Genomic DNA, 57,671 nt, shown 5'->3' with positions numbered 1-57,671 from the left:
GGACGCGCAGCACGGTCCCGTCGGAGCGGGTGTAGACGGTGCCGGCCCAGCCCGGCTGCGCCCGGATCCCGTCGATGACCGCGTTGCGTCCGTTGGCCACCACGTCGCCGGTGCGCTTGGTGACGCCGTCGGCGCCGGTCACGGTGACCGCGTGCGGGATCGCGAACATGTCGACCTGAGAGCTGTTGAGCCACAGCCCGGAGTCGTTGTAGGTGAACTCGCTCCAGTCGAAGAGGATGTCGCGGTTCGCGTCACCGGCCGCCCATGGCGCGGGCTGCACCAGCCCGTCCGGGGTGAGGAGGAACTTCAGCTTCTGCCCGAGGGCGAAGTAGGCCCGGCCGGAGAAGCCACGGGGGAACTGGATCGTGGTGCTGCCGCCGTTGCCGGGGCCCGGTATGGAGACGTCCGGCGCGGGCGACGGCGGGATCTGCCCGCCGGTCCACGGGACGAAGGCGCCGCCGGAGGTGACGTAGCCGAGCCGGCCGGAGGACAGCTGGACGCCGATGACATAGAGGAACACCGGCTCGCTGCGGCCGGTGGTGTTGGTGACGGTGACGGGCAGCAACGCCGGTCCGACCGCGTGGGCGGGCGTGGCGACGACGGCGCCCGCGAGCCCGGCGAGCAGGGCGGACGCGGCGGCGAGCAGCTTTCTTCGGACACGCATGGCGACACCTCGCTGAAGACAGGGACGGGAGAGCGCTCTCTCAGCAGGGTCCAATTGTTAACAATGTTTGTCAATAGGTGAGCACCTATGGATGCGGCGACCTGCGCAAGGGCCGTGGAGGGCCGAGGGCCACCGGATGACTATGATCCACTATGGACCTGCTTGCTGTAGATCGGGGATTCATGAAGCGCGTACTTTCGATGCTGACGGCACTGGTGACCGTCGGGGCGGGCCTGACGGTCGGCGCCCCCGCCGCCCAGGCGGCCGGCTCCTGCTCGGGGACCATCACCTACAGCCAGGTGCAGTCGTCCGGGCTCGGTGAACTGGTGATCTACTACAACAGCAGCAACGGGGGCACCAACAGCGCCTGCTTCTACCACCGCGGCGCGGCATACGGGAAGCCGGCACCCACCTTCGTGCAGATCTACCGCTGCGCGGAGCGTTCGAACGAGGGCGCGCACTGCACCCGTTCGGGTAGCGCGGACACCGATTCCGGTGACTTCAGCTATCACGCCGGCCCGGTCGCCGTCACCGGCACGGCGAACTACTGCGTCGAGGCGGTCGGCTACATCGGATGGGCTGGTCAGCGCCACCAGATCTACAGCCGCCGCCAGGGCTGCTGACTCCCCGCCCACCCGCTCCCGGCCCGCGGCCGGGCCAGTCGGCCGGCGCTCGCGCCGGATCGCCCAGCGCAAGGTGAACCTGCGCCCGGTTGCGGCGCAGCCGGGCCAGGTCCTGCGGGCGCTCGCCGGGGCCGAGCGCGGCCGTCAGCCGGGCCAGTCCGTCGTCGACGAGCCGCAGCGCCCGGCCGGGCCGGCCTGCCCGGCTGTTCAGCAGCGCCAGGCAGTGCGCCTAGGTGAGCGCGTGCACCAGTGCGGTCACCGCTCCGATCAGGAGGGTCGCGCCGGTGCCGGCACCGACGACGGCGCTGGGGGTGAGGTCGTACCGCCGGGCGACGGTGACGCTGACGACCGCGACCAGGGTGACGAGCGCGGCCCAGATCGCGAGGGCCGGATACCCCAGAAGTGGCGCCAGGGGGAAGAAGTGCAGACCGACGATCAGGGCGATCCACGCCGGAACCAGGGGCGCGCGGCCGGTCCGCCGGAGCCAGATCGCGCCGGCGGCACAGAGGACCACCTCGATCAGGACGATCACACCGAAGATCGGCCCCGTCCTGTCGTCCACGGAGCTGCCCTCGTCCCAGGTGCGTACGGTGACGATGCCGCCGACGACCGCTGCGGTCAGGGACAGCACCGAGCCGGCGCCGAGCCACGGACGCCACGCCTTGGGCGGCGCCTCCTGCGCCCAGCCGAACCAGGCCATCCCGAAGACTCCGAAGATCGCTGCGGTGGCTGCGGCGTTGGCAGCGAATTCAGCATCCATCGGCGCAGTCTAGGGGCGGACGACAAGTCGCTCCGGACGGTGCCCGCGCAGGCGCCACGACGCCTGGTCCGGAGCGCCGGCCCAGGTCCAGGCGCTCCGCTGCGCGCATGCGGTGAGTGCGTCAGCCGGCTGCCGTCCCGGCGGGACGGATCACCGCGTCCAGCCAGCGCAGCTGCCGCCGGACGTGGACGGCCTCGCCGCCCTCGTGGCCGTTGAACGGGTACGTGTGCATCTCCCGTAGCGGCGTGGCCGATGCGGCGGCGGCGTAGTGGTTGTAGGCGGCGAAGCCGGTGCTCGGTGGGCAGACCTCGTCCCGCAGACCGATCCCGAAGTGCGCGGGAGCGGTGGCCCGCCGGGCGAAGCTGACCCCGTCGACATAGGACAGCGTGTGCCGGACCTGCTCCTCCGCCTCGCGGTGCACCGCCAGGTAGCGGGCGATCTCACCGTAGGGGGAAGCCTCGGTCAGTTCGATGGCGCGTTGGATGTCGCACAGGAACGGGGCGGTGACCAGGAGCGCGGCGAGGCCGTCGACGAGGCCCGCCGCCGCGAGCGCCAGCCCGCCACCCTGGCTGTTGCCCACCGCGGCGACGCGGGCCGGGTCCACCCCGGGTAGTTCGCGGACGGCGTCGACCGCGCGGACCGCGTCGGTGATCAGACGGCGGTAGTGGTAGTCGTCCGGGGCCAGGATTCCCCGTGTGGCAGGGCTGGGCCCGCCGGGCGCGTCGTGCGGGTCCGGGGTGTCCCCGCGGCTGAACAGTCCGGCCTGTCCCCGGTTGTCCACCAGCAGGTGGGCGTAACCGGCCACCGGCCAGGTGAGCCGCTCGCCCGGCAGCCCGCGGCCGCGTCCGTAGCCCGGGTACTCCACCACGGCCGGCAGCGGCGTGGACACGCCCGCGGGGCGGGTGTACCAGGCCCGGACCGGTTCGCCGGCGAAGCCGGCGAACGTCACGTCCCACACGTCGACCAGCCGCAGACCGGTGGGTTCGGGACGGACGCCGACGAGCGGCGGGGTGGCCGCGGCGGCGGCGAGGGTGGCGTGCCAGAACCGGTCGAAGTCGGTGGGCTCGACGACGGCCGGCGTGTAGCGACGGAGCTGGTCGAGGGAGTTGTCTATCGACGCTCTTGACACGCGATAACGATACCCATAAATTTCCGAAAGGCTTACGGCGTATTACCGGAAAGTTCCGGTCGACGGTCAGGCGGGAGGATGAGCTTGGCATCCCCGATCCCGCGCGGTCGCCGTACGCCCTGGCGGCGGGCCCTGCGCCGGGACTGGCAGCTCTACTCGCTGGCCGTCCTGCCGCTGCTGTTCTTCCTGACGTTCCGCTACCTGCCGATGCTCGGCAACATGATCGCGTTCCGGCGCTTCCAGCCGGGCGGCAGCCTGTTCGGCGAGTACTGGACCGGGCTGCGGTACTTCCGGTTGTTCTTCACCGACCCCACCTTCTGGAACGTGTTCACCAACACGCTCGCGCTGGGCGCGCTGACCCTGGTGTTCTGCTTCCCGCTGCCGATCGTGCTCGCGCTGCTGCTCAACGAGGTGCGCAACCGCGCCCTCAAGCGGTTCGTGCAGTCGGTGTCCTACCTGCCGCACTTCCTGTCGATCGTGATCGTGGCCGCCATGGTCCTCCAGCTGCTGTCGGTGGACGGCGCGGTGAACCAGATGCTGCGTGCCGTGGGCGGCGAGCCGGTCCCGTTCATGCAGCAGGCCGGATGGTTCCGGACGATCTACGTCTCCTCCGAGGTCTGGCAGACCGTCGGCTGGGGCACCATCCTCTACCTCGCCGCGCTGACAACTGTCGACGGCGACCTGTACGAGGCGGCCCGCATCGACGGCGCCAACCGGTGGCGGCAGACCTGGCACGTGACGCTGCCGGGGATCCGGCCGACGATGGTGACCCTGCTGATCCTCAACATCGGCACCTTCATGGCCGTCGGCTTCGAGAAGATCCTGCTGCTGTACAACCCGCTCACCTACCCGACGGCGGACGTGATCTCGACCTATCTCTACCGGGTGGGCATCGTCTCCGGGAACCTCAGCTACGCCGCCGCGATCGGCCTGTTCGAGTCCGTGATCGGGCTGACGCTGGTGCTGTCGGCGAACGCGATCTCCCGGCGCACGGTGGGGACGAGCCTGTGGTGAGCACGCAGCCGCGTACCCAGGCCCGTACGCGGCAACCGGCGGCCCGGCCGCGTGGCCCCCGGCCCACCCGGGGCTACCGCGTCTTCCAGGTGGTGAACGCCGTCGTGCTGACCGGCGTCGTGGTGGTGACGCTGTATCCGTTCCTCACCATCGTGGCCCGGTCGCTCAGCGACAACGCGTACATCGTCGCGGGTGAGGTGAACCTCGTGCCGCGGGGGTTCAACCTCACCGCGTACCGCGTGGTGACGTCGGACCCGACGTTCTGGGTCAGCTACCGCAACACCGTCTTCTACACGGTGGTCGCCACGCTCATCTCCGTCGTGCTGACCACCTGCTACGCGTACGTGCTGTCGAAGAGGCACCTGCGGGGCCGGACCGCCCTGGTCGGGATCGCCGTGTTCACCATGTTCTTCACCGGCGGCCTGATCCCCAACTACGTCCTGGTCACCAGCCTGGGGTTGAAGAACACCGTGTGGGCGATCGCCCTGCCCAACGCCATCAACGTGTTCAACCTGCTGGTGATGAAGGCGTTCTTCGAGAGCCTGCCGGTCGAACTGGAGGAGGCCGCCGCCGTCGACGGCCTGAACACGTACGGCACGCTGCTGCGGATCGTGCTGCCGCTGTCGAAGGCGATGGTCGCCACGATGGTGCTGTTCTACGCCGTCTCGTTCTGGAACTCCTGGTTCGCCGCGTTCCTCTACATGGACCGTCAGGACCTGCTCCCGGTCACCGTCTACCTGCGCAACCTCATCGCGGGCGCGACCGACGCCACGCAGACCGGCGGCGGCCTCGGCAGCGCCGGCGACGTCGTCCAGTCCGCCGCCACCATCCAGTCCGTGACGATCGTGCTGACGATCCTGCCGATCCTCGCGGTCTATCCCTTCATCCAGCGCTACTTCGTCTCCGGAGTCATGCTCGGCGCCGTGAAGGGATAGCCGCCGCCCACGCACCCCCACCACCGGAAGGAAGAACCCATGGCCCAGCTGTCCCGGCGCCAGGTGCTGCTCGCCACCGGCGCGGCCGCCGTCGTCTCCCTGGCGGGTTGCGGTGACGACACCCCCGACAAGAAGGACCTCGACCGCAACCGTGCCGGCGCGATGGAGAAGTACGGTGTCGGGGACCAGTTCAAGGCGACCGCGCCGGTCACCTTCTCGATCCTCTACAACAACCACCCGAACTACCCGCTCAAGCCCGAGTGGCTGTTCTGGACCGAGCTGGCCGGGCGGACGAACGTCAAGCTGGACCCGGTCGCCGTGCCGCTGAGCGACTACGAGCAGAAACGCAGCGTGCTGGTCGGCTCCGGCGACGCCCCGCTGATCATCCCGAAGACCTACCACCCGCAGGAGAACTCCTACGTCTCCTCCGGCGCGATCCTGCCGGTCAGTGACTACCTCGACCTGATGCCGCACTTCAAGGACAAGATCGAGCGGTGGAACCTCCAGCCGGAGATGGACACGCTCCGGCAGGAGGACGGCAAGTTCTACCTGCTGCCCGGGCTGCACGAGAAGCCCTGGCAGGACTACACCCTCGCGGTTCGCACCGACGTGCTGGAGCAGCTGAAGATCCCGTCCCCGACCACCTGGGACGAGGTGTACGCCATGCTCAAGGCGATGAAGGCGGCCCACCCGGACGTCATCCCGTTCTCCGACCGATTCGGCAAGCCCAACCCGGCCGGCAACCTGCTGAACATGCTCGCCCTGGCACACGGCCTGCCCGGCGCCGGCTGGAACTACCAGCCGACGAGCTGGGACGCCGCGGCCGGGAAGTACGTCTTCACCGGCGCCTCCGACGGCTACCGGCAGGTGGTGGAGTACCTCCACAAGCTGGTCGCCGAAGGGCTGCTCGACCCGGAGACGTTCACCCAGACCGACGACCAGGCCCGGCAGAAGCTCGCCAGCGGCAAGTCCTTCGTGATCAGCACGAACGCGCAGACCCTGGTGAACGACTACCGCCCGGACATCGCGAAGATCAACCCGAACGCCCGGCTCGGCAAGATCCTCTTCCCGGTCGGTCCGTCCGGCCCGGTCAACGCGGCGAGCCGGCTGGAGAACGGCGTGATGATCTCCAGCAAGGCCCGCGAGGGCAAGAACTTCGTGGCCATGATGCAGTTCGTCGACTGGCTCTGGTACTCCGACGCCGGCCAGGAGTTCGCCAAGTGGGGCGTCGAGGGCACCACGTACACCAAGGACGCCTCGGGCAAGCGCACCCTCGCCCCGGACGTCAACGTCATCGGGCTCAACCCCAAGGGCAGCAAGCATCTGCAGAAGGACTTCGGCTTCTACAACGGCGTCTTCGCCTACGGCGGCAAGCTCGACCTGGTGCAGTCGTTCTTCTCGCCGGAGGAACTGGAGTTCCAGAAGGAGATGAACGCCCGCAAGCCCGCGCCCTGGGTGACTCCGCCACCCGCGCCGCTCAGCGATGAGGAGCGGGAGCAGACGACGCTGTGGGCGACCGCGCTGAAGGACCACGTCACCCAGAACACGCTGAAGTTCGCCCTCGGCCAGCGGCCGCTGAGCGAGTGGGACGCCTACGTCTCGGAGCTGAAGGGAAAGAGCGCGCAGGCCTACATCGACCTGGTCAACAAGGCGTACGAGCGGTACCGCAAGAACCACGGCTGACCGGCGATGCGCGGCACCGTTCCCGAGCGGCCCGTCGGCCGGCTGACCGAAGCCTGGCGTACCTGCGTCGGCACCGGCCGGTTCGACCTGGCCCTGCGACGCGACTATCAGGACTCGCTGGCGCTGGTGCAGCGGGACATCGGCTTCCGGCACATCCGCGGGCACGGGCTGCTCAGCGACGGCGTCGGTGTGCACCGCCCCTACGAGTACCGGGGCGAGCGCCGGGTGCGGCACGCCTTCACCTACGTCGACCAGGTCGTCGACGCCTACCTCGCGGTGGGCATCCGGCCCTTCGTGGAGCTGGGGTTCATGCCCTCGGCGCTCGCCTCCGGCGACCAGACGGTGTTCTGGTGGCGGGGCAACGTCACGCCTCCCCGGTCGTACACCGAATGGGGTGACCTGGTGCGCGCCACGGTGGCCCACCTGGTCGACCGGTACGGCCTCGACGAGGTGCGCGGCTGGCCCGTCGAGGTGTGGAACGAGCCCAACCTGCCGGCGTTCTGGGCGGGCGCCGACCAGGACGCCTACCACCGCCTCTACGAGGTGTCGGCGCACGCCGTCAAGGACGTCGACGCGGCGCTCCAGGTCGGGGGTCCGGCCCTCTCCCCCGGCGCCGACGAGTGGCTGAAGCCCTTCGCCGAGTTCGTCACCGACCGCGACGTACCTGTCGACTTCGTCAGCCGGCACGCCTACACCTCCGGACCGGCCCGGCACCTGCCGTTCGGCACCCGGCAGACCCTGGCCCCGGCCACGGAGCTGCTGGAGCAGTTCGCCGCGCCCCGCCGGCACCTGGCCGGCACCGCGCTGGCCGACCGCCCGGTGCACATCACCGAGTTCAACTCCTCCTACCGGCCGGACAACCCGATCCACGACACGGCCTTCCACGCCGCCTACCTCGCTCCGGTGCTGGCCGGCGGCGGGGACCTGGTCGACTCCTTCTCCTACTGGACCTTCAGCGACGTGTTCGAGGAGGAGGGGGTGCCCACCGCGCCGCTGCACGGCGGCTTCGGCCTGCTCACCCACCGGCAGGTCAAGAAACCCACCTACCACCTGTACGCGTTCATGGCCCGGCTCGGCGACGAGGTGCTCGCGCGCGGGCCGGACCACCTCGTCACCCGGCACCCCGACGGCCGGGTCGCGGTGCTGGCCTGGGCCCCTGTCGACGTCACCGGCCGGGAGCCGGCACCCGAGCGGCACACCCTGTCGCTGTCGGTTCCGATCGGCCCGCCGGGCACCGCGTCGGCGTTCCTGCTCCGCTCGTCGGTGAGCGAGGACGCCGGCAACGCCTGGGCGGCCTGGCGGGAGATGGGCAGCCCGCACTCACCCCGGCCCCGGCAGCTCGACGCGTTGCGGGAGGCCGCAGAGCCGGCCCGTACTCATCGGGCCCTGCCGGTCGCGGGCGGGCGGACGGACCTCGACCTCGTCCTCGCCCGGCACGAGGTGACCCTCGCCGAGCTGACTCCGGTGGTGGACGAGACCCCGCCGTGGTGGGACGACGACCGGTTGCTCGACCCACCCGGGGAGCGACCATGAGCAGCAACCCGGCCGGCGGGCTGCGGGAGTTCGGCGACGGGCCGCTGTCGCGGGCCGCCGCCGTGGTCCACACCCTGCTCGTGACCGAACTGCTGCTCCTGGTGAGCATGCTGCCCGGCCTGGCCGTGCTCGTGCTGCTCGAACGCGACAGCAGCAACCTCCCGCTGGTCGCCGCCGCCGCGCTGCCCGTCGGTCCGGCGGTCTCGGCCGCGCTGTACACGCTGCGGCACCAGCGCCCCGACCTGACCGATCTCCGTCCCGCGGCCGCGTTCCGCCGGGCCTACCGGGCCAACCTGCCGGGCGTGCTGCGCGTCTGGGCGCCGACGCTGCTGTGGCTGGCCGTCATCGCGGTCAACCTGGCGAACCTGCCCGCCGCTGCCGTCCCCGGCTGGTGGGCGGTACCGCTGGTGGTGGTCGGTGCGGGGGTGGTCCTGGTCGGCCTCAACGCGCTGGTGGTCGTCTCGCTGTTCACCTTCCGCACCCGCGACGTGCTCCGGCTCGCCCTCTACTACGTGGGACGCAAGCCCGGCGTCACGTTCGGCAACGTCGTGCTGCTGACCGCCGCCGCCGGTGTCACAGCGGTGTTCTCCGAGGCGGTGCTCGCCCTGCTGGCCGCGCTCCTGGTGCTGGCGCTGCTGCGGATCGGCGACCCGATGATCGACGACATCCGGGCGGAGTTCACCACATGAGCGTTCCGGTCACCGGCCGGGCATCCGCCCACGCCGGCAAGTCGATCTGGCACGCCGCCTGGCTGCCGCCCGCGGCGTTCCGCGAACTCGGCTCCCGGCCGGTGCTGGTGCACGGCGAGGGCCTCCTGGTCGACACCGTCCTCGACGAGGTGAGCCGGGCCTGCGCCCGGTACGGCGGACGGGTCTGGCACGGTCCGCCGTGGCAGGTGGACGCCGACCTGGTGCTGGCCCTGCGCGAGGCCGGCCGGGTGCCGAACGTGGCGGCGGAATCGGCCCGGCTCGGTGCGACACCGGCGGTGAACGGCGCGGGCGACGGCGCCCTCGGCGACGAGGGTTATCTGCTGGCGCGGGTGGACGGCGTGACGGTGGTGCTGGCCGACGCACCGGCCGGTCTGCTGTACGGGATGTTCCACGTGGTCCGGCTCGGCGCGGCGGCCTTCGACGACGAGCTTCCGGCGCGTCGGCACCGGCCGGCGCTGGACCGGCGGATCCTCGACCACTGGGACAACGTGGACATACACCCGGTGTCGGGCCAGATCGAGCGGGGCTACGCCGGCGGCTCCCTGTTCTGGCGCGACGGCGCCGCCCGGCACGACCACGCCCGGCTGCGGGACTACGGGCGCCTGCTCGCCGCCTGCGGCGTCAACGCGATCACGGTGAACAACGTCAACGTGCACGACACCGAGGCGCGGCTGCTGACCGACCGGCTCGGCGACGTCGCGGAGACAGCCCAGGTGCTCCGCCCGTACGGCGTCCGGGTGCATCTGTCGGTGAGCTTCGCCGCCCCGGTGGTCCTCGGCGGCCTGCCCACCGCCGACCCGCTGGACGACCGGGTCCGGGCCTGGTGGGCCGCCGCCACCCGGCGGGTCTACCAGCGGATCCCCGACTTCGGCGGCTACGTGGTGAAGGCCGACTCCGAGGGCCGGCCCGGCCCGTTCGCGTACGGGCGGGACCACGCCGACGGCGCGAACCTGCTCGCCGAGGCGCTCGCCCCCCACGGAGGCGTGGTGCGCTGGCGGGCGTTCGTCTACGACCACCGCCAGGACTGGCGGGACCGGTCGACCGACCGGGCCCGGGCCGCCCACGACCACTTCGCGCCGCTGGACGGACGATTCGACGACAACGTGATCCTCCAGGTGAAGTTCGGTCCGATCGACTTCCAGCCGCGCGAACCGGTGTCCCCGGTGCTCGCCGCGATGCCGGCCACCCGGCTGGCGGTGGAATTGCAGGCGACGCAGGAGTACACCGGCCAGCAGCGGCACGTCTGCTACCTCGGGCCCTGGTGGAGCGAGGTGCTGCGGTTCCGGCCCCGGGGCGAGGCCGGCGGCACGATCGCCGACGTGGCGGCCGGTCGGGCGGGCGCCGGTGGCGGCCTGGTCGCCGTGGCCAACGTGGGCGACGACCCGTTCTGGACCGCGCACCCACTGGCCCAGGCCAACCTGTACGCCTTCGGCCGGCTCGCCTGGGACCCGCTGCTGGTTCCCGGCGCGATCCTCGACGAGTGGATCGACCTGACCTGGCTGCCGGTCGCCACCGGCGATCCGGAAACGGTGCGGCGGACGATGCACGCGATCATGGACGACTCCTGGCGAACCTACGAGCGCTACACCGCCCCGCTCGGCGTCGGCTTCATGGTGCGGCCCGGCCACCACTACGGCCCGGACGTGGACGGCTACGAGTACACCCCGTGGGGCACGTACCACTTCGCCGACCGCGACGGCGTCGGGGTGGACCGCACCCGGGCGACCGGGACCGGCTTCACCGGCCAGTACCCGCCGCCGTGGTCGGAGGTGTACGAGTCACGCGAGCGCTGCCCCGACGAACTGCTGTTGTTCTTCCATCACGTCCCCTACCGGCACGTGCTGCACAGTGGCCGCACCGTGATCCAGCACATCTACGACACGCACTTCGCCGGGGTCGAGGAGGTGGCGGCGATGCGCGAGCGGTGGCGACTCGTCGCCGGGGCGGTCGACCCGGCCGTCCACGACCGGGTGGCCGAGCGCCTCGACGAGCAGTTCCGCAGCGCCGTCGAGTGGCGGGACCAGATCAACACCTACTTCTTCCGCAAGTCCGGGGTGCCGGACGCGCACGGTCGCCGCATCCACTGAACCGGCGCGTTCACCAGGGGTGCACGGTGCCGTCCGTCAGCCGGTTCACCGGCAGGTAGGCCGGCGCGTACGGGTAGCGGGCCGCGGCCTGTTCGTCGATGTCCACCCCGAGCCCCGGTGTCTCGGCCGGATGCAGGTAGCCGCCGTCGTAGTGGTAGCCGTGCGGGAACACCTCGTCGGTCGCCTCGGTGTGCCGCATGTACTCCTGCAGGCCGAAGTTGGGGATGGCGAGGTCCAGGTGCAGCGCGGCGGCCATGCAGACCGGGGAGAGGTCGGTGGCGCCGTGCGAGCCGCTGCGCACGTGGTGCAGCGCGGCGAGGTCGAAGATGCGTCGCAGGTGGGTGATCCCGCCGGCGTGGACCACAGTGGTACGGACGTAGTCGATGAGCTGTTCCCGGATGAGCTGGGCGGCGTCCCAGATGCTGCTGAAGACCTCGCCGACGGCGATCGGCGTGGTGGTGTGCGAGCGGATGAGCCGGAAACCCTCCTGCAGGTCCGCCGGGACGGGATCCTCCATCCAGGTCAGCGCGTACGGCTCCAGGCTCTTGCCGAGCCGCGCCGCCTCGATCGGGGTGAGCCGGTGGTGCACGTCGTGCAGCAGCCGGAGGGTGGGCCCGAACTCCTCGCGGACCCGGGCGAACACGCTCGGCACGTGGGCCAGGTACGCCTCCGTCGACCAGGCCGTCTCGGTCGGCAGCGCGGCGTCGGCGGGCTCGTAGAACATCTTGTCGGCGCTGACGCCGTACGTCCGGGGCAGGCCGGGCACGCCGCACTGCACCCGCACCGCGCGGTAGCCGAGGTCGACGAAACGGGCTACCTCGGTCAGCACCTCGTCGACGGTCTCGCCGTTGGCATGTCCGTACACGGTCACGCCCTCGCGGGATCGGCCACCGAGCAGCTGGTAGACCGGCAGCCCGGCGACCTTGCCCTTGATGTCCCACAACGCGGTGTCCACGGCGGCGACGGCGCTCATCGTGACCGGCCCGCGCCGCCAGTACGACCCCTGGTAGAGGTACTGCCAGGTGTCCTCGATCCGGGCCGGGTCGCGCCCGATCAGCAGCGGCACGACGTGGTCGCGCAGGTAGGACGCGACGGCCAGTTCCCGGCCGTTGAGGGTGGCGTCGCCGACGCCGGTGACTCCCTCGTCCGTGACGACCTTCAGGGTCACGAAGTTGCGGCCGGGACAGGTCACGATGACCCGGGCATCGACGATTCTCATCCGGTCTCCCCTGCGGTCGGCGCGCCGGTCACCACAGGATTATCCATCATCATCGATCAGTGAGGGGGTCGGTGCGGGCCGGGCCGATCAGGCCGGTTCGGGTACGCCCCCGGGCTCCCCGTCGTCGGGCATCGGCTCGACCGGCGCCTCGGGCAGTTCGCCGGGCGTGTCCGGGAGGAGTTCGCCGGGGTCGTCCGGCACGTCCTCACGCGGGTCGATCGGCGGGTACACCTCGGGATCGAGGTCGGGGTTGGTCATCGGCCCAGTATCCGACGCCACCGCCCGGACCGCCCGCCGAGCGCGCTCGCCGGCTTTCCCGGGCGGCGCGCCCGCCCGCCGATCTTCCGGCTGTCGCGCCGGCCCTCTGCTGCCCTCGACGCATGCGCCGTCACGGGCTCTCACCGTCGCCGGCCGAGGGCGCGGACGACCGGTCCGCCGGCTTGCGCAACCACAGCCACACCCCCGCCGACAGGCACGCCGCGCCCCCGATCGCGACCGCGACCTCGGCCGGTTCGGAGAGATCGTCGAGGAACGGGAAGGTGTGCGAGGCCGCCATCGCCAGAAACCCGATCAGCAACAGGAGGCCGGCGGCGATCCGCTGGAGAACCATGCGCGTCATTGGATCACGACGCGGGCCGCAGCCCTCCAGGCGCCGTCGCGGCGGCCTGCTGCCTGTGATCGTGCGCGGCTTCGCGGCGTACTGCCTGTGCGCGCTGACCGAGGCGCGCACCGCGCGGTCTGACCGGTCGTCCCGACGGAGCGCGTCGGCGAGGGGCGCCCGGTGAAGGCCGGGCGTCCCTCGCCGGGCGGCCGGCGCCGGTCAGCGGCGCCGGGAGCCGGTCATCGGCGGAACGGCCCGGTGACGCAGTAGGTGATGCCGCCGGAGGACGAGCCGGTCGTGCCGCGTTGCGACGAGAAGTACAGCCGGTCCCCCGCCGGGGTGAACGCCGGCCCGGTGATCTCCGAACCGCTCTGTCCGGTGATCCGCAGGAAGACGGAGATCTTGTCGTCCGGCGTGATCATGCAGATCTCCATGTTGCCGCCATCCTCGGCGACGTACAGGTCACCGGCCGTGGACCCGGTGATGTTGTCGACGCCGGTCAGCGGAGCGGTGCCGGGGCTGACCAGGTTGTCGTCGTAGGCGAGTTCGTACGTGCCGGCGGCCAGGTTGACCTGCCACACGCGGTTGTCGCCCTTCGTGGTGAACCAGACGGTGTCGTCCGCGTAGTGGCAGCCCTCGCCGCCGTTGAACGTCTTCGCGCCGGACACCTGCTGCCGCGTGGGCGTGGGTGAGCCGTCCGGGTCGGGCACCGTGGCCCAGGTGAACGTGCCGGAGGTGGCCGTGCCGGCGCGGAAGACCTGGAGGGTTCCGGCGGACAGGTCGCCCCAGGTGGCCGGCACGAAGCGGTAGAACTTGCCGTCGGTCTCGTCCTCGGTCAGGTAGACGACCCGGCGGACCGGGTCGGCCGCGGCCGCCTCGTGCTTGAACCGGCCCATCGCGGGACGCGCCACGGCGGTCCCGCCGAGCGGGTACGTCTCGAAGACCCGGCCCAGGGACACCTCCTCGCAGGAGAGCCAGGTGTTCCACGGCGTCTTGCCCCCGGCGCAGTTGCTGTCGGTGCCGGAGAGGATCCGCGACGCCCCGACCACGGCACCGGCGGAGTTGAAGACGAGACGCGAGGCGCCGCCGCCCGCACCGGCCGCCACCTCGGAGTTCGACACGTAGATCCAGCCGGAGCCGTTCGGGAACACGGCGCCGCCGTCCGGAGCGTCGTGCCAGGTGTACGACGTCCCCGGCACCGTCCGACGGGAACGCGCGACGATCGAGCTGGTGAACCCGGCCGGCAACTGGATGCCGTTGGCGTCGGCGGCCTGAAGCCCACCGTAGGGCCCCGCCGCGTTCTGCGCCGGGGCTCCGTACGCGGCCGACCACGCCGTGAACGGCAGGGCGAGGGCGCCCGCACCGACAACAGTGGCCCGCAACATCGCTCGACGATCCATGGAACCTCCTCCGTAGGTTCCCCAGATCCGACCGTGCGGAGCTTACGCACTCCGAACTGTTGGATGAACGTCGATGGACGGCTCGGTGTGCGACGTCGTGCCCGCGCCGCTACGGGCGCAGATCCGTCCGTGCCTCCCCCGACGAGGGGTCGTACGGGTAGGAGAGGTGCTGGTGGGTCATCAGCCAGGCCCCGTCGCGTCGCTGGAAGACCCGGGTGCCCCGGGACCAGCTCTCGATCGGCGGACCCCCGTCCGGGCGAACCGAGACGCGGTTGAGGCCCCACGCGACGGCGAGGTCCCCGTCGACCACGATCGTCAGGTCGGGCACGTCCCAGGCGACTGATCCGTCACCTGACGCCGCCAGACCCGCCGCGCAGACCTCACGGACCGCGTTCACGCCGACGTGTCGCAGCGGCTGGTCGTGCTCGTACGAGACCACGTCATCGGCGACCGCATCCATCAGGGCATCGAGGTCCTTGGCCGCGGTGCCCTCGAACCAGCGCTGGTGGAGCCGGCGCACCTCCGCCTCGGCGGTGGTCGCGTCCAGGGTCGGCTCGGCGGCGGGATCGGCCAGCGGGAAGGAGTGGTGTTCGTGGGTGACGACCCACCGGCCCTCCCGCCTGCGCAGGCCGAACGTCAGCCGCAGGCGGTCCGACGGACGTGCGGCGAGGTCGGCCGCCGTACCGCAGCGCAGGAGCGCGTACGCGAAGGCGACGTCCTCGCCGGCGACGACGTCCAGCGACTCGATCTCGAACGACGCGCCCTGCGCCTGCCACCTGAAGAACGGCGGCCAGATCTCCCGGTAGGCGGCCAACCCGCGCACGCCCTCGTACGGCGGTGGCACGTCGAACATCACCATGTCCTCGGCATGGTCGGCCAGGACGCCGGCGAGGTCCCCGTCATGAACCGCAGCGGCCCAGCGCTCGACCAGGGTCCGGATCTGTTCTTCGTTGCTCGGCATGTCGGCTCTGCCCTTCGTGGCTGGTGAACCCGTCAGGACTACAACCCCGGCCGAACCGCGAACTCATCGCCTCCACGCGAATTTTCCGGCAGCCGATCCGGTAGGTCGAAGGCGGGCAGGCGCGCGTCGAGGAACGAGACGACCTCGGCCACCCGGCGCCCCCGCAGCACGAGCAGGTCCAGCCCCGCCGGCAGGTAGGCGGCAGCCGCGTCGTTCCACAGGTACGTACCGAACGCGAGCTGCCCGTTGGCACTCGTCGCCAGGAACCGCCACCTCCGCCCACCCGTCACCTCGGCCAGGAAACCGCGGATCTGCTCATGGCCCTCGTACCAGACGGTCAGCGGCGGCATCGAGTACCGCGCGTCCTCCGTCAGCATCGCCACGATCGTCTCGACGTCACCGGACTCCCACGCCGCGGCGTACCGCCTGGCCACCTCCCGCTGCCCCGCGTCGCCCACGTCGGCGAGGATCCGCTGCTGACTGTTCGACGGCGTCAGCCCGGCGACGATCCGGCGGGCCCGCTGCATCGCGCTGTTGACCGCGGCGACGGTGGTGACCAGCATCCCGGCGGTCTCCTCGGCGGAGTAGCCGAGAACGTCACGCAGCAGCAGAACGGCACGTTGCCGCGGCGGCAGATGCTGCAACGCGGCGACGAACGCGAGTTCCATGGTCTCCCTCGCCATCGCGTGGGTCTCCGGATCCCGTGCGGTGGACGGGGCCGCAAGGCGGTCCGGATACGGTTCGAGCCAGGTCACCTCGGCCCGGGACACGCCCGGGGCGGTGAAATCGGTCGGCAGTTCACGCCGCCCGCGCGAGTGGATGAGAGACAGTGCCCGGTTGGTGGCGATCCGGTAGAGCCACGGCCGGATCGACCCATGCCCCTCGAACCGGCCGACTGCTCGCCATGCCCGGTCCATGGTGTCCTGGACCGCGTCCTCCGCGTCGTGGAAGGAACCGAGCATCCGGTAGCAGTGCGCACGCAGCTCGTCCCGCAGGGGTGCGACCAGACGACTGAAGGCCGCGCCGTCGCCCGCACGCGCCGCTGCCAGCAGCGTCGCCGTCACGTCCTCGCCCGACGGACCGGCCTCCGCCGATGGTTCGCCCTGGCTCACCCGCCTCAATCTAGTGCCGGGCACCGTCCCGGGTGCCTGGTCTCTGCTCCCCACCGGCGGGGACCGGTGGGCCAGGACACAGAGGGAACGACCTTGGTCGATTCCTTGACTCTCCCGGTGAGACCGCTAACACTTGTCTGCAACGCGCACTTAACAACCAGAACACATCTGCTCGCCCCGGCGAGAGGCGCCGGAGCTGCCTGATGGCACGCAACTACGTCCAGACCGCGAAGCCCTCCGGATCGAGCGCGAGTCAGCGATGTTAGCGCTAACGAAGCTGGGCTCCCGACGAGCAGCAGGGGCTTCGTCGACCAGTCTGATCCGAACCCAGAGAGGCCAGACCGGTGACTGACCAATTCTCGACGCGGACCACGTCGCCGCGGGCCCACGCAGCCGGACCGTCGCCGAGCACCCGGTCGATTCGCCGGCTGCTGATCGTGCTGGTGGCCGCCATGACGGCGATGGGTGGCGGCGTCGTCGTCATGTCGGCGCCGGCCGTTGCCGCCACGAACCAGTTCCGAGGCATGAACTGGGCCGTGCTGGGTGACAACTTCAGCACCGGCCCTCTCGTCGTGCAGGGCCTGAGCTCCTCCGACAGCAACGCGACGGTCCGGGCCAAGGCCAACGCCCTCTATGACGACATGGCTTCCACCATGGGCGTCAACACCGTCCGGCTGCCCATCAACACCCACACGGTCGGGACGGCGTGGTGGGAGGCCTACCGAGGCGCCGTCGACGCCGCCACCGCCCGCGGGTTCAAGGTCATCCTCGCCTACTGGGAGGACGGCGCCGCCTCCGGCGGCAGGATCACGAACCTCGCCGCGTGGAACGCGATGTGGTCCACGGTGACCAACACGTACGGCTCGAACCCCAACGTCTACTTCGAGCCGATGAACGAGCCCCACGGTTACAGCTCGACCGAGTGGCGCGACGTCGCGGCCAACTGGCTCAGCTACCACTACTCGGCGGCGCCCAGCCGGGTGCTCGTCGGGGGCACCGGGTTCAGCCAGGACCTGCGGGACGTCTGCAACGACACCCGCTTCGCCTCGACGCTGCTGTCCTTCCACCACTACGCCTTCTTCTACGGCGAGATGACCTACGACGCCTTCCGGAGCCACATCCAGACCCGCCTCGGCAACTGCGCGTCGCGGGCGGTCGCCACCGAGTTCGGCGCACCCATGAACGACGGCCGCAACTACGCCGACGCGAACAGCACCGACAACTTCGTCCGCCACATCCGCGCCATGGCCCAGGTCATGCGCGACAACCGGATGGGCGGCACCTACTGGCCCGCCCTCGGCGGAAAGCCCGGCACCATCGGCTACGACTGGTACTCGATGTACTCGCTCAGCGGTAGCGGCACCGACCTCAACCTGACCGTCCGCAACACCTCCGGCGCCGACCAGATCCGGTACGGGTGGGGCGACACCATCGGGGGTGGCCCCACGACGCCCCCGCCGTCGACGGGAACGTTCTACCGGATCACCGTGCGGCACAGCGGCAAGGCCATGGACGTCCAACAACCGAACACCGACAACGGCGCGCGCGTCGGCCAGTACACGTACAACGGCAATGCGTGGCAGCAGTGGCAGTTCCAGGACGCCGGCAGCGGCTACTGGCGCCTCGTCAGCCGCAACAGCGGGAAGTGCCTCGACGTGGTGAGCGCGTCCACCGCCGACGGCGCCGAGCTGATCCAGTACACCTGTGGCACCGGCAGCAATCAGCAGTTCCAGATCGTCGCCAACGGCAGCTACTTCCAGCTGCGGGCACGACACAGCGGCAAATGCGTGGACGTACCGGCCGCATCCACCGCAGACGGAGTCGTCCTCAAGCAGTACACGTGCAACACCGGCGCCAACCAGCAGTGGTCGCGTACGACCGCCTGACGGACCCCTTCCCGGAAGAGCCCCACCCCTGCGGTGTGCCCGAGATCCCGCACCCGGAAGATCGCCTGCGGCAGCGGGCGTGCCGGACCGCACGGATTCCGCGCGGTCGCGCCCAGCTCACGGACGCGCGGCTGTCGGTGTGGCTCACCCCCGACCGGTCACCGGCGCAGGTGGCCGATGCCGTGCTGGTCGAGCCAGGTGACCGTCCGCGGCACGAACGTCGGCCCCGCCGAGCCGGCGCTGACGTCGGTGGCGATCAGCGGTACCTGGGCGGCGACCGGGAGCAGGGTCGACCGCCAGCAGGCCGGCGTGGCGCAGGCCGAGCGGTCGTCGACGCGCCAGGCGGCGGCCACGCTGCGGCCGTCCGGGTCGGCCGGGCGGTATTCCAGCCACCGGCGCAGGTCGTTGCCGCCGTCGATCCCGGCGGCGAGGACCAGGTTGAACGAGCCCTGGACGCGAAGCAGGCGAATCTGCTCCTGCACGCCGAAGGTCGGCAGGCCGGCGTCGGCGCACGCGGTGCCGCCGTCGCGCCAGCAGGTCCAGACCACCGCGGGATCTGCGCCACCGGCCGCCGGGAAGTCGTAGGACGAGATGTCGAAGACGACTGCGTTGTCGTCGCCGAACACCTCCGCCGCCGCGCTCCAGAAAGAGCGGGTGGCGAGAACGTCGCTCTGGTGCAGCGACACGACGGGTGTGATGCCGGCCCGGACGAGCCGGTCGACGTACAGGGCCGCCTCGTCGAGGTAGCCGACGCGGTTATGCCTGTCGGCAGGGCTGCCGGTGTAGACGTAGCAGGCGTCGCTCAGCACGATCCGCACCGCGTTGACGCCGCGGGCCCGCAGCGCGCCTACGGACGCGTCGTCGACCGGGCCGTCCCAGCGGATCGGTCCCCACGCGCATTCGCCGGGCACGGCCGACCGGACGATTCCGCGTGGCCGGTACGGCCTCGGGTCGGCGGTGACCGTGAGGATGCGGTTGCCGAACGCCTTCAGCGCGGGTGCGGCACCGGGCGCCGGCGGCGGGAGCACCCGGACGCCGCGGACCTCGGCGGTGGCCTGGGCGCCACCGCTGTCGTAGGCGGTGGCGGTGACGCGGGTACCGCTGTTCGGCGGCACACCGCGCCAGTCGAACGCGTACGGCGCGGTGGTGTCCACGGCGAGCAACGTGCCGCGCTCCCGGAACTCGACCCGCTCGATCCGCCGGCCGGCCGCCGCCGTGACCTCCGCACGGATCGGGATGACGCCCGGCGCGGCGAAGAAGTCGTTGGGCAGGGGCGAGGTGAGCGCCACCGACGGCCCTCCCGGCAGCGGGCTGGGCTGCGGGCTCCCCGAGGCCGCCGGCGGCGACGAGCCGGTCGGGCTGGCGACGTCCGCGTTGCACGGCTGGCCGCTCAACACCCAGTCGGTCGGCTCGGGGTCGGCGCCCCGGAAGTTGCCGCCGAACCGCACCGTCACCGAGGCGCCGGTCGGCAGCGTGGACCCCGCCGGCGGGCGGAGCATGGTCACCGGGTACAACTCGCCGCTGCCGAGCGTGTATCCGTCCGGCAGCCGGTCGAGGCCCATGGTGATCGTTTGGCCGTTGGCCTGCCGGAACCGGAGCCACCAGTCGGTGACGGGCGAGCCCAGGTTGGTGACGGTGAGCTCGGCCCAGAAGCCGCTGGACCACTCCCGGGTGATCTTGTAGTCCACCGTGCACGCCGTCGCGGCGTAGGCCGGCCCCAGCACCATCGTCATGGCCCCGCCGACGACGACCGCGGCGGCCGTGGCCAGCGCGAGGATCCTGCGTCGCATCATGCCCCCGCATCCATCGATACGTATCGCTTCACACAGCCTCAGCGGCCGGGGCACGGTCTGTCAATACCGCGGTGCCGCGGGCTGCGGGCTGCGGGCTGCGGGCTGCGGGCTGCGGGCTGCGGGCTGCGGGCTGCGGGCTGCGGGCTGCGGGCTGCGGGCTGCGGGCTGCGGGCTGCGGAGGAACGGCATGAGCTCCGCCCAGGCCTGCAAGCCCGCTCATTCTTGAGCAGGGCTCCCGAAAGGCCCAGCCGACACCGACCTTCCAACTGCTGCACAGCCACGCGGAGCGCGGCAAAGGAGTAGCCATCCATGGCACGACGCCCGTCTGGCGGAGGGCAGGTGGCGCGTGGGACGCTCCCGTCATGCGTATCGCCGAGCACATTGCCGCGCTGGATGAGGAAGGCGTCCGACTGGCAGAGGCGGCGGACCGGGCGGGAATGGACGCACTCGCGCCCACCTGCCCTGGATGGCAGGTCCGTGATCTACTGCGCCATGTCGGCGGTATCCATCGCTGGGCCATGGCCCACGTGATCACGGGACGCCGTCAGCCTTTCTCCACTCGGGAAGAGGCGGAGTTCTTCGTCGCAGTCGATGACGACGAACTGCTGGACCGGTATCGGGAGAGCCACCGCGCACTCGTGGACACGCTGGCAGCGGCTGACGAGAGCGTCGAGTGTTGGACGTTTCTGCCCGCACCCTCGCCGTTGGCGTTCTGGGCACGGCGGCAGGCTCACGAGACCGCAGTACACCGCGCCGATGCCGAGTCGGCCGTCTCCACGGTTCCGTACTGGGACCCGTCCTTCGCCGCCGACGGCATCGAGGAACTACTCAGCGGCTTCTTCGGCCGGCCCGGTGGGCGTCTGGTGGCCGATCCACCCCTCAGCATGGCCCTGGTGCCCACTGATATCGACGCGGGATGGACCTTCCACATCGAGCCGGCCGGACGCCGCCTGGTCGCCGGTGAGATGCCGGCCCAGCTGACCATCGTGGGAACTGCATCGGAGCTCTACCTGTTGTTGTGGAACCGGAGCGGGACCGAACGCCTTGACCTACGCGGGGACGCGGCCGTCTTGGATCTCTGGCGGACACGGGCCACGATCACCTGGAACTGACGCGGTCGTCCCGGGAGGGTCATCCCGGCGCCGCCCACCGTGGCTCCCACCCGCTCGTCGACACGACCGAACGCTTCGCCCCACCCCGACGCCCGTGTCGCAACGTGCCGCCCGATGCGCGACGTCGCAGCAGGTACGCCGCACCGCGCAGCGCGGGCGGCCTCGCCGGCGGTCATGGCTCTGCTGGCCGGCGTCATCTTCGTCCGCTACCCGTCGGTCCGCCGACGACACGGGCGGACGCCTCTGCCGGACACCGGTTCCGGCCGTGTTCCCGCAACGCCGCGCACCGGGTACCGAACACGGCGACTTCGACCGCCCGCTGGTTCCCGGGGTAATGGTTGCGTGCGACGAGGACGCATTGTGGAGAAGTCGTCCGTCGATTCCTCAAGCCTTGTGGACCATGGCAGGACCGGCGATACTCGGATGGGGCCAGTTTGCTGACCGGCTCAGGATTCCTGCGATTTGTCCGCCGGAGTCCCATGGCGCGGCGCCGGTCCATCCAACGGCGGCCGGCCCGTCTCCGCAAGGATCCCGCCGACGCCTCTCTCACCGCAGCTGATTCCAGCGGAAGGGTCACCATGCAGCGCACCATGCTGAGATCGAAGATTCACCGTGCCACGGTCACCCAGGCCGATTTGCACTACGTCGGGTCGTTGACGCTCTGTCGGGACCTCATGACGGCCGCCGACCTCCTGCCCGGTGAGCGGGTCGACATCGTCGACATCAACAACGGCAACCGGCTCTCCACGTACGTCATCGAAGGCCCGCCCGGCAGCGGCGTGGTCGGCATCAACGGCGCGGCCGCGCGGCTCATCGCCCCTGGCGACATCGTGATCATCATCGCCTACGGCGTGTTCTCGGAAGCCGAGATCGCGCACCACCAGGCGCGGGTGGTCTTCGTGGACCAGGACAACCGGGCGCTCGGGACCGGTGCGGACCTCGCCGCACCCGTGCCCGGCACCAGGACCGTACGCGGTGATGTCGTCGCTCGGTGACCCGTCTCGTCGACGGTCCCGCTCACCGCCGGGCGCGCCGGCGGCCGGCCGCAGCCGCGATACCTCGCCAGTACGGCCACGCCGGTCATCAGAATAATTACCGCCGATCGAAGAAGGTAATCACCGCACGTAGAATCTGGATTTTCCACGACCAGCGAATGCGAATCCGCACCCCCGATGGCAGGCTGTTGCATCTAGAGCCGCTCCGCCGCGAGCTGCCACCCGCTGGAAACATTTATGCGAGTTACCGCAGTGCCGCACGTCTGCTCACATTGAATTCGGGGGAACCGTGACCCAGGTCCAGTTTCTCGTCAACTCAGCGGCCTATCGCGCCGACCTCGTCGAGGGCCTCGCGATCGCCGGAATCGCGGCGACCGTGGCGAGGACCCTGTCCGACCCTGAGATCCTGTGGTCCGCCGACGCCGTCCTGATCGACACCGACGTGCTGCGGTCGGACCGGGACCTGTCGCACGTCGCCGAAATCGCCCGGCTCACCGTGGTCCTCCTGCTCCACGACACGGCGACGGTGACGTCGGCCAAGCACCGGATGTACCGCGAGGCCGGAGCCGTCGGTGTAATCAGCAAGCGCGAGCCCGTTGACCGCCTCGTCGCCGTGGTGCGGGCGGTCACGTACGGATGCGAGACCACCGCCCGGCGGGACAACGACGGCGCCGCCGGGACCGGGGAGCACGCCGAACCGGTCGGGGGCGAGCTCTCGGCGCGGGAGCAGGAGGTGCTGTCGAAGATCTCGCGCGGCCTGACGCACGGGCAGATCGCGACGCGCCTGGGGATCAGTCCGCACACGGTGGACACCTACGTGAAGCGCATCCGGGCGAAACTCGGGGTGGGCAACAAGGCGGAACTCACCCGGGTTGCCCTGCTGCGTCGCACGGCGGCTGCGTCCGGCTCGCCGCGGGGAGGCCGGGTGGGCCCGGGACGTGCTCCCCTCGACGGCCGGCGCGGACGTCCAGCCGCGTGAGACCGACCGACGGCCGAGCCGCCGTCCGTCAGCCCAGATCGCGTGAGATCACGTCGATCACCCGCTGAAGGCCGACCTCGTTGAGGAAGTGGCCCGTGTCGAGGACGTCCAGGTGGAAACCCGCCACCGTCTCCTCGCTCCACGGCGCCATCAGGCTCGGAGACGCCTCGATGTCGTCCCGGCCGGCGAAGGCGTGGACGGGGACGTTCAGCGGTGGTGACGGATGGTACGCGTGAGTGGCGAGGACCGTCAGGTCCGCACGCAGGATGGGCAGCAGCGCCGAGAGGAGATCGTCGTCGTCGAACACCTCCCGCGGCGTTCCACCCAGCTCTCTCATGTAGGCGACGAGTTCCTCGTCGCTCTCGTTCCATCCCCGGACCACCTCTTCGAGAACGGGAGCGGTGCTGCTCGACACGTAGAGCTTCCTCGGAAGGGGGAGCTGACGGTCACGGAGCGCGTGCGCGAGGGCCCGGGAGACCCGCGCGCCCATGCTGGCGCCGAAACACGCGAAGGGCCGGTCCAGGATCGGTTCCAGCACCTCGATCAGCTCGTCCACGAGCGTCGTCATGCTGGTGTGGGGCGTCTCCATGAACCGGTCCGCCCGGCCGGGCAGTTGCACCGCGACCGGTTCGATGGAGGGCGGCAGCAGGTGCGCCCAGTTCCGGAACATCGACACGCTGCCCCCGGCGTAGTGGAAGCACAGCAGCATGATCCCGGCGTCCTCGCGCCTGCCCAGTCCCTTGAGCCAGCGAAATTCGTCCACGGTCAGCCCGCGCGGCCCAGGCCGTCGCACATCAGCCGGAGCAGGTCCGGCGGCGCCTCGATGAACCTGTGGTGAGGGCCGGGCAGCAGCTCGAAGGTCGTCTCGCCGCAGGACGCCCACCCACCCATGGTGTCGTGGCGGATCTCCACGTCCTCGGTCCATCCGATCGCGGTGATCGGGCAGGTGAGCCGGAACGGATCGGGCACCACGTAACGCTTGTTGGTCTCCACGTCCTCCCGCAGCACCTCTACATAGAAGGAGATGAGGGCCGGATTCGGCTCCGCGCCCAGTTGCCGGCTCAGCGTGGCGAGCTCCTCGGCGAGTTCCTCGTCGGTCATCTGCAGGAAGCGGCCGAACGGACCGTCCTGGGGCGCCACCTGCGAGGAGATGTAGACCCGGGCGGGCTGCGGCAGCCCGGCCCGGATGATCTCCGACGACACCTCGTAGGCGGCCAGCGCCGAACCGCAGTGCCCGAAGAAGGCGTACGGCAGGTCGAGATACGGCTCGAGACCGGCGACCATCAGCTTCGCCAGCTCCTGGTAGGTCTCGAAGTTGGGCTCGGCCAGCCTGGTCTCGTGACCGGGCAGTTCCACCGGTAGCAGGTCGACCCCGTCGTGCTGCGGGGGCCATCTGCGGTACATGCTGGCACCACACCCCGAGTAGGGGATGAGGAACACCCGCCCGGACACACCGGCGGACGGTTCCCGGGGCAGCCACTTGTTCCGTTGATTGGGCATCGGCAGCACTCCAGGGGTCAACGTGGCCTGGCGACGATGGGTAGGTGCTTGTACCCGGAGATGAAGTTCGAGCGCAGCCGGGCCGGAGCACCCGCCGGCTCGAACGCGGTGAACCTGCGGAGCAGCTCGTCGAACAGGATCCGGAGGGTGACGCGCGCGACGTTGTGACCGACGCAGTAGTGCGGCCCGAGACCGAATGCGACGTGCCGGTTCGGCCTGCGCCGCAGCTGGAACTTCATCGGGTCCGGGAATGCCTTGGCGTCCCGGTTGACCGCGCCGAACCAGACCGCGACGGCGTCACCCGCCTTGATCTTCGTACCCCTGATCTCGGTGTCGGTGACCGCGTACCGCATGAAGTGGCTGACCGGCGACGCGAGCCGCAGCCCCTCCTCCACTGCGGTCGGCGTGACGCTCAGATCGGCCGCCCACTCGTCCAACAGGCCGTCACCCATGTGCTCGGCGAGCACGTAGGTCGGCGAATGCGGGGTCGTGACGGCCGCACCGAGCAACACGCTGTAACAGTTGGACATCACCTCGCCAGGCGACATCGGGCGCCCGTCGATCTCGGTCCGGATCAGCACGCTGATCAGGTCGTCACCGAGGTTCTTGCGGCGCTCGTGGGAGATGTCCTGGAAGTAGGCGAACAGTTCGCGGTGCGCGTTGTCCAGCGTCGCCTGGGTCCCACCCGGCAGCAGGTAGTCGGGGTCCTCCGGCGAGCTGGACGCGGTGAGGAGCGTCACCAGCCGGGGCCAGTCCGAGCGCGGCAACCCCATGGCCACTCCCCCGACCGCCACCGGCAGGAACAGCATCGCCTCGGCGAAGTCGAAGGGGCCGCCGTCAGCGAGCGGTTCGAGCACCTCGAGCACAAGGCCACGGATCATCTCCTGCTGGCGCTCGATCGGCCGGATCGCGAGCGCCTTCTGCAGGGAGCCGCGCATGATCGTGTGCCGTGGCGGATCGGTGGCGGGCAGTTGCCGGCCGCCCGCCGGGTCCTCCACGCCGAGCATGCACAGCATCGTGCCGCGCTCCGAGGTGAACGTCTCCGGGTCGTGCAGGACCCGGTGGGCGTCGTCGAATGTGACCACCGACCAGAAGCCCCGCCGGTCGTCCACCTGCCGCCAGGCGAGGCCGTCGAGGCCACGCATCTCCTCCCAGACCGCACGGTAGTCCCCGTCGCTGTACAGCACGGGATCCTCGACGGCCATCGCAGCCGAGGTCACCGGGCACCGGGATGCACGGTCCCCGTTCATGGTCTGGCTATCGCGCTCTCGCATCAGCCGCCGCCTCCAACGGTTCAGTCGGTTGGTCACCGATCTGCCGACGTAGTTCTTCGGCGAGATCGGCAATGGTCGGGCGCAGGAACAAGGTGCGGGCCGGCAGCTCGACGTCGAACTCCTCCTGCAGCGCCACGAGCAGTTCGGCGGCCAGCAGCGAATGCCCGTCCAGGTCGAAGAAGTTGTCGTGGATCCCGACCGGCTCGACCATCAGAGCGTCGCTCCAGATTTCGGCGAGCCTTCGCTCGGTGGGATCGGTCGGGCCCACGTAGTCGTTGGACACGTTGCGCGGCACCTTCGCACGCGGCAGGACCGACCGGTTGACCTTGCCGTTGCCGTTCAACGGGATGTCCGGCAGCACGATGATGGCCCACGGCACGAGGTGGGCCGGCAGGGTTTCCCGTAGCTGCTCCCGCAGCGCGGTGCTGAACGCGTTCCAATGGGCCTTCGGCATCTGGCCCACCGCGACGTAGGCGACCAGTCGGGAGTCGCCGGCGCCGTCGGTGTGTGCCAGCGCGGCGGCCTGCTCGACGCCGGGTTGCCGGAGCAACTCCATCTCCACGGTGCTCGGCTCGACGCGGTAGCCACGAATCTTCACCTGCCGGTCCACCCGGCCGAGGAAGTCGAGTGTCCCGTCGTCGATCCACCGGACCAGGTCCCCGGTCCGGTACATCCGCCCACCGGGACGCGCCGGGTCGAGATCCGCCACGAACGACTCGGCCGTGGCGCCGGGCTTGTTCAGGTAGCCGGTGGCGACGCCGTCGCCGCCGACCCAGAGCTCGCCGACCTCGCCGGGCGGCACCGGCCGCATCGCGTCGTCGAGGACCGCGACGGTGGTGCCGTCGATCGGCGTCCCGATCGGCACCCGTGGCAGGTCGCCGGCGCCGCCGACGGGGGTCCAGCACGTGGTGAACGTGGTGTTCTCGGTGGGACCATAGCCGTTGGTGAAGATCAGGCGCGGGTACCTGCTGAGCACGCGCTGGACGTGTGCAGGCGACAGGACGTCGCCGCCCGCCAGGAGGTGCCGGACCCCGGCGAGGCTGTCGAGCTGGTGGGTGGCCATCTTGTGGAACAGCCCGGTGGTCAGCCACAGCACGCTGACCTTCTCCGCGCGGATCAGCTCGCCGATCTCGGCCAGGTCGGCGAAACCCGGCGGGGCGAGCGCCAGCCGGTTCCCCTTGACCAGCGGCATCCAGATCTCGAACGTCGAGACGTCGAAGCCGACCCTGGTCAACTGCAGGAACACGTCCTCGTCCCGCACGCTGATCCAGCTCGGGTCGTCGATCAGCCGGTGGATCGCCCGGTGGGGAACCACGACGCCCTTCGGCTCGCCGGTCGATCCCGACGTGTAGCAGACATAGGCGGGGGTATCGGGTCCGACTTCCGGCGCGAGGACCGGTTCGGTCCGGCCGGCACGGGCATCCTCGTACCGCAACACGACCGGCACCTCGGGCGCCTGCTCCCAGGTGCCGCCGCCGGTGACGACCGCGAACCGTGCCCCCGAGTCCCGGACGATGCGGGCCCGTTGCTCCGCCAGGTCGGCCGGGTCCAGGTACAGGTACGCGCCACCCGCCTTGAGCACCGCCGTCAGGGTCACGATGAGTTCCGGCGACCGATGGAGTACGACGGCGACGACCGCGCCGCCGCGGACCCCGGCGTCGCGGATGCGCCCGGCCAGTTCATCCGAGGCGCTGTCGAGCTCGCGGTAGGTCATCGTCCGGCCGCGGTAGGAGACCGCGACCGCGTCGGGCGTCCGGGTGGCCTGCTCTGCCACCAGTTCGTGAACGCACCGTCGCATGGTCAGTGACTGTTCGATGTCCATCAAGGATCTATCACTCCTGACTCATGCCCGTCGGCCGGGAGGGTGTGCGATCACCGGCTGGCGGAGGTCGTGGCGGGGTCGTGCCGCGCGCTGCGCGGTCGCAGGTCGGTCCAGTGCCGCTCGATGTAGTCGACGCACGCCTGGCGGGAGTCCTCGCCGTGGACGACCGTCCAGCCCGCCGGCACGGAAAGCGTCGCGGGCCAGAGGGAGAACTGCTCCTCCTCGTTGACGAGCACCGAGAACTTTCCATCAGGGTTGTCGAACAGATTCATGCCGCCGACTCCTCAGCTCGAAGACCGGTACTGACCGACCGGTACCGAGAGCCCCGCCGGAATCGTGGCCGGCCGCGGAAACCATGCCGTGCGGACGACGGTACCGACGCGCCACGCGGCGGCCCTGTCCCTTCTTCCTGTGACAGCACAGTGATCGTGAGTGTCGATACGGTCACGTGGCGGTCCGCGCCTACGCAGGGACCAGCGTCCCGAGTGAGGAAGGTGAGCCGGTCCATGGTCGACTTCGAGATACGCCCGTCCGGGCAGCCCGTGCCGGAGGCGAGACGGAAGGCGATCCTGGCCGCGCCGGGATTCGGCCGGACCTTCACCGACCACATGGTCACGCTGCGCTGGTGCGCCGACCAGGGCTGGCACGACGGGCGGGTCGAGCCCTACGGTCCCTTCCTGCTCGATCCCGCGACGGCCGTCTTCCACTACGGCCAGGAGTGCTTCGAGGGTATGAAGGCCTACCGCCAGGCCAGCGGAGCGGTCGGGTTGTTCCGCCCCGAGGAGAACGCGGCGCGGTTCAACAGGTCGGCCGACCGGGTCGGCATGCCCCCGCTGCCGGAGGAGACCTTCGTGCACGCGCTCGAGCTGCTGGTGGGCCAGGACAGCGCGTGGGTGCCGGACGCCATCGGTACCAGTCTCTACCTGCGCCCGTTCATGATCGCCACCGAGCCGGCCCTCGGGTTCACCCTGCCGTCCGACAGCTACCTCTTCTGCGTCATCGCCTCACCGGTGACCGCGGCCTTCGATGCGGGAACCGCGCCCCGGCCGCTGACGGTGTGGTTGTCCAAGGACTACACCCGGGCGGCACCGGGCGGCACCGGGGCCGCCAAGACCGGCGGGAACTACGCCGCGGCGTTCAAGGCGACCCAGCAGGCGGTGGCGAACGGATGCGACCAGGTGGTCTGGCTGGACGCCCTCGAACACCGGTGGGTCGAGGAGATGGGCGGCATGAACCTGTTCTTCGTCTACGCGCCGGAGGGCGACGGTCGGCCACGGATCGTCACCCCGCCACTGACCGGAACCCTGCTGCCGGGGGTGACCCGTGACTCTCTGCTGACCCTGGCGCCCCAGCTCGGCCTCGCCGCGGAGGAACGCCGGATCTCCGTCGACCAGTGGCGGCAGCAGTGCGCCACCGGTGAGATCACCGAGGTGTTCGCCTGCGGGACGGCGGCAGTGATCAGCCCGGTGGGTGCCGTCCGGAGCGCCGCCGGCGACTGGCCGGTCGGGGACGGCCGGCCGGGTCCGGTCACGCTGCGTCTTCGCGAGGAGCTGCTGGGCATCCAACACGGCAATCGTCCCGACCCCTTCTCCTGGGTCCGCAAAGCCTGCTGACCGCAGCGACGGACCGATGGGCCGCGGGAGCCGTCGTTCCCGGGAGCGAACTTCGACGCTGGGAGGTACCGCCTTGAGGAATGATCCAGCGCCCGACGCGCGGAGCAGCGAGCCGGGCAGTGAGCAGAATCCGTACGATCTGATCGGCGTCGGCTTCGGGCCGTCCAACCTCGCGCTCGCCATCGCGGCCGAGGAGCTCGACGGCGAACGGACGTGCCTGTTCTTCGAACGCAGCCCTTCCCTGCAATGGCACCCGGGAATGCTGCTCGAGGGCTCCCGCATGCAGATCTCGTTCCTGAAGGACCTGGTGTCGCTGCGCAATCCGGCCAGCCCGTACACCTTCCTCCAGTACGCCAAGGCCAAGGACCGCCTGGAGCGGTTCGTCAACCTCAGCGAGTTCCGGCCGACCAGGCTGGAGTACCAGGACTACCTGCGCTGGGTCGCGGAGTTCTTCGCCGGCCAGGTCCGCTACCACACCGAGGTCACGAGGGTCTCGCCGGTCCGGCGGCCGGGAGAGGACGTGCACCGGCTGTTCCGGGTGGAGGCGCGCGACATCCGAACCGGGGAGACGACGGTCCACCACGCGGCGAATGTCGTGCACGCCGCCGGCGGACGGCCCCGCCTACCCCCAGGGGGAGTGTGCGCCAGCCCGGCCGTCATCCACTCCAGTGACTTCCTGCCGCATTTTCCCGAACGGTTCGCCGACCGGTCGCGGCCCTACGAGTTCGCTGTCGCGGGCGACGGGCAGAGCGCCGGCGAGGTCGCGTTGTACCTGATGCGCACGTATCCCGAAAGCCGCGTGCACCTCTTCCTGTCCGGCCAGGCGCTGCGGGCGACCGACAACAGCCCGTTCGTCAACGAACAGTTCTTCGAGAGCAGCGCGAACGCCTTTTCCGCCCGGCCCCGGGACGAGCGGACCGCGCTGCGGGCAGAGCTGCGCAACACGAACTACGGCGTGGTCGAGGCCGGAACCCTCGACGACCTCTACCGGACGGTGTACGACGACGAGGTCCGCGGACGCCACCGGCTGATCGTCCACCCGGCGACAAGGGTCGTCGCCGTGCGGGAGGGCGACGAGGGTCCGCTGGTCGCGATCCTCGATCGTCGCAGCGGCGCGGAGGGCGAAATCCGGTGCGACGGGGTGGTGCTGGCCACCGGCTACGTCCGGGCCCTGGACGAGTCGATCTTCAGCGAGCTGACGCCCTTCCTGCGGACCGAGAGCGACAAGCTGCTGCTGTCGGGCTACCGGGTGCGCACCACCGCGGAGGTGGCAGGCGGGTTCTACGTCCAGGGCTACGGCGAGCAGCACTTCGGACTCGGTGACACCCTGCTGTCGCTGCTCCCGTTCCGCTCCCGGCAGATCTTCACCGACATCTGCCGGCGGACCCCGCCGCCCCGACAGGCGGTAGCGGTGTCCGACGCGTCGGCGTACCCGCCACCGCACTACCTCGAGCACGACCCGGAGAAGCTCTACGCGGTGATGGAACGCTTCAACTTCGCCACGGTGATCTCTGCCCGGGCCGCCGAGGACCCGGTCGTGACGCACGTGCCGCTCACGCTCGACCGGTCGCGCGGCGCACACGGCGTGCTCTTCGGGCATCTGGACCGAGCCAACCCCCACGCGCAGCTGATCGACGGCAAGCAGGTGACCGTGGTGTTCCACGGACCGAACACCTACCTGTCGCCGTACGCGCTCGAGACCGACGCGCTCCCCACCTGGAACTCGATGAACGTCCACGTGGGCGGCCGGGGCCGGCTGCTCGCCGACCGGGCCGCGCTGGTGACCGGGCTCTCCGGGATCTGCGAGAAGTCGGACCCCGGCGTGGACTCCTACCGGCTGGATCCGGACGACCCGCGCATCGACCGGCTCGTCGACTACGTCGTGGGCTTCGAGATCGAGATCCAGGCTCTGGTCGGGCGGTTCAAGCTCTCCCAGGAACTCGACGACCGGAACCGGCGGCTGGCCGCGTCCGCGCTCATGGCCACCGCGCGACGCGACGAGAGCGAGGTGATCGGGAAGGTCTTCGGGATGAGTCCGGTCAACGGCCGGCAGAACGGCTCGTCCGCGCTGTGGAGTGCCCACTCACGCTGACTCGACCCGGCCGACGGGCCTGCGCGAAGACCGACGATGCGACCGACCGACACCGATTGCGGAGGACGGCAATGCGGGAGGAACAGACCTCGTGGAACCTCGATCGCGGACGGGTGATCTCGGCGCTGCGCGAGGCCAGATCCGGCAGGGGGACGATCCTGCTCTACGAGGGCGCACCGGAGACCGGGAAGACGTGGGTGCTCGACGAGGCGCTCCGGCTCGCGGCGGATGCCGGTTTCACGACCGTCCGGGTCCGCGTGGAGGACGAGCCGGTCGCGGACCCGGCCTCCGGCCGGGACCTGACCGCCGTCGTGATCGACGACGTGCACCGCGCCTCGCCGACGGTCGCCCGGACGCTCCGGTCGCTCACCGCCGCCGAACGACCGGTCCTCTGGGTGCTGGCTCGCGAGTCCGGGGCCGGCTGTTCCGAGGTCGAGCGCCTCTGTCGGGCGATCCGGGCACGGAGTGACACGGGCGGGGAACTCGTCCCGTGGACGGAGGACGAGACCAACGGCTACCTCACCGAGCGGTTGCACGCGACACCGGACCCCGCGCTGACCCGCCTCGCCGGCACCGCCGGCGGCAACCCAGCGCTGCTCGAGACGCTCGTCGACGGCCTGTCGGAGGAGGAGTTCGTCGAGGTCAGCGACGGACGCGCACGGTTGGTCAGGTCAGGGCTGCCTGACCGCGTGCTGCGCTCGGTGCGGGAGCGCCTGCTGCGCACCTGCCGCGAGCAGTTGGTACGTGACGCGATCACCCAGCTCACCGACGCCGCGCTTCCGGCCGGGGACCACGTCGGCGTCGTCGGTCGGCCGCAGGAGACGGTGACCCGCGCGACCCGCGCCTGGCGCTGCGGCGCCCTGTCCCGTGGACTGCGACTCGCCCAGCAGACGATCTCGGAGAGCCGTCGTCTGGCCGGCCAGGGCGCCGCGACCGACGTCGAGTTCGCCGCGGCCGTCCTGCTCGCCGACGCATCGCGGTTCGACCAGTGCGACGAGGTCCTGGAGGCCATCCGTGCGCGGATGACGCGCGCCGGCCGCACCGGATGGGAGGGGCGGTGGTCGGGGGCCAGAGCCCACTGCCTGATGCGGGCCGGCCGGCTCGGCGCCGCGGTGTCGGCCCTGGACAGTCGTCCGGTCGCCGAGCTGGCCCCGTCAGAGCTGGTGATACACGCGCTCGCCGCCCTCCGGGACGGCGACGTGGCGAAATCGGCGCGGTACGTCCGTCGCGCCAAGCTGGCCGGCGGTCGTCCGGCGGAGTACGGGTGGGTGGCGCTGCAGCTCGCGGAGGCCCAGCACGGCCCGGAGCACGCCCGGTCCCTCCTCGCCGAGACGTACGGCACCGACCTGCGGCTTCGAGATCTGCTCGTGCACGAGCCGGCGGCGGCGCCGTTCATCGTGCGCGCCGCGCTGGCCTGCGACGAGCGCTCCACCGCTCAGTGGGTGTGCCGACTGATCAGTGACCTGGCGGACGGCCACTTTCCCGCCTTCCGCGCGGCCGAGGCCCATGCGCACGGCCTGCTCCATCAGGACCCGGGACAGCTCTCGCGGGCGCGACGGCTGTACCCGGACATCTGGTCGCGCGCCCGGGTGGCCGAGGACATCGCCGACCTCGCGCACGACGCGGCCGGCGGCGGACAGTCACGGGCGCGGCTGCGGACGACCGGCGCGCTCCAGGAGGCGCTCTCGCTGTACTCGGAGGCGGCTGCCGCACGGGACTTCGCCCGGGTACGCAGCAGACTGCGGTCGGTCGGCGTCTACGACACCTACGCCCGCTTCGGTGGCGCCTCCGGTACCACCTTCGTCGACCTCACGAGCCAGCAGGAACGCATCGTCCGGCTGGTCGCCGACGGCCTGACCAACCAACAGATCGCCGACCAGATGTTTGTCAGCTCGCACACTGTGAACTTCCACCTCAGGAGCATCTTCCGCAAGATCGGCGTCAATTCCCGGGTCGAGCTGGCCGCGAGGTACAAGTCGTGGGCGACCACCTCGATGCCGCGGTCGGGTTGACACCCATCCAGCACCGGCTCGCCCGCCGGATCAGCGCACCAACGCCAGGACCAGAGGAGTGTCGTCATGTCGCGTACCGATCGGTCGGCTGTCGGAGTCGTTCCGGCCACGCCGGCAGTCCAGACCGGAAATCTCGTCACCGACTTCTACGACGACATCCGGAGGCTCTCGGCGGCGACGTGGCCGGCCCCGGTACGCGACGACCGGACACGGTTCACCGTGGGCGGAGCGCTGCCCGACCTGACCCCGGCCGTTCGCCGCTACCTGGAGGCGGCCGAGGTGTCCTGGCACGAGATGGGGTACTACCGGGACCACCGGTTGGTGCTGCTCAACCTCGCGCGCAACCCGGGGACCAACACGACGAAGACTTTCGCGTCGTTGCTGATCGTCGCCCGTGCGGCCGAGTTCATCCGGCGGTACGGCGAACCGGTGGTGATCTTCTCGCCGACGTCGGCGAACAAGGGCACCGCGCTGCGGGACGCGCTCGCCCGAGCGCTGTCCTGCGGTCTGGTGGAGCCGGAGCAGCTCCGTGTGGTCGTCCTGGCGCCGGCGGCGAACGCCGCCAAGCTGCGCGCGAATGCGTTGTCCGCGGACCGCCGGCTGGCTCGGCTGAACCCCGTGCTGACCTCCGACGACCCGGTCGCGGAGACCGTCAAGGCGCTCGGCCGGCGCTTCGTCGACGACTACGCCGACAAGGTGCACCGGGAGCACGGCAGTCACCTCTGGTATTCCCTCGACCTGGACAACTACCTGATCGCGGACGTCGGTCGCGCACTGTTCGAACACGCCGTGGCGCCGGTCGACGCCGCCGACCGGCCGCGCACCCACGCGCACGCGGTCTCGAGCGCCTTCGGCCTACTGGGCTACCACCTCGGCCGCGACATGCTGGAGCGCGACGGCCGGTCGGACCCGACGCGGCGGCCGCACAGCCTGCTCGTGCAGCACCTCGGCACGCCGGACATGGTGCTGCACCTGCGATACGGCGACTTCGACCGCGACCGCGTTCCGCAGTATCGACCGGACCCCGTCACCGGCCGTCTCCAGCAGCGGCACGACCCGCACTTCCCGCTGCTCACGACCGATCCGGGCGAGGTCCTCGACCCGACCTTCTACACCCGACGGCCCACGACGGCGGACCGGATGACGGACATCATCAAGCGGCACGGCGGGGACGGGATCGTCGTGTCCGGCCTGGAGTGCGCCCAGCGGTACGCGCAAGCGGCGCCGCTGCTCGCCGACGCCGGTTTCCGCGTACCGGAGGACCCCGCCACGGTGCGCGAGTGGTCGCTCATGATGGCCCTCACCGGCGTCCTCAACGGCATCGACCGCGGCCTGGTCGATCCGGCCCACGACCTGGTGGTGCACGGTTCGGGCTGGTACACCGACGAGGACGTCAGAGCACTGACCGGTAGCGAGCTGACGCCCGTGTCGTCGGCTGACGACATCTTCCGGGCCGTGTCCGCCGGGAGCCGTTCTTGCTGATCCGACGCTCGGTCCTCGCGCGGCCGGTCTTCGCCTGGCGGACCAGCACCCGGCCGGGGCTGGTTCGGCTCAGGTCGAGCTGGGACGACATCCGGCTCCGCCGCGCCACGTCCGTCCGGTCCACGGTCGACGGCCCACTCACCCTCGGATACCTCGGCCTCCCGGAGGGGACCAGTCATGTGATGCCGTTCCTGGAGGAGCAGGCGGCCCGCGGTGGGCCGGTCCTGCGGCGGAGCACGCGGACGGTGCCGTGGGCCGAGGCGCTGGCGCCCGCCGACGTCGACCTCATGGCCATCGGCGCGCCGCCCGCCCGCGTCCGGCCGCTCTTGTCGGCCCGCGACCTGCTCCTTCCCTTCCGGGTCGAACTCGTTGTGCCAGTCGTGCCGGACGTGGCGGCCATGCGCGCCCGTGTGTCGAGGAAGGAGCGGCAGCGCGTCGCGCGCCAGCGGCGTGACCTCGGGTGGAAGCTCGAACACACCGCCGCCGCCGAGGACTTCCAGTGGTTCTACGACCACGTGCACCTACCGACGATGCGGCGGCGGCACGGCCCCGCGACCCGCAGCCTGGAACGCGACATCGCGCTCCAGTGCGTGTTCCGACGGGGTTTCCTGTTCTTCCTCACCGATGAGCACGAACGCGTCGCGGGAATGCTGTGTCTCTTCGACCGGCGGACCCGCACGCTCACCCTCCGGCTGGCCGGAGTGACGCACGGCGCCCCGGCCCACTACGCCACCGGCGCGTTCGCGGCACTGTACGTGCTGATCCTGGAGTGGGCGGCCGTACACGACGTCCGGGCGGTGAACCTGTCCGGATGTGAACCGTTCCTCAGCAAGGGGATCTTCCAGTTCAAGCGGAAGCTGCACCCGCAGGTGGTCCGGCCAGCCGACCACTTCGGGGCCAAGCGGCTCCTGCTGCGGGTGGTCCGGGACACGCCGCGGGTACGGGACTTCCTGGTGGCCAACCCGGTCATCGCCGAGGCCCCCGGCGGCGGGCTGGAAGCCGTCTACTTCCACGACGACCGACGGGCGGCGCGCCTCGACCTCCGCTGGGAGGGCACCGGCCTGCGCGGCGCCCGGCTGACGCACCTGGACTCGTTCCTGCGGTCCACGTCCGGCGGGGGGACACCATTCGTATCGGCGTGATGATCCTGCCCGCGATCGGGTGGCGGGAGGCACAGCAGTGCTGGCGGCTGGTGGACGAGCTGGGCTTTGCGCACGCCTGGACCTACGACCACATCGCGTGGCGCGACCTGATCGGGCGACCGTGGTACGCGGCGGTGCCCACGCTCGCCGCCGCCGCGCAGTGCACCCGGCGGATCCAACTCGGCACGCTGGTCGCGTCCCCGAACTTCCGCCATCCGGTGCCCTTCGCCAAGGAGGCACTCACCCTGTCGGAGATCTCCGGCGGCCGCTTCGTGCTCGGCCTGGGCGCGGGGGGCTCCGGCGTCGACGCGGAGGTGCTCGGCTCGCCGCCGTGGTCACCGGCCGAGCGCCGCGAGCGGTTCGTGGAGTTCGTCGAGGTCGTCGATCAGCTGCTCCGCGAGCCGTGTACGACCTACGCGGGCCGGTTCTACTCCGCGCGCCGGGCATGGATCGACCCGGACGGAGGGGCGCGCGCCAGAATGCCGGTGATGATCGCCGGCAGCGGTCCCACCGGGATGCGCCTCGCGGCTCGCCACGGCGACGGCTGGGTGACCCACGGTGTGGCCGCGCAACGGGGGCGCGTGGCTCCGGAGGCGACACCCGAGACGGTCCGCAGGCAGCTCGACGCCGTCGCGCGGATCTGCGCCGAGGAGGGCCGGGACCCGGCCACGTTGCGGAAGCTGGTGTTGAACGTCAATCGCACGCACTCGCCGCTCGCCTCAGTCGGTGCGTTCACCGAGACGGTCGAGCGCTACGCGCGGATCGGCGTGACGGACCTGATCGTGCCGTTCCCGAGGAGCGAGGCGCCGTACCAGGGGGACGTGCGTGTGCTGGAGCAGATCGCGGCGGACGTGCTGCCCGCGTTGACGGAGGACTGACCGATGTGCGGAATCGCCGGTTGGGTGGACTTCACCCGCGATCTGTCCACCCAGGACGTCCTCGTCGGCGCGATGACCGGCGTCCTCGCGCCTCGCGGGCCGGACGACGGAGGCCTCTGGCTGTCCCGGCGCGCCGCCGTCGGTCACCGCCGGCTCGCGGTGATCGACGCCGCGGGTGGCACCCAGCCCATGGTGACCACCCGGTCACCCGGCGGCGAGCCGATCGTGCTGACCTACAGCGGGGAGATCTACAACTTCCGGGAGCTGCGGGCCGAACTCCTCACGCGGGGGCACCGGCTACGCACCCGGTCAGACACCGAGGTGCTGCTGCGCGCGTACGTGGAGTGGGGTTCGTCGGCCGTCGACCGCATGGTGGGCATGTTCGCGTTCGCCGTGTGGGACGGTGACCGCCGGGAGCTGTTCTTGGCACGCGACCGCCTCGGCGTGAAGCCGCTGTACTACCACCGCTACCCGGGGGGCCTGCTGTTCGGATCCGAGCCGAAGGCGATCCTCGCCAACCCGCTGTTCACCGCCCGGACGAGCGAGGACGCGTTACCGATGCTGTTCAACTCCCGGCTCACCCCGCTGGGCCGGACCCCGCTGCTGGGGCTGTCCGAGGTGCGGCCCGGGCACGTGCTGCGGTTCACGCCGGACGGGGTCACCGAGTCGCGGTACTGGGCGTTGCACAGCCACGAGCACACCGACGACCTCGACAAGACGGTGTCGACCGTGCGTGAACTGCTCGAACACATCGTCGCCGAGCAGCTGGTCTCCGACGTGCCGCTGGGCGCGTTGCTCTCCGGCGGCCTGGACTCGTCCGTGGTGGCGGCGCTCGCGGCCGGGCACCTGCGAGAGAGCGGCGCTGGACCACTGGCGACGTACTCGGTCGACTTCACCGACGCCGAATCGCACTTCCGGCCGACCACGCTGCGGCCGGATCGGGACAGCCCGTTCGCCACGCTGGCTGCCGCGCACCTCGGCGTCGACCACCGTGAGGTGATCGTGGACGACGAGCAGATGCGCGCCGCCCTTCCGGTCGCCCGACGCGCACGCGACCTGCCGAGCCTCGGCCAGTTCGACGCGTCGATGCTGGAACTCTTCCGTTCGGTACGCCGGACCTCGACTGTCGCGTTGTCCGGCGAGGCGGCGGACGAGGTGTTCGGCGGCTACCCGTGGTTCCACGAGCCGGACGCGGTCTGGGCGGACACGTTCCCCTGGCTGGGAGACGGGGTACGGCTGACCGACTTTCTCGCGCCGGACGTGCGGGCCCGGATCCGGCCCCGGGAGCAGGAGCGTGACCTCTACCGGACGCTGCTCGCCGAGGTGCCCGGCCTGCCCGGGGAGTCCCGCCTCGGTGCGCGGATGCGGGAGGCGCTGTATCTCAGCATGCAGGCCCCGCTCTCCCTGCTCCTCGACCGGAAGGATCGGATGAGCATGGCCGTGGGGCTGGAGGTGCGGGTGCCGTTCTGCGACCACCGGCTGGTCGAGTACCTGTGGAACGTCCCGTGGGAGATGAAGACGGCCGACGGCCGGGAGAAGAGCCTGCTGCGGATGGCATTCGCCGACCGGCTGCCGCCCGGGGTGTCGAACCGGCCCAAGAGCGCCTACCCGGCGTCGTTCTCGCCAGGCTACGCGGCGGAGGTGACCGCCGGTGTGCGGGCGCTGGCCGGCGACCCGGCGTCGCCCCTGGCCGAGGTCCTGGACCGGCGGCGGCTCGCGGACATGATCGCGGCCGCGGACCGTCCGACCCTGACGCACGCCAACCACGCCCACGTCCTGATCCCGCTGCTGGAGGTCGACCGGTGGATGCGCGACCTGCGCGTCAGCCTGTGCTGACGTCGCGACCGTGGGAGCGAACCGGGCCAAGACCGCCCGGACGGTGCGAAGGAGGAACCGATGTCCGACCGTCATGACGCCACCGGAGCGCCGTCCGGGACGGATCCACGAATCGATCTCGTCAGGTCGATTTTCGCCGCGGTGCTCGACAAACCGACGGTGGCCCCGGACGACAACTTCTTCGAGCTCGGCGGCGAGTCACTGCTGGCGTCCCGCCTGCTCACCCGGCTCCAGGCGACGTTCGGCGCCCAGCTCACCCCGCGGCAGTTCTTCACCGCGCCGACCCCGGCCGACGTGGTGAGCCGGCTCGACTCGTACCGGGCCAGCCGTCCCCCGATCCGGCGGCGTGACCGTCCGGAGCGGATCCCGCTGTCGTTCGCGCAACAGCGACAGTGGTTGCTCAACCAGGTCGCCGGCGGTGGATGCGGCTACAACACGCCCCTGGCGTTGTGGCTGTCGGGTGAGCTCGACGTCGAGGCGCTGCGGTACGCGGTACGCGACGTCATCGCCCGGCATGAGCCGCTGCGGACCGTCTTCCCGGCGGAGGCGGGCACACCGCGGCAACAGATCCTGGACGTACCGGACGCGGCGACCGCCGTACCGGTCATCCCGCTCGACCCGGGCGAGGCCCGGGCGACCATCCGGCGGTACGCGGCCGAAGGGTTCGACCTGACCCGGGACGCGCCGCTGCGCACGTACCTGTTCGTCCTCGGCCCCACCGAACACGTGCTCCTGCTGGCCCTGCACCACGTCGCGGTCGACGGCTGGTCGTTCGCCGCGTTGCGGCGTGACCTGTCCACCGCCTACCTGGCCCGGTCGGCCGGCAGCGCGCCGGCGTGGCCGGACCTGCCCGTGCGGTACACGGACTACGCGCAGTGGCAACGGGAGCTGGCCGACCGCGACGAGGGTTCCCTGCTGGCCGCCCAGCTGGACCACTGGCGGACGGCGCTCGAGGGCCTACCCGAGCGGCTCACCCTGCCGACGGACCGTCCTCGCCCGGCGGTCGCCGGCTACGAAGGGGGCCGGGTCCGTCTGGACCTCGACGCCGGCCTGCACCGGCGGCTCGTCGATCTCGCGCGGGAGCACCAGGCCACGCTGTTCATGGTCCTGCAGGCGGGCGTCACGGCGCTGTTGACCAGGCTGGGCTCCGGCACGGACGTACCGCTCGGCGCGCCCGTTGCCGGACGTATGGACGCGGCCCTCGACGACCTCGTCGGCTTCTTCGTCAACACGCTCGTGCTGCGCACCGACACCGGTGGCGACCCGTCCTTCCACGAGTTGATCCAGCGGGTCCGGACGGCCGACCTCGCCGCTTTCGACGCGGCGGACGTGCCGTTCGAGCACGTGGTCGAGGCGGTCAACCCGGCCCGCTCGCTCGGCGTGCACCCGCTCTTCCAGGTGCTGTTCCTGATGGACACGAACGTCGAGCCCGCGCTGGATGCCCCGGACGTCACGAGCCGCTTCGAGACGGTCGACATCGGGACGTCCCGGTTCGAGCTGGCGTTCACCTTCCGGGAACGGCGGTCGACCGACGGCCGGCCGGGTGGTGTGGACGGGCTGGTGGAGTACGCGGCCGACGTGTACGACCACAGCACCGTCGAGGCCATGGCCGGGTATCTGCACCGGCTTCTCGACCAGGCCGCGGCGGACCCCGACCTGCCCCTGTCCCGGTACGAGCTGCTCTCCGCGGCCGGCCGGTCCCGGGTGCTGACCGAATGGAACGACTCCACTCGTTCCCTGCCGCCCGGCGATCTCGTCACCTGGCTGGAGGACCAGGCCGAACGGACGCCCTCGGCGGTCGCCGTGGTCACGGACACGGTCAGCGTCCCGTACGCCGAGCTGCACGCCAGGGCGAACCGGCTGGCCAGGGAACTGACCCGGCGTGGTGCGGGGCCCGAGCAGGTCGTCGCCGTGCTCCTCGGCCGCTCCGTGGACCTGCTGGTCGCGATGCTGGCCGTCGTGAAGGTGGGCGCGGTCTACCTCCCGGTGGACCCGGACCTTCCCGACGACCGGGCCGGCTTCATGATCCGGGATGCGGGGGCGGTGGTCGTGGTGACGACCGGCGCGCACCGGCACCGTACGCCCACCGCCCTGATCCTCGACGACCCGCTCGACGCCGCACGGATCGACCGGCAGCCCTCGACGACGCTCACCCGGACCGAGCGGCGGATCGAGGGCCCTTCCGCTGCCGCCTACGTCATCTACACGTCCGGCTCGACCGGCGTGCCCAAGGGCGTCGTCATGCCCGCGGCCGGGCTGCTGAACATGGTGGCCTGGCAGGCGGACGGCGGCGCCGGAGATCCGGGAGGTGTCACCGCCCACCTGGCCAGTCTCGGCTTCGACGTGTCCCTCCAGGAGACCCTGGCCACGCTCGCCTGCGGTGGCGCGGTGGCGATACCCGACCCGGAGGTCCGGACCGATCCGGCCCGGCTGGTGCACTGGCTCGACCGGCACCGGATCAGCATGATCATCGCGCCGACGCTGATGATCGACGGCATCTGCTCGGCCGCCGTGGCCGAGCACACCGAACTGCCGGCGCTGAGGGACATCGTGCAGGCGGGCTCACCGCTGACGGTGAGCGAGGACCTGCGTGCGGTGTACCGCGGCCGCGCCGACCGCCGGCTGATCAACCAGTACGGACCGACCGAGACCCACTGCGCGGCCTCGTTCCCCGTGCCCGGTCCGCTCGTGACGGGTAGCGCCGCCACCGCCGTGCCCATCGGCCGCCCCGTGTGGAACCAGCGCCTCTACCTGCTGGACGAGACGCTGCGCCCGGTGCCGCCCGGCGTCCTGGGCGAGGTCTACATCGGCGGCGCGGGCGTCGCACGCGGCTACCTGGCCAACCCGGTGCTCACCGCGACGCGCTTCCTGCCGGATCCCTTCGGCACACCCGGCGAGCGGATGTACCGGACCGGGGACCTGGCCCGCTGGAACAGCGACGGAACGGTGACGTTCGCCGGCCGCGCCGATCATCAGGTGAAGATCCGGGGATACCGGGTGGAACCCGGGGAGGTCGAAGCGGTCCTGCTCCGGCACTCCGACGTGGCGCAGGCGGTCGTGACCGCGGTCGAGGCGGCGCCGGGGGACCTCCGTCTCGTGGCGCACGTGGTGGGCGCGGACGCCGGCCGGCCGGACGTCGCGGGGCTGCGGCGCCACGTGTCCGAGGCCCTCCCCTCCTTCATGGTCCCGGCATCGTTCGTCGTGCTGGACCGCTTGCCGGAGAACGCCAACGGGAAGGTGGACCGGGCCGCGCTGCCCGCGCCGCGGTGGACCGCCACCGGCCGGGCGCCGCGCACCCCCCAGGAAGAGCTGTTGTGTCGCTTGGTCGCCGAGGTGCTGGGGCTCCCCGAGGTGGGTGTCGACGACGGGTTCTTCGACCTCGGTGGCCACTCGCTCCTGGCCAGCCAACTGGCCGGCCGGGTGCGCTCGGTGTTCGGCGTGGACCTGCCGGTGCGGGTGGTCTTCGACCGGCAGACGGTCGCGGGCATCGCCGGGGCCGTCGACGGGCTGACCGCCGGCCGGGCCCCGGCGCGGCCGACGCCCCGTCCGGAGCGGGTGCCGCTGTCCTTCGCGCAGCAACGGCTGTGGTTCGTGGAGCAGTTGGCGTCGTCGGTGAGCAGCGGCTCGGCGTACCACCTGCCGCTCGTGTTCACACTGGCCGGCGAACTCGACGTGGTCGCGCTGGAGGCGGCGATCGGTGACGTGATCGGCCGGCACGAGATCCTGCGTACGGTGATCCGGACCTGCGGTGACGAGCCGTACCAGGAGGTGCTCGACCCCGAGCCGTTCCGACTGGCCACGGCGCGGTGCGCGGAGGCGGACGTCCCCGCGGCGGTGGCGGCCGAGGTCGACCGGCCGTTCGACCTGCACGGCGGGCGGCTGTTGCGGGCCCGGCTCCTGCGGCTCGCCGCCGACCGGCACGTGCTGGTCGTCTGCCTGCACCACATCGCCACCGACGGCTGGTCGATGCGACCTCTGCTGCGGGACCTGTCCGCCGCCTACACCGCCCGGCGCGGCGGCAGCCCTCCGGACTGGGCGCCACTGCCCGTCCAGTACGCGGACTTCACGCTGTGGCAGCGGGAGCTGCTCGGCTCCGGCGGGAGCGGTGTCGCCGCGCAGGTGCGGTACTGGAGGGAGCGGTTGGCGGGTCTGCCGGAACAGATCGCGCTGCCCGTGGACCGACCGCGCCCCGCCGTACGCGGTCAGCGGGGCCGGACCTTCCACTTCGACCTGGACGCGGACCTGCACGAGGGGCTCACCCGGCTCGCCCACGCCGGGGGCGCCAGCCTGTTCATGGCCCTGCAGGTGACCCTCGCCGGCCTGCTCACCCGGCTCGGCTCGGGCACCGACATCCCCATCGGCGCTCCCATCGCGGGTCGCGGCGACGAGGCGTTCAGCGACCTCGTCGGTCTCTTCGTCAACACCCTGGTGCTGCGCACCGACACCAGCGGCAACCCGACCTTCGCCGAACTTCTGGCGCGGGTACGCGAGACCGATCTGGGCGCGTACGCCAACCAGGACGTGCCGTTCGAGCAACTGGTCGAGGTACTCAACCCGACCCGGTCGCTGAGCCACAACCCGCTGTTCCAGGTGGCGCTGGTCCTGCAGAACGCTGGCCAGGCCACCCTGGAGCTGCCCGGTGTGCAGGTGGCCGAGCAGCAGGCCGGGCTGCGCCACGCCAAGTTCGACCTCCTGTTCGCGTTCACCGAGCGGCGCGGCGACGGCGGCCGGCCCGAGGGCATGGACGGGCTGGTCGAGTACCCGACGGACATCTTCGACGAGGAGACCGTCACGGCGCTGACCCAACGGTTGATCCAGGTGATGCGTGCCGCGGTCGGCGATCCCGACCGGCGCCTGGACGGCGTCGACGTGATGCTCCCCGGTGAGCGGGAGAAACTGCTCGCCATGTTGGGTAGCTGACCCGGAGACTCGACGGGCGATCAGGAGGTGGCCGTGTCGGTAGCGGACAGGAGCGAGGTCGGGGCGGCCCGGAGGACCGGCCCGCCGGGCGGGCGGCTGCGGAGCAACCCGACCTGGTGGCGCTGGCTGGCGGCGGCGTCGCTGGCCAGATTGCCGCAGACGATGCTGCCGGTCGCCCTGGTGCTCACCGCCCACGCCTCGACCGGGTCGTTCGTCAGCAGCGGATTGCTCAGCGGGGCCAGCGCGATGACCTACGCGGTCTGCGCGCCCTGGCGGGGCCGGCAGATGGACCGGGCCACGCTACCCCGTGCGCTGGGCTGGTCGCTGCTCGGCTCGACGGCCGGCCTCGTCACCACGGCGATCGCGGCCGCCGCGGGAGCCCCCTTGGTGGTGCTCCTCGTCCTGGTGGTCGTGGCCGCCGCCAGTGGCGCGGGGGTGACCGGGGCGTACCGGTCACTGTTGCCGTACATCCTGCGTCCGGAGCAGCTCAAACAGGCCTACGCGATCGACGCGGTCGCCCTGCAGCTGGCGTGGATCGGTGGCCCGGCGCTGGCGTCCGTGGTGGCCGCCCTGGTCGGGCCACGGGCGTGCGTCGGCGCGGTGGCCGCCGTCCTTGCGTCGGGTGCGCTGCTCAGCTGGACGTTGCCGCGCCGGGCGGCCGCGAGCGCCACCCGGCGGTCCGGTCCGGCCCGCGCCATGCTGGCGCAGCTCTGGGTGCCGTTGCTGCTCAACGTGGGGATCGGCATCAACCTCGGCGCCCTCGACGTGGCGCTCCCGGCGCTGCTCGCCGGCCACGGCCGGCCGGCCACGAGCGGTGGCCTGGTGCTCGCGGGCATCTTCGCCACGAGCGCGGTCAGCGGTTCCATCTACGCCGCGCTGCCGGCCACCAACCCGCTGCGCAGCGCGCCCACCCGCACCGTGGCCTGGGTGCTGATCGCCGTCTACGGGCTGGTCACCGCGCTCGCCGCCGGGGCGCCCGCGCTGTGGCTCGCCATCGCCTGCCTGCTGGTCGCCGGGCTGGCCTTCGCGCCGGGTGACACCTCGGCCATGCTGCTGGTCCCCGAGCAGGTCGCGGAGGACCGGTTGGCGGAGGCGTTCGGATACTTCGCCGCGTTCGGCTACCTGGGTACCGCCGCGGCCAGTCCGGTCGCGGGGTGGCTCGTGACGCGGTTCGGCGCCGACACGGGTCTGCTCCTGGCCGGTCTCGCGCCACTGATCACCGCCGTGGTGGTGCCGATGGCTCGGCTCCGCAGGAGCTAGACCCCCGCCAGCAGGTCCGCCCGGTCGAGGTGGTCGCGCAGGCCGAGGAGTTCCCAGCGCTGCAACGCGAGCGGCACGTTGCCCTCGCGCCAGAGCCGGTCGTGGAACGCCTTCAGGTCGAACGCCGCGCCGTGGCGCCGCGCGCAGGTCGCCACGAGGTCGAGGACCTGCAGCTTGCCGACCTGATAGCTCAAGCCCTGACCGGGACTGCCGGCGAAGAACGCGGCCTCCTGCGCGGCGGTCGCCCGGTCCATGGGGACCGCTTCCGCGAGCACCTCCTCCGCCGCCTGCGGCGTCAGCTCGCCGAGCGCCAGCGCGACGTCGATGTCCGCTCGCAACGCTCGGAGCCGCTTCGCGTTGACGACGAAGTCGGCTCCGGGCGACCCGTCGTCGAACGCTCCCAGGGACAGCATCAGTTCTTCGTGGTAGAAGGCGATGCCCTCGTTCGGCGCGGAATCGTAGTAGCGACGGCGTGCCGGATTGTCGTGCCGCCATGACAGGGCGAGTTGGTGCGCGTGTACGCCCTCGTGCGCGAGCCCGGTGAGGGGGTCCCGGATCTCTGCCAGGTCGAAGTACGGCAGTTGCGGGCTCGGCGGCCGGACGTAGCGCACCGCGTCGTCGTCGGACCGGGACGGCGACGCCGGGTCGTGCGCCACCCCCAGCCACGTCAACGGCTCGAGGTACGCGGGCATGGGCGCCATCCGGTAGCGCCGCCGACCCGTCAACGGGCTCAGGAGGCCGTGCTCGGTGTGGAACCGCCGCAGAGCACGCTCGGCCGCGCGTTGCCGGCCGATCAGCTCGGCCAGATCGGGCAGCTCCCCACCGGCGGCGGCGTCGGTGCGGCGCGGCAGCGTCTCGGCCCACACCGCCCGGTTCCATTCCTGCCGGGCCATCCCCCGTACCTGCTCCGCCGAGTACGGCAGGAGCGCCACCTGGTGCAGGAAGAACGCGAACGCGTCCGCGCCGACGGATACGTCGTCGGTGTCGAACGGAGCCTGCCGGGCCAGCCAGTCCCGGTAGCCGGCCACCGCCCGCGCGGCGCCCGCGGTCGCGTCGGGCCACCGCCGGTCGGGCACCTCGGCGGCCAGCGCCGCCAGGGCGGAGCGCAACAGGTCGTCGGCCCGCCGGAGCACGGTGAGTGCACGCCGGGCGAACGGCCCGGCGATCGTGCCGGTGAGGTTCTCGCGTGCCTGCTCGAGCACGGCGGGCACGTTGCGCAGGTGGCGAACGATGGCGTCGACCCGCTCGGCGCCGAACGGCGGCGGCCGGAGCAGGAGGTTGTAGACGCACACCAGGCTCTGGTCGATGTAGAACGACGGGTCGCGTTGCCAGGCGCGTACCAGGTCCAGCTCCCACCGTACCCGCGCCAACGCCGAACCGAGCAGCCGCCTGTCCACCTGGGCACGCACGTCCGTCGGCGGCACGTCGATCCGGCGGTACCGGTCGGCGAAGCCCGCACCGGCCTCGCGTCGGGCGCGTACCGCCGCCGACGACCAGTCGGCCACCCAGTCCCGCGGCCGTTCCACCCGGGTGATGTCGTCGTAGGAGTCCGGTTGGGTCCGGGTGCGCCAGGCCCAGAATTCGGCGGCCAGCTCCGCCAGCGCGGGGGAAGAGGTGGTGTCCATGCCCGCTCACCGCCATGCCGGGAGACCCCGGATCGGGACCGACGATCGACAAGCGACCGTATCCGCTCGCCGGCGGGGCGGCAAGCGGAGGGCCACTGCCCGTGGTCTACCCATCTGAGTAGTTCTCCCGCCGCCGGGCACGTCCCTAGAGTCAGTTCCTGACCTCCGTCCGGGATGGGGAAGGTTCCGGCGCGGAGTGGCCTGGCGCCGAAGAGAAGGAGCCGAGTGTGACTCTCCTGTCGTCGCATCGCCCGGTGGAGCCGCGACCGTGACCGCGAGCCTCGTGGACCTCTTCGAAGCGCAGGTGCGACAGCGGCCGGACGCACTCGCGCTGGCATGCGGTCGGGACTCGGTGTCGTACCGCGAGCTCGACCGCCGGGCAGACCGGTTGGCCCGGCTGCTGACCGAGCACGGTGCCCGGCCGGGCACGTTCGTCGGGGTGCGGTTGCACCGGTCGGTGGACGTGCCGATGGTGCTGCTCGCCGTCCTGAAGTGCGGAGCCGCCTACGTGCCGTTGGATCCGGCCTTTCCCGAGGAGCGCGTGGCGTGGATGCTGCGAGACTCGGAGCCCGTCGTGGTCGTCGGCACGTCGGACGTGCTCGGCCCCGATGTTGCCGAGCTGGGCGCGACCGAGGCGGTCCTCACCGGCCACTCGGCCGTCGAGGAGGCCCGTGTGCTCGCCCACGACGGCGGCGGAGCCGACTCCGGACCGGTCGTGTACGTGGTACCCGCGCGCGATCGCGCGGGTGCCGTGCGCCGCCTCGCCGGTGCCGACCCGGACGCGCTACGACAGCTCCACACGCTGCCCAACGGCGTGGAGATGTTCCACCAGAACAAGAGCGAGACCGAGTTCCTCTTCGAGGAGATCTTCACCCGGCGCGGGTACCTGCGACACGGCATCAGCGTCCGTGACGGCGACGTGATCTTCGACGTCGGCGCGAACATCGGTATGTTCACGCTGTTCGCCGGCCTGCACTGGCCCCGCGCCACCGTCTTCGCCTTCGAACCGATCCCGCCTCTGTACGAGTCCCTGCGCCGCAACGTCGAGCTGCACGACCTGCCCGCCACCGCGCTCCCGTACGGGCTCGCCGCGAAGGCCGGTGAGGAGACGTTCACCTTCTACCCGCACAACACGGTCATCTCGTCCAGCCGTACCAGCCCCGAGGCGGCGCATGACCTGGTCCGGTCCTACCTGCGCAACCGATCCGACCACCTCGACACGCCTGGTGACGACACGGGCATCAGTGACGAGGACCTCGACGAGCTGGTCGACGCCGGCCTGTCCAGCGAACGTTTCACCTGTCCGCTGCGCACGCTCTCCGACGTCGTACGGGAGCACGGCGTCGAGCGCATCGACCTGCTGAAGGTTGACGTGGAGAGCGCCGAGTACGAGGTTCTCCAGGGCATCGACGACGAGCACTGGCCCCTCATCCGCCAAGTGGTCGTCGAGGTGCACGACGTCGACGACCGCCTGGCGAGCGTGCTGGCCCTGCTGCGGGGGCGCGGGTACGAGGTGACCCATGCGCAGGACCAACTCCTGGGCGACACCGCGCTCCACAACGTCTACGCCACCCGGCCCGCCGCCGGTGGTGGTGTCGCCACCGACCGCCCGGCGACCGGCGACCCGGAGCCAGGGCAGCGGTGGCGCGGCCGTACCGCGTTCCTGGACGACCTCCGCGCCGCCGTCACCGCCGCGCTGCCCGGCCACCCGGTTCCGCCCGCGCTCCTGCTGGTCGACCGGCTGCCGCCGGAGCATGGTGGGGACATCGACCCGGGCGAGCCGGGCGTCCACCCGGCCGGCCCCGAGCGGATCCACCTCGACGACCCGGCGGTCGCGGCCCGACTGGCCGACGGCCCGGGCGGAGGGTTGCCCTCGTCGCCACGGGCGGACGACGCCGCCTACATGATCTACACCTCCGGGTCCACCGGCCGGCCGAAGGGCGTGGTCGTCCCGCACCGCAACGTCGTGGCGCTGTTCACCGCGGCGGGCGAGCTGTTCGACTTCGGTCCGGGAGACACCTGGACGTTGTTCCACTCGTACGCCTTCGACTTCTCGGTCTGGGAGATGTGGGGCGCCCTGCTGCACGGCGGCACGCTCGTCGTGGTGCCGACCGAGATCGCCCAGTCCCCGCCCGATCTCCTGCGCCTGCTGGCCGAACGGCGCGTCACTGTGCTCAACCAGATCCCGTCGGCGTTCTACGAACTGATGCGGGCCGACGCCGAGGACCCTGTCACCTCGAACCGGCTCGCGCTGCGCTACGTGATCTTCGGGGGCGAGGCGCTCGACCTGGCGAGGCTGGATCAGTGGTACGGACGGCACGACCCGCACCACCCCGAACTGGTCAACATGTACGGCATCACCGAGACCACGGTGCACGTCACCCATGCCGCGCTCGATCGCGAACGGCTCTCCGCGCACAGCCGGATCGGCCGTCCGCTGCCCGGATACCGCTGCTACGTGCTGGACGAGAAGATGGACCTCGTGCCGCCGGGCGTGACGGGTGAGCTGTACGTCGGCGGTTCCGGCCTGGGATGGGGGTACTGGCGTCGCGGCGGGCTGACGGCCGAACGCTTCGTGCCGGATCCGTTCGGCCGTGCCGGTGAACGGTTGTACCGGACCGGTGACCTGGTGCGACTGGGCAGCGGCGGCCTCGAATACCTGGGACGGGCCGACGACCAGATCAAGATCCGTGGCTTCCGGATCGAACTGGGCGAGGTCGAGTCGGTCCTCGCGCGCTGCCCTGCCGTGGCCGGTGCGGTGGTCGTCGCCGGCACGGACGCACGGGGCGAGCAGTGCCTGATCGGGCACGTCATGCCAGACCCGGCAGGCGCCCCCGTGGACCGGGAGAGACTGAGCGCGGCGGCGAAGGAGTTCGTCGAACGGCGGCTACCCGCCTACATGGTGCCCGTGGCCGTCGTGGTCTCCGAGACGTTCCCCCTCGCGCCCACCGGGAAGGTCGACCGGCGGGCCCTCCCCACGCCGACATTCCGTACCCTGTCGCGCGCCACCCGGACACCCGTGGAGAGCGAGCTGTGCGGATTGTTCGGCGAGGTCCTCGGCCTCGACGGGGTCGGCGCCGAGGACAACTTCTTCGACCTGGGCGGGCATTCGCTGCTGGTGACGCGGCTGGTCAGCCGGGTGCGTTCGGTGCTCGGGGTGGAACTCGGCATGCGGGCGCCGTTCGACGCGCCCACACCCGCGCTCTTGGCGGACGTCGTGGCGCAGGCCCGGGAACGCCGGCTCAGGCTGCGGCCGATGCCGCGGCCCGAGCGGGTGCCGCTGGCCCCGGCCCAGGCCAGGATGTGGTTCCTGCACCGTCTGGAGGGACCCTCGCCGACGTACAACATCTCGCTGGCCCTGCGCCTGCAGGGCCGGCTGGACGGCGCCGCCCTCCGGGCCGCGCTGAACGACGTGGTCGCACGCCACGAGAGCCTGCGCACCGTGTTCCCCGAGACCGACGGCGTGCCGTGGCAACAGGTGCTCCCGGCCGCCGCCGCCCACCTGGACGTCGAATCGGTGCGGGCGGACGGGAAGGACCTCGACGGCGTGCTACGGCCGCTGGCCCGCAACACCTTCGACCTCGCTCGTGACCTCCCGATCCGGGCCTGGCTGGTCGAGGTCACGCACGACGATCACCTCCTCGTGGTGCTGCTGCACCACATCGCGGCGGACGGCTGGTCCCTCGCACCCTTGGTCAGGGACCTCCGCGCCGCGTACGACGCTCGCCGCGCCGGCGCGGCGCCCGCCTGGGCGGAGCTTCCCGTGCAGTACGTGGACTACACGCTCTGGCAGCGTGAGCTGCTCGGCGACCCGTCCCGCCCCGACAGCATCCGGAGCACGCAGCTGGACTACTGGCGGCACACGCTGTCGGGGCTGCCCGACCGCATCCCGCTGCCCGTCGACCGGCCGCATCCCGCCGTCGAGACCCACCAGGGCGACCTCCACGGGTTCAGTTGGGACGCGGACCTGCGTGCCGCGCTGGCCACGCTTGCCGCAACGCACGACGCCAGCCTGTTCATGGTGCTGCACGCCGGTCTGGTGGCGCTGCTCGCGCGGCTCGGCGCGGGCACCGACATCCCGGTCGGCACGTCGGTCGCCGGGCGTACCGACGAGGCGCTGGACGACCTGGTCGGCTTCTTCGTCAACACGCTCGTCCTGCGCACCGACTGCTCCGACGCTCCGACGTTCCGGCGCCTGCTCGCCCGGGTCCGGGACGTGGACGTGGACGCCTACGCGCATCAGGACGTGCCCTTCGACCACGTGGTCGACATGCTCAACCCGGCTCGCTCCCGTGCCCACCAGTCCCTGTTCCAGGTGTTCCTCGGCCTGCAGAAGCCGCCGCCCACCGAAATCCCGATGGACGGACTGACCGTGACCGAGGAGGGATTCATCCCGACGGGGACGTCCAAGTTCGACCTCTTCCTGCATTTCACCGACCGGGAGGACCGGCTCGACGGCACGATCGAGTTCAACACCGACGTGTTCGACCGCGGAACGGCCGTGTCCCTCGTGACGCGTCTGCGCCGGCTGCTGACCGCGGTGGCCGCCGAACCGGAGCGGCCCCTGGCCCAGATCGAGCTGCTCACCGAGGACGAGCGGCGGCGAGTTCTGGTCGACTGGAACGACACGGCCCGGGCCGTACCGTTCGCCCCGCTCGCGGACCTGTTCGACGAGCAGGTGGCGCGCGCGCCGGATGCGGCGGCTGTCGTTCACGGCGACAGCCAGGTGACCTACGCCGAGCTGGCCGAGCGGGCAAACCGGCTGGCACGGCTGCTCATCGACCACGGCGTCGGCCCGGAACGGACGGTCGCCGTGCTGATCCGGCGGTCGGTGGACGTCGTGACCTGTCTGACGGCGATCCTCAAGGCGGGCGGCACGTACCTGCCGATCGATCCGGACTATCCGGCTGAGCGGATCGCGTTCATGCTGGGCGACGCGAGCCCGGTGACGGTGCTGACCACCACGGACCTGCGCGCCTCGGTGCCCGACGGCGCGTACGCGTGCATCGCCGTCGACGACACCGACCTGACGGCCTACCCCGCCCATCCGGTGCGCGACGACGAGCGGGGCGCGCCCGTGCACCGGCTGACCCCGGCGTACGTCATCTACACCTCCGGGTCCACCGGGCGACCGAAGGGCGTGGTCATGACGCCGGACGTCATGGTGAACATGTTCGAGTGGCACAACACGGTGCTCGGCCCGGGTCCCGGGATCCGCACCGCGCAGTTCGCCTCGTTGAGCTTCGACGTGTCACTCCAGGAGATGCTGTCCGCGCTGACGTCCGGTCGCACCCTGGTGATCGTGCCGAGCGACGTGCGCACGGACCCGCTACGGCTGGTCCGGTGGCTCGAACGGCACCGGGTCAACGAGTTGTTCGCGCCGAACCTGCTGATCGACGCGCTCGCCGGCGCCGCCAACGAGCTGCACGCCGACCTGCCGGACCTGCGAGACATCGTCCAAGCCGGCGAGGCGCTGACGGTGAGCCGCCAGGTCAGGGCGTTCTGCGGACGCCTGCCGGGCCGCCGGCTGCACAACAACTACGGGTCGACCGAGGCCCAGGTCGTCACGGCGCACACTTTGGACGGCGACGTCGCCGGCTGGCCCTCGCCCGTGCCCATCGGGCGGCTGCTGCCGAACCTTCGCGCCTACGTGCTCGATGTCGGCCTGCGCCCGGTGCCGGTCGGGGTCGTTGGTGACCTGTACACCGCCGGCGCGGGCCTGCCCCGGGGATACGGCAATCGTCCCGGGCTGACGGCCGAGCGGTTCGTGCCCGACCCGTACGGCCCGCCGGGTGGTCGGATGTACCGCACCGGCGACCTGGCCCGCTGGCATCCGGACGGCTACCTCGAGTTCCGGGGCCGGTCCGACGACCAGGTGAAGATCCGTGGGTTCCGGGTGGAACCGGGCGAGGCGGAGGCGGTGCTCGGCGGATGCCCGGGGGTGGCGCGGGCCGCGGTGGTCGTCCGGTCGGACAGCCGGGGCGAGCCGTGCCTGGTGGGATACGTGACACCGGAACCGGACGCCGCGCCGGACCTGGGCGTCGTGGCGCGTGGGTTCGCCGCCGAGCGGTTGCCCGCCTTCCTCGTGCCGGCCGTGGTCATGGTGCTCGACGACCTCCCGCTGCTGCCCAACGGGAAACTCGACCGCAGGCGGCTGCCGGAGCCGGTGTTCGCCGGGGCGGCCGGTGGCCCGCATTCGCCGATGGAGGCGGCGTTGTGCCAGCTCTTCGCCGAGGTGCTCGGTCTCGACGAGGTGGGCCCGGACGACGGGTTCTTCGAGCTGGGCGGACACTCGCTGCTGGCGGCCGGCCTGATCAGCAGGGTGCGCACGGTGCTCGGGGTGGACGTGGGCGTGGGCGCGCTGTTCCATGCTCCGACGGCCGCGGGGCTGGCCCGGTCGATCGCGGGCGACACCAGGGGCGGAGCCTTCGACACGCTGCTCGCGCTGCGGGGGCACGGCAGCCTGCCTCCCGTGTTCTGCATCCATCCGTCGAGCGGGATGAGCTGGTCGTACGCGGGCCTGCTGCACCACGTCGACCCGGAGACGCCGCTCTACGGGCTGCAGGCGGCCGGTCTCGTCGACGGGGACGTGATGCCGGAGAGCGTCGAGCAGATGGCCGAGGACTACCTGTCCCACATCAGGCGGGTGCAACCGGAGGGCCCCTACCAGTTGCTGGGCTGGTCGTTCGGCGGTCTGGTCGCCCACGCGCTCGCGGTCCGCCTCGAGCAGGCCGGCGAGAAGGTGTCGTTGCTGGCGATCCTGGATGTGCCCCCGGTCGTGGACCGGACCGGCGAGGAACTCCCGGACGGCAGCATCGAGCAGGTGCTCGGGGATGAACTCGACCAGGCCAACCTCCCGGACCATACCGTCGCGCGGATCACCGCCAACGTCCGGCACAGCCTGCGGCTGCAGAGCCGCTTCACGCCGAGCGTGTTCGGGGGCGATCTGCTGCTCTGCACGGCCGGGCCGTCCGGGTTGGCGGATCAGTGGCGTCCCTACATCGGTGGTCACATCACCACGCACGAGATCGCCACGACGCACCACCGCATGATGCGCACCCCGGCCCTGAGGCAGCTCGGTCCCGTACTGGCGGCGGTCCTCGCCGACCTGGACCGGTAGCACGGGTGCCGGCGCGGGCCGTTCGTGGCGCCGGCGACGGAGCGTCAGGCCGGACGGCAACGTTTCAGATGCCGGACCTTTTCGCCCGCCACATCCCATCATCCGAAAGCTGTAAGCGGAGTTCTGCGCGCCCGGCTGGAAACAAGCAGGTCAACCCGCTTCGGGCGGCCCAAAGACTCCAGTAACGCAAAGTAAGCACGCAAGCGCTGAATAGTACAGTTGTCGTAGGGCACATACTCCCCACAATCAGGTCCGTGAATATTCCACGGCCTGCCGTTAGCACAGGGCCCTCCCTCGGCTGCCGATGGGAGAGCCGGACAAACGGGGGTGTTCCCAGGATGGCGCTTCGGGTACTCATCTGCGACGAGCGACCGCTGGTCACCGCTGGCTTGCAGCGATTGCTGTCGGCGGAGCCCGACTTCGAGATCGTGGGTGTGGCGGACAGCGGTGTGCACGCCCTGATGCTCGTACGCTCCGAACGGCCCGACGCCGTGGTGACCGGCCTACGGCTGCGCGGGATGTCGGGCACCGACCTGACCCGCCGGCTGCGCGGGGACAACGAACAGACCAACCCCCCGGTGGTGGTGTACGCGGTCGAGGACTCCGAGGAGACGCACACGGAGGTGCTGCGGGCCGGAGCCGACGCGTTGTTGTCGGATGACGCCAGCCGCGAGGAACTGGTGCTCGCGATCCGGGCGGTGGCCCGGGGGCAGGCGATGCTCGGCCCGTCGGTGGCCCGGCGACTGCTCGACTGGTTCCGCAAGCACGAGAGCGAGCGGCCGCGTCCGCTGGCCACCCTGGCCATGACGCTCACCACCAGGGAGCGGGAGATCCTGCTACTCACCGCGCAGGGGCTGTCGGTCGAGCAGATCGCGAGCAAGCTCTACATCGGCGTGGCGACGGTGCGGACCCACATCTACCGGCTGCGGTGCAAGCTCCAGGTCAGAGACCGCGCCCAGCTCGTCTCCTTCGCCTATCAGGCGGGGCTGGTCAACTCCAACTGACCGCGCGCGGTCGGTGGGCCGGGGCGGAGGCACTGACGGAAGGTGCTCAGCCGCGGCCGGCCGGCGCGTCTCCGACCACCTCGCGCGACGGCGGCGTCTCCTGGTCGGCCCCGGCCTCCGGCCCCGACGCCGGCGTCTCGTCGACCGGCTCCGGCAGCTCACGCATGGGCCGCAGCGGGCTGGCCAGGATCCAGAGCACGTTGAGCACCAGGCCCACCGCACCGATGATCATGCCGGCCCGGAGGCTGAGCAGGTCGCCGACCACTCCGCCGGCGAAGGTGCCCAGGGCGATCACCCCGTAGGAGATGAACTTGTAGGTGGCGTTCATCCGGCCGAGCAGGTCGGTGGGGGTGATGGTCTGCCGGACACTGATCGCGACCACGTTCGACACGACGAGGAAGCCGCTGGCGGCGAACGCCAGGGTCAGCACCACCACGGTGAACGCGGTGTTCGCCGGCGTCACGGCGATGACGACGAACGCCACGAACGGCAGGACGATCGACGCCAGGTACGAGCTGCCGATGCCGAGCCGCGCGATCAGCCGCCCGGCGGCGACGGCGCCGAGCACGCCACCGATCGCCCCGCAGGAGCGGATCAGACCGATCGTCGCGGCGTTGAGGTCCAGCGCCCGGACGGCGAAGACCGGGAACAGCGCCATCACCCAGTTGGCGAAGAAGTTGTAGAGGGCGGCGCTCACCACGAGGGTACGCAGCAACGGGGCGCGTACGACAGTCACCAGGCCCTGACGGATCTGGGCCATGATCGGCGGAGCGCCCCCGGCAGGCGGCTCGGGCTGCGGCTCCCGATCCCGGATCGACGCCAGCGTCACGGCCGACACGACGAACGAGATCATCTGCGCCACCAGCGCGAACGGTGCGGTGAGCAGTTGCACCAGCACGCCGCCGAGGCCGGGGCCACCGACTTCGGCGACCGAGTCGCTGGCCTGCAACCGGCTGTTCGCCGCGACGAGGTCACGCGAGGGAACGATCGACGGGACGAACGAGTAGTAGCAGAGCTCGAAGAGCACCGAGCAGGTGCTGAACACGAAGACCAGGCCGAGCATGATCCACATGGTCAGCGTGCCGGTCACCGCCAGGCCGAGGATGCCGAGCAGGACGACGCCACGCACCACGTCGGTGGTGATCATGATGGGAAGCCGGCGGCGCCTGTCGATCCAGGCCCCCGCCCAGAGCGCGAACAACAGGTACGGCAGGAACGTCGCGGTGCCGATCAGGCCGACCATGGACGGGCTGGCATCCAGGGTGTAGATCGCCACCAACGGCAGCGCCAACTGCGACACCTTGCTGCCCAGCAGCGCGACCGACTGCCCGCCCCACAACTTGAGGAAGCTGGCGTTGCGGTTCAACGGGACGTCTGCGGATGCCTTCACCTGCGGTCCTCCACTGCGGGCTGGCGTACGTCAAGGGGGTTGCCGTGCGAAAGGCGCGCCCGGCGAACGGCGGGCTCGGGACGGGGGACGTCCCGGGCATACCGACGCTACCGCCAACCCGGGCACTCGGCCCGGTGACGTCATCAAGGTAAGCGAAATGATGGCGCCGAATACCTCGGAAAGTGCGTTTGAGCCGCTCAACTGCAAGCCAGGAGCCTCCGCCGAATCAACGTCACGAGGCAGACGCCGCCCTCCGCGCTACCTAGCGTGAAAAGCGTTCCGGATCAGATTCCCGCGACCGATGAGCGAGGGGCCATGACGCAGATGCGGCGAGAGGACGCCACGACGGATCGAGTGTCGATGCTGTCCGACGTCAAGCAGGAGTTGTTGCGGCGGCGGTTGCGGGAGCGGGGGTCGGTGCAGCGGGGTGTGCCGGTGGTGTCGCGGGACGAGCCGTTGTTGCCGTCGTTCCAGCAGGAGGGGTTGTGGTTCCTGGACCGGTTGGATCCGGGGCAGACGGTCTACAACGTGCCGTTCGCGTTGAGGCTGCGTGGTGAGCTGGACGTGGCGGCGTTGCGGTCGGGGCTGCGGCTGCTGACCGTCCGGCACGAGGCGTTACGGACCCGGTTCACCACCGCGGCCGACGGCAGTCCCCGCCTGCTCATCGACCCCGCCGGCGACGGCCCGGACCTGCCGGTGATCGACCTGTCCACCGCCCACGACCCGTTCACCGAAGCGGTCCGTCACGCCGACACCGAAGCCCAGCGACCGTTCGACCTGGCCACCGGCCCGCTGCTACGCGCCGCCCTGCTGCGCCTGGACACCGACGACCACGTGCTGCTGCTGAGCCTGCACCACGCCGTCACCGACGGCTGGTCGGTCAGCATCCTCACCCACGAACTGTCCGAGGCCTACCAGGCCCTCACCCAGGGCCGGCAACCCCAACTCCCCCCGCTGACCGTCCAGCCCGCCGACGTCGCCGCCTGGCAACGCCGCCACCTCACCGGCGACACCCTGCGCGAACACCTCACCTACTGGGAACGCAATCTGCACGACCTGCCCACCCTCGACCTGCCCACCGACCGGCCCCGCCCCGCCGAACGCACCTGGGCCGGCGCCAGCTACCGGGCCCACCTACCCCGCGACCTCGGCCACCGTCTCCGCCGACTCGCCACCGACCACCACGCCTCCCTCCTGGCCACCCTCCTGGCCGGCTTCACCGTGGTCCTGTCCCGCTACACCGGCCAGACCGACATCACCGTCGGCTCCGTGTTCAGCGGCCGCCACCACCCCGAAGTCGAACCCCTCGTCGGCTACTTCGCCAACACCGTCGTGCTCCGCACCGACCTCACCGGCGACCCCGACTTCCACACCCTGATCAACCGCTGCAACGACACCGTCCTCGGCGCCCTGCAACACCAGGACATCCCCTTCAGCACCCTCGTCAGCCACCTCAAACCCCCACGCGACCCCAGCCGCAACCCCCTCTTCCAAACCACCTTCTC

40 protein-coding genes (1 of these 40 running past the window's edge) are annotated in these 57,671 nt (G+C 71.2%); 23 read left to right on the top strand and 17 right to left on the bottom strand.

The annotated features are described in order from the left end of the window. Positions 1-664 carry the start of a glycoside hydrolase family 64 protein gene (locus GA0070562_RS05675; protein ID WP_091416368.1) on the bottom strand. 929 nt of this gene lie to the left of the window's left edge, so the window shows 664 of its 1,593 coding nt (coding positions 1-664); its start codon is at positions 662-664; the stop codon falls past the left edge of the window. Positions 665-846: 182 nt separating this feature from the next. On the opposite strand from GA0070562_RS05675, the gene GA0070562_RS05670 reads away from it, so the two are divergent. Further along, complete coding sequence (locus GA0070562_RS05670) at positions 847-1,287, top strand: hypothetical protein (protein ID WP_091416365.1); 441 nt, start codon at positions 847-849, stop codon at positions 1,285-1,287. A 229-nt stretch (positions 1,288-1,516) separates the two neighbouring features. Here GA0070562_RS05670 and GA0070562_RS05660 read toward each other — a convergent pair whose 3' ends face one another. Together GA0070562_RS05660 and GA0070562_RS05655 are read right to left on the bottom strand one after the other, a co-directional pair. Then, a complete protein-coding gene (locus tag GA0070562_RS05660; protein ID WP_091416360.1) occupies positions 1,517-2,047 on the bottom strand; it encodes a hypothetical protein in 531 nt (176 codons plus the stop codon). Positions 2,048-2,168: 121 nt separating this feature from the next. Beyond that, entirely contained in the window at positions 2,169-3,176 is a 1,008-nt protein-coding gene (locus tag GA0070562_RS05655) for an acetylxylan esterase (protein ID WP_091416357.1), read from the bottom strand. A gap of 78 nt (positions 3,177-3,254) precedes the next feature. On the opposite strand from GA0070562_RS05655, the gene GA0070562_RS05650 reads away from it, so the two are divergent. From GA0070562_RS05650 to GA0070562_RS05625, 6 genes are read left to right on the top strand one after another with little or no spacing between them, the layout of a single operon-like run. Then, positions 3,255-4,190, top strand: coding sequence for an ABC transporter permease (locus GA0070562_RS05650; RefSeq protein WP_175438651.1), 936 nt, complete (start codon positions 3,255-3,257; stop codon positions 4,188-4,190). Further along, positions 4,187-5,125 carry a carbohydrate ABC transporter permease gene (locus GA0070562_RS05645; protein ID WP_175438650.1) on the top strand — a complete coding sequence of 313 codons (939 nt, stop codon included), beginning with the start codon at positions 4,187-4,189 and terminating at the stop codon, positions 5,123-5,125. Before GA0070562_RS05650 ends, GA0070562_RS05645 begins: the two co-directional genes overlap by 4 nt. A gap of 39 nt (positions 5,126-5,164) precedes the next feature. Continuing rightward, complete coding sequence (locus tag GA0070562_RS05640; protein ID WP_091416353.1) at positions 5,165-6,808, top strand: ABC transporter substrate-binding protein; 1,644 nt, start codon at positions 5,165-5,167, stop codon at positions 6,806-6,808. Positions 6,809-6,814: 6 nt separating this feature from the next. Then, positions 6,815-8,341, top strand: coding sequence for a GH39 family glycosyl hydrolase (locus GA0070562_RS05635; RefSeq protein WP_091416350.1), 1,527 nt, complete (start codon positions 6,815-6,817; stop codon positions 8,339-8,341). Continuing rightward, positions 8,338-9,030, top strand: a complete 693-nt coding sequence (locus GA0070562_RS05630) for a hypothetical protein (protein WP_091416347.1) — start codon at positions 8,338-8,340, stop codon at positions 9,028-9,030. The genes GA0070562_RS05635 and GA0070562_RS05630 overlap by 4 nt, the downstream gene beginning before the upstream one ends. Beyond that, positions 9,027-11,138 (top strand): alpha-glucuronidase, encoded by a 2,112-nt coding sequence (locus GA0070562_RS05625; protein WP_091416344.1) that lies wholly within the window; start codon positions 9,027-9,029, stop codon positions 11,136-11,138. The genes GA0070562_RS05630 and GA0070562_RS05625 overlap by 4 nt, the downstream gene beginning before the upstream one ends. A gap of 10 nt (positions 11,139-11,148) precedes the next feature. On the opposite strand, the gene manD is transcribed toward GA0070562_RS05625, so the two are convergent. The 6 genes from manD to GA0070562_RS05600 form a co-directional block, all read right to left on the bottom strand. Then, a complete protein-coding gene (gene manD / locus GA0070562_RS05620) occupies positions 11,149-12,357 on the bottom strand; it encodes a D-mannonate dehydratase ManD (RefSeq protein WP_091416341.1) in 1,209 nt (402 codons plus the stop codon). 87 nt (positions 12,358-12,444) lie between these two features. Beyond that, positions 12,445-12,615 (bottom strand): hypothetical protein, encoded by a 171-nt coding sequence (locus tag GA0070562_RS30200; RefSeq protein ID WP_013287071.1) that lies wholly within the window; start codon positions 12,613-12,615, stop codon positions 12,445-12,447. Between the two features lie 130 nt (positions 12,616-12,745). After that, a complete protein-coding gene (locus GA0070562_RS05615; RefSeq protein ID WP_225853056.1) occupies positions 12,746-12,967 on the bottom strand; it encodes a hypothetical protein in 222 nt (73 codons plus the stop codon). A gap of 230 nt (positions 12,968-13,197) precedes the next feature. Then, the gene (locus GA0070562_RS05610) at positions 13,198-14,358 is read right to left on the bottom strand and encodes an alkaline phosphatase PhoX (protein ID WP_091416334.1); all 1,161 of its coding nucleotides are present in this window, start codon (positions 14,356-14,358) and stop codon (positions 13,198-13,200) included. A gap of 109 nt (positions 14,359-14,467) precedes the next feature. Next, on the bottom strand, positions 14,468-15,319 hold the full coding sequence (locus tag GA0070562_RS05605; protein ID WP_091416331.1) for a nuclear transport factor 2 family protein: 852 nt from the start codon (positions 15,317-15,319) through the stop codon (positions 14,468-14,470). 38 nt (positions 15,320-15,357) lie between these two features. Continuing rightward, entirely contained in the window at positions 15,358-16,383 is a 1,026-nt protein-coding gene (locus GA0070562_RS05600) for a sigma-70 family RNA polymerase sigma factor (RefSeq protein ID WP_393352788.1), read from the bottom strand. A 392-nt stretch (positions 16,384-16,775) separates the two neighbouring features. Here GA0070562_RS05600 and GA0070562_RS05595 point away from each other — a divergent pair, with 392 nt between their 5' ends. Then, positions 16,776-18,317, top strand: a complete 1,542-nt coding sequence (locus GA0070562_RS05595) for an RICIN domain-containing protein (protein ID WP_217493414.1) — start codon at positions 16,776-16,778, stop codon at positions 18,315-18,317. A 158-nt stretch (positions 18,318-18,475) separates the two neighbouring features. On the opposite strand, the gene GA0070562_RS05590 is transcribed toward GA0070562_RS05595, so the two are convergent. Continuing rightward, on the bottom strand, positions 18,476-20,110 hold the full coding sequence (locus tag GA0070562_RS05590) for an Ig-like domain-containing protein (RefSeq protein WP_091416328.1): 1,635 nt from the start codon (positions 20,108-20,110) through the stop codon (positions 18,476-18,478). Positions 20,111-20,472: 362 nt separating this feature from the next. On the opposite strand from GA0070562_RS05590, the gene GA0070562_RS05580 reads away from it, so the two are divergent. From GA0070562_RS05580 to GA0070562_RS05570, 3 genes are all read left to right on the top strand, one after another. After that, entirely contained in the window at positions 20,473-21,222 is a 750-nt protein-coding gene (locus tag GA0070562_RS05580; protein WP_091416325.1) for a maleylpyruvate isomerase family mycothiol-dependent enzyme, read from the top strand. A gap of 578 nt (positions 21,223-21,800) precedes the next feature. Further along, entirely contained in the window at positions 21,801-22,217 is a 417-nt protein-coding gene (gene panD, locus GA0070562_RS05575) for an aspartate 1-decarboxylase (RefSeq protein ID WP_091416322.1), read from the top strand. A gap of 289 nt (positions 22,218-22,506) precedes the next feature. Then, positions 22,507-23,196, top strand: coding sequence for a response regulator transcription factor (locus GA0070562_RS05570; RefSeq protein WP_091416318.1), 690 nt, complete (start codon positions 22,507-22,509; stop codon positions 23,194-23,196). 28 nt (positions 23,197-23,224) lie between these two features. Here GA0070562_RS05570 and GA0070562_RS05565 read toward each other — a convergent pair whose 3' ends face one another. From GA0070562_RS05565 to GA0070562_RS05545, 5 genes are all read right to left on the bottom strand, one after another. After that, entirely contained in the window at positions 23,225-23,959 is a 735-nt protein-coding gene (locus GA0070562_RS05565; protein ID WP_208576399.1) for a thioesterase II family protein, read from the bottom strand. Positions 23,960-23,961: 2 nt separating this feature from the next. Continuing rightward, the gene (locus GA0070562_RS05560) at positions 23,962-24,696 is read right to left on the bottom strand and encodes a thioesterase II family protein (protein WP_091418355.1); all 735 of its coding nucleotides are present in this window, start codon (positions 24,694-24,696) and stop codon (positions 23,962-23,964) included. Between the two features lie 17 nt (positions 24,697-24,713). Beyond that, positions 24,714-25,901, bottom strand: a complete 1,188-nt coding sequence (locus tag GA0070562_RS05555; protein ID WP_217493413.1) for a cytochrome P450 — start codon at positions 25,899-25,901, stop codon at positions 24,714-24,716. Between the two features lie 52 nt (positions 25,902-25,953). Beyond that, positions 25,954-27,768: a non-ribosomal peptide synthetase gene (locus tag GA0070562_RS05550; protein ID WP_217493412.1), complete on the bottom strand. Its 1,815-nt coding sequence runs from the start codon at positions 27,766-27,768 to the stop codon at positions 25,954-25,956. A gap of 74 nt (positions 27,769-27,842) precedes the next feature. Beyond that, positions 27,843-28,064, bottom strand: coding sequence for an MbtH family protein (locus tag GA0070562_RS05545; protein ID WP_091416312.1), 222 nt, complete (start codon positions 28,062-28,064; stop codon positions 27,843-27,845). A 234-nt stretch (positions 28,065-28,298) separates the two neighbouring features. Here GA0070562_RS05545 and GA0070562_RS05540 point away from each other — a divergent pair, with 234 nt between their 5' ends. From GA0070562_RS05540 to GA0070562_RS05500, 9 genes are all read left to right on the top strand, one after another. Beyond that, entirely contained in the window at positions 28,299-29,405 is a 1,107-nt protein-coding gene (locus GA0070562_RS05540; protein WP_091416309.1) for a branched-chain amino acid aminotransferase, read from the top strand. 73 nt (positions 29,406-29,478) lie between these two features. Further along, a complete protein-coding gene (locus GA0070562_RS05535) occupies positions 29,479-31,497 on the top strand; it encodes a SidA/IucD/PvdA family monooxygenase (RefSeq protein ID WP_175438649.1) in 2,019 nt (672 codons plus the stop codon). A 71-nt stretch (positions 31,498-31,568) separates the two neighbouring features. Next, the gene (locus GA0070562_RS05530) at positions 31,569-33,509 is read left to right on the top strand and encodes a helix-turn-helix domain-containing protein (protein WP_091416303.1); all 1,941 of its coding nucleotides are present in this window, start codon (positions 31,569-31,571) and stop codon (positions 33,507-33,509) included. Between the two features lie 66 nt (positions 33,510-33,575). Next, complete coding sequence (locus tag GA0070562_RS05525; RefSeq protein ID WP_091416299.1) at positions 33,576-34,991, top strand: DUF6002 family protein; 1,416 nt, start codon at positions 33,576-33,578, stop codon at positions 34,989-34,991. Beyond that, complete coding sequence (locus GA0070562_RS05520) at positions 34,985-36,133, top strand: hypothetical protein (protein WP_091416296.1); 1,149 nt, start codon at positions 34,985-34,987, stop codon at positions 36,131-36,133. Before GA0070562_RS05525 ends, GA0070562_RS05520 begins: the two co-directional genes overlap by 7 nt. Then, the gene (locus GA0070562_RS05515; protein ID WP_091416293.1) at positions 36,118-37,011 is read left to right on the top strand and encodes an LLM class flavin-dependent oxidoreductase; all 894 of its coding nucleotides are present in this window, start codon (positions 36,118-36,120) and stop codon (positions 37,009-37,011) included. The genes GA0070562_RS05520 and GA0070562_RS05515 overlap by 16 nt, the downstream gene beginning before the upstream one ends. Positions 37,012-37,014: 3 nt before the next feature. Continuing rightward, positions 37,015-38,847: an asparagine synthase (glutamine-hydrolyzing) gene (gene asnB / locus GA0070562_RS05510; protein ID WP_091416290.1), complete on the top strand. Its 1,833-nt coding sequence runs from the start codon at positions 37,015-37,017 to the stop codon at positions 38,845-38,847. 60 nt (positions 38,848-38,907) lie between these two features. After that, entirely contained in the window at positions 38,908-43,767 is a 4,860-nt protein-coding gene (locus tag GA0070562_RS05505; RefSeq protein ID WP_091416287.1) for a non-ribosomal peptide synthetase, read from the top strand. 33 nt (positions 43,768-43,800) lie between these two features. Next, positions 43,801-45,027, top strand: a complete 1,227-nt coding sequence (locus GA0070562_RS05500; protein WP_091416284.1) for an MFS transporter — start codon at positions 43,801-43,803, stop codon at positions 45,025-45,027. On the opposite strand, the gene GA0070562_RS05495 is transcribed toward GA0070562_RS05500, so the two are convergent. Continuing rightward, the gene (locus GA0070562_RS05495) at positions 45,024-46,652 is read right to left on the bottom strand and encodes a DUF885 family protein (protein ID WP_091416281.1); all 1,629 of its coding nucleotides are present in this window, start codon (positions 46,650-46,652) and stop codon (positions 45,024-45,026) included. The genes GA0070562_RS05500 and GA0070562_RS05495 overlap by 4 nt on opposite strands. A gap of 268 nt (positions 46,653-46,920) precedes the next feature. On the opposite strand from GA0070562_RS05495, the gene GA0070562_RS05490 reads away from it, so the two are divergent. Both GA0070562_RS05490 and GA0070562_RS05485 read left to right on the top strand, forming a co-directional pair. Then, the gene (locus GA0070562_RS05490) at positions 46,921-53,772 is read left to right on the top strand and encodes a non-ribosomal peptide synthetase (protein WP_175438648.1); all 6,852 of its coding nucleotides are present in this window, start codon (positions 46,921-46,923) and stop codon (positions 53,770-53,772) included. 338 nt (positions 53,773-54,110) lie between these two features. Beyond that, complete coding sequence (locus tag GA0070562_RS05485) at positions 54,111-54,776, top strand: response regulator (protein WP_091416274.1); 666 nt, start codon at positions 54,111-54,113, stop codon at positions 54,774-54,776. A 46-nt stretch (positions 54,777-54,822) separates the two neighbouring features. On the opposite strand, the gene GA0070562_RS05480 is transcribed toward GA0070562_RS05485, so the two are convergent. Continuing rightward, complete coding sequence (locus tag GA0070562_RS05480) at positions 54,823-56,166, bottom strand: MFS transporter (RefSeq protein ID WP_091416271.1); 1,344 nt, start codon at positions 56,164-56,166, stop codon at positions 54,823-54,825. Between the two features lie 315 nt (positions 56,167-56,481). Here GA0070562_RS05480 and GA0070562_RS05475 point away from each other — a divergent pair. Continuing rightward, the coding region (locus GA0070562_RS05475; RefSeq protein ID WP_254663738.1) for a condensation domain-containing protein at positions 56,482-57,671 on the top strand (1,190 nt) is incomplete at its 3' end.

The organism is Micromonospora tulbaghiae, from assembly GCF_900091605.1.
Taxonomy (GTDB): domain Bacteria; phylum Actinomycetota; class Actinomycetes; order Mycobacteriales; family Micromonosporaceae; genus Micromonospora; species Micromonospora tulbaghiae.
The sequence above is the reverse complement of the archived record's forward strand: the minus strand, read 5'-3'. Positions and strand labels throughout refer to the sequence as shown.

Excerpts from the sequence above, each read along its gene's own strand:
- GA0070562_RS05670 (WP_091416365.1), top strand. The coding sequence starts at position 847 with ATGAAGCGCGTACTTTCGATGCTGACGGCACTGGTGACCGTCGGGGCG.
- GA0070562_RS05660 (WP_091416360.1), bottom strand. The coding sequence starts at position 2,047 with ATGGATGCTGAATTCGCTGCCAACGCCGCAGCCACCGCAGCGATCTTC.
- GA0070562_RS05650 (WP_175438651.1), top strand. The coding sequence starts at position 3,255 with ATGAGCTTGGCATCCCCGATCCCGCGCGGTCGCCGTACGCCCTGGCGG.
- GA0070562_RS05640 (WP_091416353.1), top strand. The coding sequence starts at position 5,165 with ATGGCCCAGCTGTCCCGGCGCCAGGTGCTGCTCGCCACCGGCGCGGCC.
- GA0070562_RS05635 (WP_091416350.1), top strand. The coding sequence starts at position 6,815 with ATGCGCGGCACCGTTCCCGAGCGGCCCGTCGGCCGGCTGACCGAAGCC.
- GA0070562_RS05630 (WP_091416347.1), top strand. The coding sequence starts at position 8,338 with ATGAGCAGCAACCCGGCCGGCGGGCTGCGGGAGTTCGGCGACGGGCCG.
- GA0070562_RS05625 (WP_091416344.1), top strand. The coding sequence starts at position 9,027 with ATGAGCGTTCCGGTCACCGGCCGGGCATCCGCCCACGCCGGCAAGTCG.
- manD (WP_091416341.1), bottom strand. The coding sequence starts at position 12,357 with ATGAGAATCGTCGATGCCCGGGTCATCGTGACCTGTCCCGGCCGCAAC.
- GA0070562_RS30200 (WP_013287071.1), bottom strand. The coding sequence starts at position 12,615 with ATGACCAACCCCGACCTCGATCCCGAGGTGTACCCGCCGATCGACCCG.
- GA0070562_RS05615 (WP_225853056.1), bottom strand. The coding sequence starts at position 12,967 with ATGGTTCTCCAGCGGATCGCCGCCGGCCTCCTGTTGCTGATCGGGTTT.
- GA0070562_RS05610 (WP_091416334.1), bottom strand. The coding sequence starts at position 14,358 with ATGGATCGTCGAGCGATGTTGCGGGCCACTGTTGTCGGTGCGGGCGCC.
- GA0070562_RS05605 (WP_091416331.1), bottom strand. The coding sequence starts at position 15,319 with ATGCCGAGCAACGAAGAACAGATCCGGACCCTGGTCGAGCGCTGGGCC.
- GA0070562_RS05590 (WP_091416328.1), bottom strand. The coding sequence starts at position 20,110 with ATGATGCGACGCAGGATCCTCGCGCTGGCCACGGCCGCCGCGGTCGTC.
- GA0070562_RS05580 (WP_091416325.1), top strand. The coding sequence starts at position 20,473 with ATGCGTATCGCCGAGCACATTGCCGCGCTGGATGAGGAAGGCGTCCGA.
- panD (WP_091416322.1), top strand. The coding sequence starts at position 21,801 with ATGCAGCGCACCATGCTGAGATCGAAGATTCACCGTGCCACGGTCACC.
- GA0070562_RS05560 (WP_091418355.1), bottom strand. The coding sequence starts at position 24,696 with ATGCCCAATCAACGGAACAAGTGGCTGCCCCGGGAACCGTCCGCCGGT.
- GA0070562_RS05555 (WP_217493413.1), bottom strand. The coding sequence starts at position 25,901 with ATGGCCGTCGAGGATCCCGTGCTGTACAGCGACGGGGACTACCGTGCG.
- GA0070562_RS05550 (WP_217493412.1), bottom strand. The coding sequence starts at position 27,768 with ATGCGACGGTGCGTTCACGAACTGGTGGCAGAGCAGGCCACCCGGACG.
- GA0070562_RS05545 (WP_091416312.1), bottom strand. The coding sequence starts at position 28,064 with ATGAATCTGTTCGACAACCCTGATGGAAAGTTCTCGGTGCTCGTCAAC.
- GA0070562_RS05540 (WP_091416309.1), top strand. The coding sequence starts at position 28,299 with ATGGTCGACTTCGAGATACGCCCGTCCGGGCAGCCCGTGCCGGAGGCG.
- GA0070562_RS05530 (WP_091416303.1), top strand. The coding sequence starts at position 31,569 with ATGCGGGAGGAACAGACCTCGTGGAACCTCGATCGCGGACGGGTGATC.
- GA0070562_RS05525 (WP_091416299.1), top strand. The coding sequence starts at position 33,576 with ATGTCGCGTACCGATCGGTCGGCTGTCGGAGTCGTTCCGGCCACGCCG.
- asnB (WP_091416290.1), top strand. The coding sequence starts at position 37,015 with ATGTGCGGAATCGCCGGTTGGGTGGACTTCACCCGCGATCTGTCCACC.
- GA0070562_RS05505 (WP_091416287.1), top strand. The coding sequence starts at position 38,908 with ATGTCCGACCGTCATGACGCCACCGGAGCGCCGTCCGGGACGGATCCA.
- GA0070562_RS05495 (WP_091416281.1), bottom strand. The coding sequence starts at position 46,652 with ATGGACACCACCTCTTCCCCCGCGCTGGCGGAGCTGGCCGCCGAATTC.
- GA0070562_RS05485 (WP_091416274.1), top strand. The coding sequence starts at position 54,111 with ATGGCGCTTCGGGTACTCATCTGCGACGAGCGACCGCTGGTCACCGCT.